The organism is Propioniciclava sinopodophylli (genome assembly GCF_004324755.1).
Taxonomy (GTDB): domain Bacteria; phylum Actinomycetota; class Actinomycetes; order Propionibacteriales; family Propionibacteriaceae; genus Propioniciclava; species Propioniciclava sinopodophylli.
The window spans coordinates 113,715-157,937 of the sequence record NZ_SDMQ01000009.1; the positions used below are offsets into that span (position 1 = coordinate 113,715).

Genomic DNA, 44,223 nt, shown 5'->3' on the forward strand with positions numbered 1-44,223 from the left:
GATGACCTGGTCGCACTCGTACCACAAGGCCCCGGAGCCGGTGGATCCCGCCCGGGCGCTCACCGACGCGCTCCAGTTCTGGGGCGACTGGTCGTCCAACCTGGAACCCGAGGCGTCCGGCTGCCCGCCGCAGTACCGCCACCTGGTCATGCGGTCGCTGCTGGTCCTGCGGGCCCTGACGCACACCGAGACGGGCGGCATCGTGGCCGCACCCACGGCGTCCCTGCCGGAGGAGTTCGGGGGGTCTCGCAACTGGGACTACCGCTTCACCTGGTTGCGCGATGCGGCGTTCACGATCGAGGCGATGATCGCCCACGACTTCCTCGACGGCGCGCGGCTGTGGCGGTCGTGGTTGTTGCGCGCCATCGCCGGCGAACCGGAGGAGATCCGGATCATGTACGGCCTGGGCGGGGAGAAGCAGTTGCCCGAGATGGAACTGGACCACCTGGCCGGGTACGAGGGCTCGCGCCCGGTCCGGATCGGGAACGGGGCGGCCGACCAGTACCAGGCCGACGTCGCGGGCGAGGTGATGATCGCGCTGGCCAAGCTGCGCGACGCGGGTCAGGCCGAGACCCACTACAGCTGGGGGATGCAGCGCAACCTCATCCAGTACTGCATCAAGAACTTCGACCGCCCCGACCACGGCATCTGGGAGATGCGCGGCGACCTCCACTTCTTCACCCACGGGCGGGCGATGATGTGGGCGGCGTTCGACCTGGGCATCAAGGCGGTCCGGGAGCACAGCCTCGAAGGGGACGTCGACACATGGTGCGCGTACCGCGACCGGCTGGAGAAGGAGATCTGGGAACGCGGCTTCGACGCCGAGCGCAACACCTTCACCCAGACCTACGACGGCACCGAGGTGGACGCCTCCCTGCTGCAGCTCACGCACGCTGGCTTCATCGCGCCCGACCACCCCGCCATGCTGGGCACCGTCGCCGCCATCGAGCGGGACCTCCAGGACCCGTCCGGCCTCATCCGCCGCTACCGGACCGAGACCGGCACCGACGGCCTCGCCGGCCACGAGTACCCGTTCCTGATCTGCTCGTTCTGGCTGGTGGAGCAGTACGCGCTGTCCGGACGCCGCGAGGACGCCGAACGCCTCATGGACACCCTCGTCGGCTGCGCCAACGACCTGGGGCTGCTCGCTGAGGAGTACGACCCGCAGTCGCGGCGCCTGGCGGGGAACTTCCCGCAGGCCTTCAGCCACCTCGGCCTCATCCGCGCCGCGGACGCGCTGTCGGGGCAGAGCCAGGACGAGTCCGTGGGCAGCTCGGGTCCGAAACCCCGGGCCGGCCGCTCCGACGCGGGGCCCCAGGCCGGCAGTGAGCCGGCCACCCAGGCCAGGGCGGAGGAGCCGACGCGTCAGACCGGTCCGGACGAGCCGGCCGGGTAGTCCAGCAGCGGCTGGTCGGCCCAGGCGGCGAGGACCTCCTCGGTGATCCGCCAGCCCTCCTCGACGCCGTCCCCGCGGACGGTGAAGGTGGGGTCCCCCTCGAGGATCCAGCGGATGACCGACCCGTACGCCGTGAGGGCGGGATCCGGCATGGACGAACTGACCGTCACGCGTGAGCGTCCGCGGCTGTCGAACGGGCCGCCGACGTTGAGGCCGAACTGCAGGTGCTCGTCCTCGAAACCCATGCACACCGTGTTCGGTGGCAGGTCGCGCGACAGGCCCGCGTAGGTGTGCGGTGGCTGCCTGAAGGTGACGAGGATCTCCTGGCGCGGGTCGCCGATGCCCCCAAGTGGGAGCGGCACGACCTCGCCGACGACGAGTGGTGGAACGCGCGAGAGCCCCTCCTCTACGGACCCGAGCGCGTGCATGATCTCCGCGACGTCTTCCGGGCGCTCCTCGACCAGCGACCGGAGCAAGCTGCACAACTCCGGCTCTCGCGTCCGGATGGACCCCTGGCTTTGACGCATTCACGTCGAGGTGTTGAGTGCCGCTACGACGCAATCTACGCGTCGCCCGAATTCGGCGTCGTGGACGTTCAACATCTCTGGGGGGAAGCCATCGAAGCGGGCAGCGATCACGCGATCGTGGTGGCTGACCTCGCCGTTCCAAGCCGCTGACAAACGTCATCCCCGCCCATGTGCCGAATCACGTCCGGATCACCCACCACGATCAGTCGATCGGTGGCGCGAGACAAGCCCACGTACAGCCGCTCGGCGGCGCGGTCACGGCGTCCGGACTCGTTCACGCACAGCACTACCGCACGGCGCTCCATGCCCTTGAAGCCCAGGACGTGCCCGTAGAAGATGTCGTCGGATTCCCAGAACTGCTTCCAGTAGTCCTTCTGGCCGAGAGTCTCCTGCCGCTCGGTCTGCACGGGGTGGCGCTGGCCGAGGGTGATCAGGGCGATGTCGGCGGCGGACCATCCCTCGTCGAACAGCACCTCCACCTGGTCGTCGGCCACGCCGAGTGCATCCTCGGAGGAACAGGCCACGAAGGTGACCTCCGGCCCGTCCTCGCCGCGGATCTCCATGCCGGTCGGCGCGAGCGGGACGAAGGTCTCGGCGATCTGGCGAGTGTTGCGCAGGTTGTGGTCCAGCACGAGCGGGACGAGCTGCACCGGCGGACGCCCGAACCGGGCGAACACGCGCTGGCGCTCGTCTGAGTAGGCATACAGGCCGCTGCTCTCCTCGTCGCGGAGCGCGCCGAGCAGGGGGAGCCACCAGTCGTCGGCGAAGTCCTGCGCCTCGTCGACGATGATCGCGTCGAACTTCTGCTCCGGCGTCAGCTGGGTGGCCTTCTCCGCCATCTGGCGGGGGAGTTCGACCTCCCAGAAGTCGGAGTCGTCGCGTCCGCCGAAGTCGGTGATGCCCCAGCGCCGGCCGAGGTCCTCGAACGTGCCGACGAACCGCGGACGCTTGCCGCGCGAGCCCACCATCAGCGACCGCTCGAGGTAGGTGGCCAGCCCGTAGGAGTAGCAGACCACGGCCACGTTCTTGCGTTCGCCGAGCAGGCGTCCGGACGCCAGGTCGCAGGCCTGCTGCATCGCCAGGACCGTCTTGCCGCTGCCTGCCGCGCCGCGGATCTCGAGGCGGTTGAGGAGCCGCGTGACCTTGAGCAGTTGCGCTTGTTCGGCGGTGAGGCGTTGGACGCGTTCCTCGCGGTCCTCGGCGAGCGCGATGGTGTCGCGTGCGGGCAGGAAGCGTCCGTGCAGGATGTCGAGGATCACGTTCACGTCTTCCAGCGTGGGCGGACGGGCGTCCTTCTGGTACCGCCACGTGGTGTCCCAGAGGCGGGCACCGACCTCGTCCAGGTCGTTACGCCCGCTGACCTGCCAACGGGGGAGGTCCGGCATGGCGAACTTGTCGTCAAGATCGGTGTGGGCCAGTACGACGTGGTGGCTCCACCGGACGCGCGTCCGGCTGCCCCAACGCGGGTCGGCCTCGACGTACTTGCGGAGCGCGTACTGGGCGTCCCGGGCCTGGTCGACGGGGTAGATCCGCTCCCGGTCCTCTCGCTGGATGTACCACGCGCCGTCCTCCACCCACACGTGGCTGCCCTTGACCTCGACGGCCACGATCCCGGAGCCGGGCATGAGGACGAGCAGGTCCACCTCGTGGTCCTTGTGCTCATCGGCGATGTGCAGGTTGGGCACGACCGTGCACTCGGGTCCGAGCTGTCGTGTCACCTTCTGCCAGACGTCTCGTTCGGACGCCGTGGTGAAGATCGGTGCTTCGGGCGGGGTGAAGCCCGTCATGGTTTGGCTCCTGTCTTCAGCGACTGGGGTTCAGGAATGCTATCCCGTAGTACTTCGCCGGGCCTGATCACCTGATTGCACTACAGTCGCGAGCGTGACTGGCCGGCCGCGAACCGAAGCACGATGAGTCCGTCCGGACCACAGTGACCGTAGTGTGCGCAGTGCGAGCCGCATCGGGGAGAAAGTGTCAGGGGCGCCGGTTAGCGTGGCGGGCAGGAACACGAAGGAGTGAGTGAAGTGGACGAAGAGGGGCACCGCGTTGTGGTGTGGTCGCAGGTCTTTCCCTGGGCCGCAGTGGCTGACGAGGAGCGCAGCGACTGGTGGGACGAGCCTGTTGGCGACGGGAGCGATGCGGACCGCGAGGCACGTCTCAGCGTGATCGCCCAGCTGGCCCATTCCCTCACCCGGGTGCGCTTGGCTGCCCTGTTCCCTGGTCTGGATCCCCAGGCAAACCTCCTCTGGATGGGCCTCCCGATACGCGCGCGCAATGTCTTCAACCGTGAGCGCATGCACACGTGGCGGGACTTGGGCGACAAGACCCTTGACGACGTCCTGGATTGGCGCAACATGGGCGTGGGCACGGTCGACGCGTTGCTCGAGTTCTTGGCGGCTGAATCGCTCGCGGCGGCCTTGCGGGAGCCGGGCCTGGGCTTCGAGGACGCGAACGAATGGGACGCCAGCGACCCCGAGGTGGTGGGAGGCACTGCGATTCAGGTCCCGACTAAGGTCTCCGCCCCGTGGTCAGAGGCGGTCCACCGCGCGGTCGAACCGCTCGCGCGGTGGAATGCCCTCGTCGGCCACCCGAACGCCCCGCTCCTGCGCGTGTCGGCTCCTGTCGGTGGCCCGGATGTGGTGGCCGGAGTCGCGGGACGCGGCTTGCTCACCGCGGCTCAGCTCCTGGGCGATGACGCCGTCGACATCGCCGACCTGCTGGAGGATCAGCTCGGCCTGTTGGAGCCGCGGGAAATGGTCATCCTCAAGGAGCGGATGTTGGCGGACGATCCCGTCACCCTCGACCAGTTGGGCCAACGCTTCGACGTCACCCGCGAGCGGATCCGGCAGATCGAGACCCGGCTGCGCTCAAAGCTGCTGGACTTCGTTCAGCAGGACCAGGCACTCCGCACCCTCTTCGCAGTCTTGGACTCCCTCGTCGGCGAGGTGACGGCCCTGGAGGACGTCCTCCAAGTGATGCCGGCGCTGGGCCGGACTCTAGCCACGGTCAACCAGCCCGTGTGGCGGCTTCTCGACCGGTTGGGCGATTCGTTCGAGGTCCGTGGCGGTTGGTGTGTGCGACGCACGTACGAGGAGGCGGTTGGCCGGACGAAGGTCCGGCTGGAGGAGGCGGCCGACGGCAACGGTCTCGTCCCGCTCACAGGCCTTCGGTTCGTCCAGACGATCGACCCGGCTCGTCAGGCACGCCTTGATGAGGAGTGGATCGCCGCGTGTGGCTATCCCATCGCGGCGGGCCATGTGCTGGTCCGCGCCCGCAGCCTGGGGGACTGGGGCGTCGCCGTCCTGGCCCTGGAGGGTGAGCCTCTGGAGGCGGAGGCGATCCTGGCCCGCATCGGAGTGGAGCGCAGCTTGGGCTCGCTGCGCAATGCTCTGGCACTCGAGCCACGCGTGATCCGCGTCGACCGTGACGTCTTCGCCCTCGCCGACTGGGGGCTTGAGGAGTACGGCGGCATCCGCCAGATGATCAAGGACCAGGTCGATGCCGGTGGCGGACATGTCCTCTTGACCGACCTGCTCGAGCATGCGGAGCGCTATGCGGTGGCGCGCTCAAGCGTCATTGCGTACGCCAGCGCCCACCCCTTCGTGTGCACCAGCGGGGTCGTCCAGTACATGCCGCGCGCTGCGGCGGGCAACGGACGTGAGCCAGCCCGGACGAAGCGGCTCTTCCGCGGGGACGCGGAGTGGCGTCTCCGCATCACCGTGACCAACGATCACCTGCGGGGTAGTGGATTCCCGATCCCCAGTGCCGCGGCCTCGCTGGTGGGGTTGCAGCCGGGGCAAACGCAGCTCCTGTCGGCCACGTTCGGCGAGCAGGCGGTTCGGTGGACGGGGCTGCAGCCCTCCCTGGGATCAATCCGAGCGCGGCTGCTCGAGATGGGCGTCGGTTTGGGGGAGGACGTGTTCCTCGTCCTCCAGGACGACAGGGTCTTCGACATCCGACGCGCAGAGCGACCCACCGGGCGCCCACTTCTCGACGCGGCACGACTGACCGGCTCCCGCCTGCAACGGGATTCCTCTGACCATGAGATCACGTTCCACCTTGCCCAAGCGGTGCAGGCGGAAGGCGCGCTCGGCATGGAGGCCCTTCGGGGGGTCTACTTCCAGCGGGGGGACGAGGACGTCGCAGCCCTGCTTCTCGATGCGCAGGAGCACCAGGAGCGGGACACGTGCGAGCCGACGGACGGCTCCCAGAAGGAACTGTCGCTGGCGGTGACGGCTCTCAACGGCGAGTGAGCCATCATCCGGGCGTCTTCAGCCATCCTGAAGTTGCAGCGCGACGTGGTCCAGCGCCTCCGAGATTCTCCCCGGCGACCCCGACAGCGGCACTCGGATGGTGTCCAGTCTGGTTGCGACGTTGCGGACCTGAACACGACGGGCGGGCAGCTCAGTTCCCTCTCCCGCATCGCAGTAGACCAAGACGCCGCGCGGGAGGCCCAGGGCGGTGCAGTAGGCCAGCAGTTGGTAGTAGTCGGCGCTGCGGCCGCGTCCGTCCGTGGTGAGCTTGTACTTGCTGTCGGCGACCAGCTTGGCCTTGCCGGAGGCGTCCCGGAACAGCAGGTCGGGCTCCCCGGGGAGCTGGCCCTGAGCTCCCAGCGGGACCACCTGTTGCCGGGTCACGGTCCAGGTGCCGCGGAGACGGTGGCGAAGACTGGCGAACACGAAGTCCTCGAAGACCGCGTTCATGTCCACCAGGAAGGCCGACACCCGTGCGGTGCCGATCCCCTGAGCATGGCCGGCGCCGCCGAGGATGAGTCTTGCCAAGCCGACAGCCGGTTCATAGTGCTCGTTGAGGCGAGTGATGAGTGGGCCCGGATGGGCCAGGTCGTCCCACGCAGCGGGCCCACGCCCGGGAGGAGCTTCAGCAGGCGGCGGAGGGTGAAGGTCGGCTGTGCGGGCACCACGGGGTTGCGGAGCAGGGCCAGGGCGGCAGCTGAGACGATCCGGTTGACGCGGGTGTCGATCGACCACTCGTCATAGCGGCAGCTGATGGGGGTGGGAAGTGCCACGGCGTTCGCCTGGGCCGGCCAGTCGATCCGGCCCCGCAGCGCGACCAGCCGGTCGGACTCCTCGTCGTAGGCATGGTCGACCCCCAGGACGAGCGCCCGTTCCAGCATCCGCGCGTACCAGGCGGCGACCGCCGCCGTCAGGCTCTGGGACGCGTGCGTGGCCAGCTGATGGTCGAACGCGATCCTGTGGGTGCTCCAGGTGAGCAGGTGCACCACGTTGTCCACCGGGACCTTGGGGACGACATGGACCACCAGCCCTGGAATGGTGACCGAGCCCACATGCGACGTCGCCCGCACCGAGTACCCGGCGGCGCTCGGGCTCACCGTGAGGCGAGAACCGGCCGCGACTTGGAGCATCCGGGCTTGCCGGTCACTGATCGGGAGCTCGGCTTGCTTGTGTTCGAGGATCTCGACGGTGACGGTGTCCGAGTCGGGTCGACGTCCGGTCATCGGGCCGCCGCTGGGTCGGAGGCTTGGGTCCCGTCCTCCTCCTGGGCGTGGGCAGGGTGCAGACGCAGTTCGGTGGCGTAACGGTCCCGGACCTCGGGCCACCTCCAGCGGACCAGCTCCTCCGTCCTGCCCCACAGCAGCTCTTCGAGGGTGGGGTAGATGTTGTACTCCCAGATGCGCTGGAGTGCCTGCTCGGAGAGGTCCTCCTTCATGAAATGACTCGGGCCTATGACGAGGTGGTCGCCCACTTCGACCCGAAGTTCATCGTTGATCGCGTCGAGCATGTCCGCGACGGCCGTGCTGCGGCTGTGGTCGGTGAGCCAGCGGCGAAGTAGGCCCTTCATGGCGCCCAGGTGCGGGAAGAACGGGATGAAGTGAAAACGCCGGCGCAGGGCGGCGTCCACCAAGGCCACCGACCGGTCAGCGGTGTTCATCGTGGCGATGAAGAACAAGTTCGGGGGAAGGATGAACTTCTCCTGCGGGCGATACAAGGTGGCGACAGACACGTCGCGGTACTCCAGGAGGAACAACAGCTCACCGAACACCTTGGGCAGGTTGGCCCGGTTGAGCTCGTCGATGACCATGACGTGGGGCCGGTCGGGGTCATCGATTGCGGCCTTGGCAAGGAGTGACAGCGGTCCCCGTCGCAACTCGTAGGCGACTGTGCCGCCGTCAAGGGTGGGGCGCAGACCCTCGAAGAAGTCCTCGTAGGTCGTTGCCGGGTGGAACTGCACCACGGTCGTCCGTGCAGGGTCCTCCTCGACCAGGGCAGCCGCCAGCCGCTTGGCCAGGTAAGTCTTGCCGGTTCCCGGGGGGCAGTAGAGGACCACTTGGCCCTTGTCCTCCAGGAGGGTGACGATCTCGTCGAGGACCGTTCGATCCACGTGGAGGTCCTCGGCGGCCTCGGCGATGAAGTCGCGGGTCAGGACAGGCTCGGGGTCGTCCTCCGCTTCGGTCGGCTCGGGCTCGTCGTCAGGGTCAACCAGAACGCCGTCCTGGAACGCCAGGAACAGTTGCCACTCCTTCTCGGTCCACGCCTCGGGGCGCTTGTCCAGGGACGTGAGGGTCCACAGGGCGCCCTGCGCGTCCAGCCGGTCACGCAGGGGTTGCTCCCAACCTGCCGAGTCGCGGACGAGTTCGTCGAAGAACGCGTAGGCGCGCGTGACGAAGCCGCCCGGCGTGGCGCTCTGGGGCTCGTTGCCCCAGCCCGCGAGTCGCCAAGCCTTCCGGGTCTTCTCGACCTTCACGGGCGGGTGGACTTCGGGATCGTCGGCCATCAACAGCACTGACGCCAGCTTCACGGCGGGCCCCATCGTGGTGAGCCCCGCGGGACGGATCAAGGAGGCGAATTGGTCGACGCGCTCACTCTCTGAACGGGAGTCATTCCCCCACAGGGACTCCACCGCTCGGCGGGCATCCTCGGGGTTCGCCTTCGCCCACGCATCGAAGGTGGCGCGGGACCGCCACCCCATCAGGTTGTTGTTGGGGTCGAACAACCCCTTCCTCAGGGACTCGTACCACTCGACCACCCCGACCGGGTCGTTGTGCCGCCTGGCCTTGAGTTGGCGCGAGAAGTCCAGCTTGTAGTTCCGCTCCTCGGCGTCGAGGTCCATGGTCGTCCAGATGCGCTGGACCCACCGCACCACGCTCGTCCACGCCCTGTCCTTGTTCCACAGGTGCGGCAGGGGGTCGGTTTCGGCCGCGTAGTAGTCGAAGCATGGGCCGTAGGTTGAACTCAGCGCCTGCCTGATCTGCAGGAGGGCGCGGTCCATGTCTGTTTCGTCGCGTACGTGCCCGTTGAACCGGCTGAGGATCAGCTGCTTGTGCCGAGGCGAAACCGTGTGTTCGAAGGTGTCCGGGAACAGGAGATGGAGGAGCCCGAGCTTGGCCGCGTCGGCGGAGGAGTCGGGGGTGGCCACCACGACATCGCGGAACTGGAAGGGGTCGCGCAACAGCTCGGCGTAGCGGTCCGGGCTCTGGGACTTGAGCGCCATCGCGACGTGGACCAGGCAGGTGAGCTGGACGTCCCGTCGCGTGTTCGCCCACTGGCCGGGATGGGCGATACCGGGGCTCAGGGAGGCGTCGACCTCGGCGGGGATGGTCGGGCGATCAGGGTGCCAGGAGAGGATCGCATTGAGGTCGGCTCGCTTCTTCGGGGCAGAGATCGCGCCTTCCCAGACCCACCAGAAGAAGAGAAGGTGGAGCTCTGCCATCAACTGGATCGCGGCGGGGGAGGCGTCGCTCAACTGCTCGTGGAGCTTGGCGAGGAACTTCTTGTCCCCGGTCTCGTCGGGCCTCTCGACGAACTTCACCTGGAGCTCGTCGAAGTTCTGCACCGTCCAGATCCGAGATCCTGGAGTGAGGATTGAGTCACCGTTGGGCAGGACATCAGTGGCCCAGCGCCAGGCGAGCCGGTAGATGCGGTCCATGGCCTCCTGCTCACCCTCGGTGCTTCTCATGGTGTCGATTCCCTTCCCGCTGGAGACGCATCCTCGTCGGGATCATCCAGTGCGTGCAACAGCTCCAACAGATCCTTCAGATCGTCCCATCGCCTCTCCCGTACCGCATGCGCTTCGGTCACGAGGTCAATGCAGTGCGATGTCGAGTAGTACGTGGGCCCCTTGCGCATGAGCCGCAGGTTCAGGGTCATCATCGCTTCCTGCACCACTTGCTCGGTGAGGATCGCCAGCGCCAGGGGCAACGGTGCGACAAGTTGGAACCGGTCGCCGCCCCCTGGCTTCCAGTAGTGATCTGTCACCATGAAGGCGCCTCCGAAGGTGTCCCGCCAGCCGGGCCCCCACTCTCGCTCGAGCGGGCTCTTGGCGAGATGGAAGTAAGCGATCAGCAGGCCGCCGTCGTCTCTCAAGGTCAGTACTTCCTGCATGTTGATGTTGACGCGTGAGCACACCCCCGGCTGAGGGAGGCAAGACATCGACCAGAAGGTGAGTTCCGTTCGGTTGGGGAAGGGGATCGCCATGGTCAGATACAGGCCGAGGATCCACAGGGCGTCCTCTGCGTTTGGCTGCTTCATGAACGTGGTGAAGCGGCGCCTGAACCGGCGACGGAGATCCTCGTCCACTGGGCGCGGGTCAGGATCGGATCCAACCTCTTCCCACACCGTCAGCCAGTGCTCCTGCTCCTCCGGGGTGACCAACTTGTCGAACTGGCGCTCGCCATGGACGACGCTCATCTCGGCCAAATTTCTGAGGCGCAGCCCCTTTGACTCAAGAGTATGGATGCAGTGGCGCTCCTCGTCCGCGATGCTCTGGGTTCCTTCGACGGGTACGACCTGCGCTTCTTCGATGACCCGGCGGACATGCGCGCTGAGCTGTTGCGTTTGGACGCCGAGGTCGGGCTCGCTCGGCTGGTCGCCGGTTTCGCGTGGCCTTGGGTGAGCAAGTCCGACAAGGGCGCGTTCGACATCACCGTCGACAGGTTGGCGCTGCGCTGGAACGCCACCGACAAGGACTGGATCAACGCGCCCGGGTCCGTGCTCGAGGTCGGCTCCATCCACACCGTGCAGGGCTATGACCTCAACTACGCGGGCGTCATCATCGGGCCGGACCTCCGCTACGACGAGGCGTCCGCACGCATCGTGGTCGACCGTGCGAACTACCACGACAAGAAGGGCAAGGAGAACAACCCCAAGCTGGGGCGCCAGGTCACCGACGACGACCTGTTGACGTACATCACGAACATCTATGCCGTCCTGCTCACGCGCGGCATGCGGGGCACCTTCGTGTACGTCTGCGATCCCGCTCTGCGGGAGCATCTCCGTCCGTTCTTCAGCGCGAACTCGGGCAAGGCTGGATAGGCCGGCGGCGGCCGCACCGAGTTCCCTGGGCGCACAATGGGCATCTGGGGTCCCGCCTGCCACCGGCAGGCGACCCTACGACGGATGGGACGTCCCGTCCGCGGCCTGCAGCAACTGAGCGAGAACGTCGTCGACCTGCTTGGAGATCCCCTTGAGCTGCCGTGACCGCTCGCGTCCGGTGTAGGCACCCATGACCAAGGAGCGCTTCTTCTCCAACCCGCTCAGCTGCGCACGCAGGGAGTCGCGCTGGGCGTACCCGACATCACCCGGCTCCAACATGTCAACGTGGGCACGAACGGCGGCGATCTTGGCAGCGAGCCGCGCGTCGGCCGTCCGCGGCTTTGTGGCGGCCGCGAGTCGCTCCAGCAACTGCTTCGCCTGCTCGGCGCGTGCCGGATCCTGCAGAAGCTCCATCACCTTCGGCGTGATGATCGTGGCGAGGGTGGCCAGCAGGGCCTTGCCCTTCGACACATCCGGCAGCTTCACCATGCGGGACCTCCTTGGCTGGGTCGGGCGTCAGCGCGATGCTACGCGGTCACCAAGCCTGACGGCGGCCCATGAGCACGGCGAGGCGGTCGTAGCACGAGGTGATCTCCTCGGCCACCCAGACCTGGTTGCGGCGTCCGACGGATGCCTTGACCAGAATGCCCGCATCCACGAGCGCGGCGATGGCATTGCGTGTCGCCGCCGCGGACACGCCGTTGCGCGTGGCGGCAAGTTCGGCCGTGACCGCGGGATGGCCGACGAGTTGGTCGGCGATGCGCCACGCGACCGAGTCGCGCCGTGCAGCGAGCCGCTCTTCCCATGTCCCCCTGATGTCTCGGAGCTCGGCAAGAAGTTCACGACCGACGGCAGCGGCGTCGAGCGCAGCTCGCGCGAACTCGCCCACGATCGGTAAGGGGTCACCGCTTCGGTACGCGGTGAGCGCGCGTACGTAGCCGGCCGTGTCTGCGAGTAGTCCTGCGGAGATCGGCACGGTCACGTGGCTGGTGAGGCGTCGCTGGCGCAGGTAGCTGTGCACGATCGCTCGACCCACCCGCCCGTTCCCGTCGACGAAGGGGTGGATCGTTTCGAACTGGGCATGGCCCACGGCCACGTGGGCGAGGGGGAGGCGGGCGTCCTGGGTCAGGAACTGCCACAGGTCGGTCAGGTTCGCCTGGACGCGATCGTGGTGGGGCGGAACGAAGGCGGCGCCGATCGGGCTTGACCCGGACGTTCCGATCCAGACCTGTTCGTGACGGACGCCGACGTGCAACCCGGTCTCGCCGAGGAGGTCGCGCTGCATGGCCACGACGGTCTCGGTGCTGAACTCCCCAGTGGTGACGGCGCTTTCCATGGCGGCGACGTTGGCGCGGACGAGCCGCGCGTTGACACTCTTCGACTCGCCGAGTTCGGCGAGCGCGAGTTGCTTGGCCGATGCCGTGAGGTGCTCGATCTGTGACGACGACGACGCCTCCGAACGCAGGAGGACGGTGTCGATGGTGCCCAATTCGAGGGGTCCGAACTGCTCGGTCATCTCCGCGTCGAACGCGGTGATCGACTGTTGCGCGGCGCCGACGCGGGCGGCCGTCCCGGGGTCGAGCGAGGACTCGACCTCCAATCCAGCGATGGCAGGGACGACGGCGGCCTCGTACGTACGCCACGAGTCGCGCCAATCCAAAGTTTCAACCCCCACGCTTGGCCAGCCCATACCCCTCAGATCCTTTCGCAGATCGATCCATACGCAAGGATACGCGGTTATCCGTTTCCATGGCAGCCCGAGGCGAAACTGTCGGCGTGAACCCGCGAACACTCCGAGCTGCCGCTGACCTGGCAGGGGACTTCACCGGCGCGCACGGCGTCCGCCCCTACACTGCCCCCATGGCCGGACGAACGGGGAGCGCGGTCACGGCGCAGAGGGCCAGCCAGTCCGCCGGACTCAAGTTGCTGCGCGCCGACCTCATGCCGGCGATGGTCGCGATCTTCTCGGGCCGCTTCGCCGACCACCGCATCCTCACCTACGCCGAGTTCGTCGCGGGCGTCGCCGACGACCTCGACGAGCTGCGCGACGCGGGCTTCGCTCTCCCGCAGACCGCCCAGCAGTACGTTGCCGCGTGGATCCGCGACGGCATCCTCATCCGGCGTCCGACCGAGAGCCGCGAGGAGACCGTCGAGCTCTCCCGGGACGCCGCCGACGCAGTCCGGTTCGTCACGGCGGTCGAACAACCGCAGTCGGCGGTCACGTCGTCGCGGCTGAGCAATCTCGCAGACCTCCTCTCCGGGCTCGCGCGCGACTCCGACCCCGAGCCCACGAGCCGCCTCGACTCGCTGCGCGCCGAGCGCGACCGCCTCGACGCCGAGATCGCCCGCGTCGAGTCCGGCGAGTTCGAGCCCATGAGCGACATCGAGGCGACCGAACGCCTCCGCGAGATCCTGCGCCTGGCGGGCGAGGTGCCCGGCGACTTCGCCAAGGTCGCCGACGACCTCGACCGCCTCAACCAAGGCCTGCGCGAGCAGATCATCACCAACGACGGGTCGCGCGGGTCCGTGCTCGCGCGGGTGTTCGCCGGCGTCGACGTCATCGAGGAGTCGGACGCCGGCCGCACCTTCGCCGCCTTCCACCGCCTGCTGCTCGACCCGGCCCTCACCGATGCGTTCGACGAGGCCGTGGACGCCGTCCTGCAGCGCTCGTTCACCCAAGCCCTCGCGGGGTCGGACGCCGCTTTCCTGCGGCAGTTCCTCACCACCTTGCAGCAGGAGAGCGCCCAGGTGCGCCAGACCCTGACGAGCTTTTCCCGCAGCCTGCGCCGCTTCGTCGAGACCCAGGAGTATCGCGAGCACAAGCGCCTCGCGGACGCCCTTGAGCGCGCCGAGCAGGCCGCCTACGCAGCACTGCAGCGCCTCTCGCCGATCAAGGAGGTCGGGCGCAGCCTCGACCTCACGTCCGTGCCGATCTCGTCCATCGGAGCGTGGGCGCTGCACAACCCCGCGGACCTCCGCACCCAGACCGAGGTGGTCGAGCACCCCACCACGCCGCTGGACATCGAACACCTCCGGGCGCTCGTCCGCCTCACGGAGATCGACTTCCCCGAGCTGCAGCGCCACATCGCGGCCACGCTGGCCGACACACCGACGGCGACGGCCGGCGAGGTGTTGGCCCGGTTCCCGGCGACGCAGGGGTTGGCGTCCATCGTCGGCATGTTGCTCCTGGCTACGGACCATGCCATCGCCACACCCGAGCACGAGACGTGGTCGTGGACGTCGCCGAGTGGCCGCACGAAGAATGTCAGTGCGCCCCGCTACGTTTTCAGTCAGGTACCCCAGCACTGGAGTGAAGCATGACGATGCAGCCCGTCCCGCGTCGCGCGGCCGACACCCCCGACGAGTTCGACGACGTCGTGGCCGACGAGGTCGTCGACCACGGTGAGCTGTCCCCGGCCACCCGGCGCGTGCTGCTGCAGTTGATCCGGGGGCCGTACCTGCGCGGCTCCGAGGGGGAGGGCCGGCTGTGGTCGGCGTTGGTTCGCGATGAGCAGCTGGTCCGCGCCCGGTTGGCCGACCTGTACCTCGACCTGGTCGTCGACACCGACGCCGGCATCGCCTTCGTCCGCAACCTCGCGGTCGAGGACGCCCCCCGCGTGGTCCGCAGCCACCCGCTGACGTTGCTCGACACGGCACTGGTCCTGTTCCTGCGCCGGCGCCTGCTCGCCGGGCAGGGCACCGCAGCGCGTACGTTCGTGGGCCGCGACGAGATCGAAGACCAGCTGCGCAGCTACCGCCCGGCCGAGTTGAGCGACAAGAAGGGGTTCGACGACCGCATCGGCGCGTCGATCAACAAGATGAAGAAGAACTCCGTGCTGCTCCCGACCGACGACGAGGAGCGGTGGGAGATCTCGCCGATCCTCGCGTTGGTGTTCGGCGCCGACGAGGTGGCCGTCATCACCCACGACCTGGCGCGGTTGGTGGAGGCGTGATGGGCCAGCACCGCCTCAGCCGCGTCCAGCTCGTCAACTGGGGCACGTTCGACGGCGCGCGGTCCTTCGCCGTCCCCCGCCGCGGACTGCTGCTCACGGGTCCGTCGGGGGCCGGCAAGTCGTCGATCCTCGACGCGATGGCCGCGTTGATGGTGCGGCCCGCCAAGCTCAAGTTCAACGCGGCCGCCCAGGGTACCGAGACCGGTGACCGCGAGCGCAACCTGGTCACCTACATCCTCGGCGCCTACAAGCGCGAGACCGACGAGGCGACCGGCGAGGTGGGCACCGCCTTCCTGCGCAAGGGGCCCAACTGGAGCGGCGTCGCGCTGACCTTCGACGACGGGCACGGCACCCGCACCACGCTCATCCGGCTGTTCCACCTGCGAGCGGGGTCGACCAACCCGGCCGACGTGCGGTCGATGTTCATCATGGCGCCAGAGGCCGTCGAGTTGCTGTCGCTGCAGTCCTACGCGAAGGACGGCATCGAGAACCGACGCGTGCAGCAGGCCTTCCCGCACTGGGAGATCTTCAGCCAAGACGCCTACACCGGCTTCTCGGCAAAGTTCCGCAAGCGCATGGGTCTCGGCAGCGAGCAGGCCCAGCTGTTGCTGCACAAGACCCAGTCGGCGAAGAACCTGACGAACCTCGACTCGTTGTTCCGCGACTTCATGCTCGATGAGCCCGACACCTTCCAGCTCAGCTCCGAGACGGTCGAGCAGTTCGAGGAGCTCACTCTGGCGCACACCTCGGTGGTGGACGCCCGCCGCCAGGTCGAGGTGCTCACCCCGTTGCGCGGCCTCGCCGACCACCACGCGGACGCCGAGAGCGCGCTGGCCCAATTGGCCGAGGAGGAGGCCCACCTGGTCACGTGGTTGACCGCCCGGGCCAAGTCGGACGCCGAGGCCTCACTCGCTCGCGAACGGCCACGACTCGTCGGGCTGGAGGCGGAACTGGAGCGCGCCGAGGGTCGGCTGTCGGAGCTGCAGGGCGTCCGCACAGAGGCGCAGCGGGCCCTGGACGGCTCGGCAGGAGCCGAGTTGGGCACGCTGGAGCAACTGGTCGAGTCGATCCAGGGCCAACTCGGGCGCGCGCAGGCGCGGGTCGATGAGCTGGCGCGCAGCGCGTCCGTGGTGGGGCTGGAGTGGCCCACCGGCCCCGACGCGGTGGGCGCGTTCGAGACGGGTGTCCAAGCTGCGGCGGAGCGGTTCGAGGCCGAGGAGCGCGAGCGCAAGGACGCCGAACTGGACGCCGCCATGCGTCGCCGCAGTGCTCGCGAGAAGCGTGACGGGATCGAGACCGCGCTCGCAGCCCTGCGCCGGCACGGCTCGAACCTCGACGAGAAGCTGTTGGAGGCCCGGCAACTGCTGGCCGAGCGGCTGCAGGTGCCGACGTCGCTGCTGCCGTTCGTGGGCGAGCTGGTGGAGGTTCGGGCTGCTGAGGCCGGGTGGCGCGGCGCCATCGAGCGCGTCCTGGGGTCGTTCGCGCGCACGCTCGTGGTGCCGGAGGCCCACTACCTGGCGGCGTCCGAGGTGGTCGACGCGTCGTTCCTCGGCACGCGGCTGGTGTACGAGCGGGTGGGCGAGGGTGTGGCGCCGGGCTCCGACGTCGAGCCCGATGAGGTGTCCCTGCTCGCCAAGCTGGAGTTGGCGGAAGGCCCGCACGCCGGGTGGCTCGCCGACCGACTGCGGCGCCGCTTCGACTACGCCTGCGTGGAGCACCCGCATGACTTCCGCCACCACGACCGCGCGGTCACCCGCGCGGGTCAGGTGAAGCACTCGCTCAGCCTCCACGAGAAGGACGACCGGCGCCACGTCGACGATCGCAGCCGCTGGGTGCTCGGCTTCTCGACGGAGGCGAAGGAGGCCGAGCTCGAGGCCCACCTCGCCGAGGCGACGCGAGCGGTGGCCGAGGCCGAACGGGCGGTCGAAGAGCTGGGCCGGGGCGACGAGCGACGCAAGGCCCTGCGCTCGGCCCTCGCCCGGCTCGAAGGCATCGACTGGGATGACCTCGACGTGGCCGCCCTGAACGCCCAGCTCGCCACCACCCGCGACAGGATCGACCGCCTGCGGCTCGAACACGCCGACCTGCCCGACCTCGAGCGGGCGCTCGCGCGGGCCGACGAGGCTGTCGCGCAGGCCGAGGAGGCGCGCCGCACGCTGGCGTCCCGCCGCGACCGTGTGGAGGGCGAGGTGCGCCGCCTGGAAACGAGGTTGGACGACTTGGACGCCACACTCGCCGCCGCTGAGCCCGTGCCGGAGGTCATCGCCGACCAGTTGGCCGAGCGCGCCCGTCAGCTCGACGCTCCTGCCGACCGACTCGAGGTGCTCCTGCGCCAGCAACTCAGCGACCGCACGATCACGCTGGAACGTGAGCGGGCCACCCTCACCCGCAGGATCACCCGCCAGATGGCCGGCTACCGGGACGGGTGGCCGTCGCAGTCGGCCGACTGGGCCGACGAGATCGGCTACCTGCCCGAGTACCTCGAGCGGCTCACGGTGCTCGAACGCGACGGGTTGCCGACGTTCGAGCAGAGGTTCTTCGACCTGCTGCAGAGCCAGGCGCGCAACAACATCAGCCAGCTGTCAACGAAGATCAAGGGCGCGCGACGGGCGATCCGGCTGCGGGTCGACGAGGTGAACCGTTCGCTGCGGCTCACCGAATTCACCCCCGGCGGGCACCTGCAGATCGAGGTGAAGGACAGGGCGCTGCCCGACGTCGACACCTTCCTGTCCACCCTCAACGAGATCATCTCGGGGTCGGCGAGTGCGGTGTTCGCCTCCAACGGGGGTGAGGAGCGCGTGGTGGCCGAGCGGCGGTTCACGCTGATGAAGGGCATCCTCGACCGGCTGGGCTCCTCCGACCCGGCGGATCGGGCGTGGCGCGAGCGCTGCCTCGACACGCGCCAGCACGTCCACTTCCAGGCCCGCGTGGTGGGTGAATCCGGTGAGCAACTCGACGTCTTCACCGGGTCCGGTGGGCGTTCGGGAGGCGAGCGGCAGAAGCTCGTCACGTTCTGCCTCGCGGCGGCCCTGCGGTTCCAGCTCGCGCCCAGCGGGCAGTCCGAGCCGACCTACGCGCTGGTCGTGATCGACGAAGCCTTCGACAAGGCCGACCACACGTTCACCCAGGCGGGCCTGGAGGTGTTCAAGAAGTTCGGGTTCCAGCTGCTGTTGGCCACGCCCATGAAGATGCTGCAGACCATCGACGACTACGTTGGCGGTGTGGTCATGGTGACGAACGACTCCGGACGACGATCGCAGGTGCAGGAACTGCCCTTCGAGGCCGACGACGAGGCCTTCACGCAGGACCAGCAGGATCTGCAGGAGGCGTTGCTGTGAGGTCGGTCGCGGACTTCCGCGGCTGGGCCGCGCAGCAGTGGCGCGCGCACTGGCCGGCGTGGCTGGCGGCGTCCGTCACCGACGCGGACGCGGAAGCGGGGGCCGTGCGCTGGCGTCCGTTGCACCCACCCACGGAGTCGGTCATGGCAAGCGACCCGGACGCCGTGGCCGCCTGGGTGCAGGCGTGGCAGCGCTTCGAGCGGACCGACGGCATCCACGTCGAGTGGTCGACGCGAGCGTGGACCAACTTCGGCACCCAACGGCTCCCCGTACGCGCCACAGGCACGCCGGCGGCCTTGGCACGGCTCTCCGGACAGTCCGAAACGTGGCAGCGCGGGCTCGAGGGGGTCGCCCGCTTGCGCGAGGTCTGGCCGGACGCCGACCTGACCGACGCGATCCGCGCCCAGGCCCGCAGGCTGGGCGCCCTCGATGAAGCCGATGTCGTCCGGCTCCTCGCCGTGGTGGCGTGGATCGTGGCCAACCCCTCCACGGGCTTGTGGGAGCGCGAGCTGCCGGTCGTCGGCGTCCACACCAAGTGGCTGGAGCGGCACCGCGCGCTCGTGGAAGCCCTTGTCAGCGGTATCGCCGGCGAGGAGGGCACCGGGCTGCGCCGCGTGGCGGTGCGGTTCCGGGTCAGGGCGCTCGACCCGACCCTGCTGCCGGGGCCTCCGGACTTCTCCGTCGACCTGGCTGGTCTGCGGGCCCTCGACGTCGAACCCGCTCGGGTGCTCATCTGCGAGAACGCCACCACGCTCGGCACGCTGCCCGAACTCCCGCGCACCGTGGCCCTGCACGGCATGGGCTTCGCCGCCCCCGTGCTCGCCGAGGTGCCGTGGGTAGCCCGAGCTGACGTTGCGTACTGGGGCGACCTCGACACCTACGGCTTCCAGATCCTGGGCCAGTTGCGCCAAGCGCTGCCGCGCGTCGAGTCCGTCCTGATGGACGCCGGGACGTGGCGCACGCATGAGCATCTCGCCGTCGATGAGCCGCGACCCTTCCGCGGGGTGATCGGCCACCTCACAGTGGCGGAGCTCGACGCGCTGGCCCTGGTACGGCAGGGTGATCGGCGCCTGGAGCAGGAGCGCATTCCGCGGGCCCCCGCTGCCGCGGAGCTCGCGAGCGCATGGACGGCACGGTGAGTCTCCACGCCTGACGAGTCACCAACGCAGCCGCGGGGCACCCCACGTGCACGCGCTGTCGATCGGCGGCGCCGTTTGAGTGCGGCGTCAGCGTGATGCGACGCGGTTCTTCTTCAGCAGCTTCACACGGATGCCGCGCGTCACGACCGCCGCGGTTCCGTCTTCGGGGTGGCGCCTCGCGACCGCCCTGGGCGGCCCGTTGACGGCCGAGGTCCACCGCCGACGTCACGGCGGACGCCGACGCCCACCCCGTGATCGTGGCCGCCAGTCCGGTGCTCGTCCCGCCGGCCCCCGACTGGCCGGCGAACGCCGTCCAGACGGGCTGGTGGGCGCCCACGGCGTCCGTCTTCGCACCGGACCCCGCCTTCGACGACTGGCTCCAGGGCGAGCCGCCGGTCCACGTCGGCTACGGCTCCTTCACCGGGTTCGCCACGGACGACGACCTCGAGGTGATTGTCCGCGCGGCGAAGGCGTCCGGGCGGCGCGTGGTGACGCCAACCCTTCGGGGTCACACCCCGGGACAGCTCAACGACCAGGTCTGTGCGATCCCACCCACGCCCCACGCCTGGCTGTTCCCGAGGATGGCGGGCGTCGTCCACCACGGCGGTGCCGGCACGACCCACGCCGCGCTGGCGGCAGGCGTGCCCCAGGCGATGGTCCCGTTCGGCGTCGACCAGCCCTACCACGCGTGGCGGGTGCACCGGTTGGGGCTCGGCCCGGAGCCGGTCAGCGTCCACCGCCTCACAGTCGGACGCCTGGGCCGGCTCATCCGCCTGCTCACCACGGACGCCGACGCCGCGCCCAGGAGGTCGGTGAGGTCGTCCGCGGCGAGGACGGCGTCGGCGCGACCCTGGCCCGGATGCAGCGATGGGGCTGGCTCCGAGAGAGCCAGCCCCACCCGCCGGTGTGATCAGACGATCGTCCAGGTGTCCGGACCGGCGATCAGCCGCTGCAGGGCGGCCTCGCGGTCGGCCGGCATCGAGACCTGGTTGCGGGCCTCGTCGTCGAACACCGGACGCGCCACGTCACGGAAGACCCCGATCGGGGACGCCGACAGGTCCTGGGTGTCGGTGAGCTGGGACAGCTCGAACGCCAGGGTGGCGTCCTTGGCCTGCGCGTCGTGCACGATCAGGTCGGACGCCGCCACGTCGGAGACCGGCTTGACCGCGAGGCGCCCGTCGGCGCCGCGGACGACGCCGAGCTGGCCGCCAGCGAACGTGATCGGCTCGCCGTGCACCAGCGGGATCACCGCAGGGGAGTCGACCTCCTTGAGGCCGGCGAACGCGTCGTCGTTGAAGATCGGGCAGTTCTGGTAGATCTCCACCAGGGACGCACCGCGGTGCTCGATCGCGGCCCGCAGCACCGAGGTCAGGTGCTTGCGGTCGGAATCGATCGTGCGGGCCACGAAGGACGCCTCGGCGCCCAGCGCGAGCGTCACCGGGTTGAACGGGTGGTCCACCGACCCGGCGGGCGATGACTTCGTCACCTTCCCAGCCTCCGACGTCGGGGAGAACTGACCCTTGGTGAGACCGTAGATGCGGTTGTTGAACAGCATGATCGTGATGTTCACGTTGCGGCGCAGCGCGTGGATCAGGTGGTTGCCGCCGATGGAGAGCGCGTCGCCGTCGCCGGTCATCACCCACACGGCCAGGTCGGGCCGCGCGATGGCCACGCCGGTCGCGATCGACGGCGCACGGCCGTGGATCGAGTGCATGCCGTAGGTGTCCACGTAGTAGGGGAACCGCGACGAGCAGCCGATGCCCGAGATGATCACGGTGTTCTCGCGCTTGATGCCCAGCTCGGGCATGAGGCCCTGGAAGGCCGCCAGCACGGCGTAGTCCCCGCAGCCGGGGCACCAGCGCACCTCCTGGTCGGAGACGAACTCCTTGCGGTTGAGCGGCTCGAGGGCCAGCGGGATGCCGGCGAGGCCGGAGCTCATCGGGCGTCCTTTCCGTCGATGACGTCGACCAGATGGGGTGCCAGTTCGGCGGGGCTGATCGGCAACCCCCGCACGCGGCTGTACGACTGGACGTCGACCAGGTACTTGGCCCGCAGGATCATCGCGAGCTGGCCGAGGTTCATCTCGGGCACGACCACGCGATCGTAGGCCCGCAGAACGTCGCCCGTGTTGGCCGGCAGCGGGTTGAGGTGGCGGATGTGGGTCACGGCCACGTTGCGGCCGGCGTCGCGGACGCGCTTGGCGGCGGCCGAGATGGGGCCCCACGTCGAGCCCCAGCCGAGCACCAGCACGGATGCCTCGCCGCTGGGGTCGTCCACGACCAGGTCGGGGATGTCCGCGACGATGCCGTCCACCTTGGCCTGCCGCAGGGCGATCATGCGCTCGTGGTTGTCGGGCGCGTAGGAGATGTTGCCCGTGCCGTCGGCCTTCTCGATGCCGCCGACGCGGTGCTCCAGCCCGGGCGTCCCGGGGATCGCCAGCGGGCGGGCGAGGCGGTCGTCGCGCAGGTAGGGCAGGAAGGTGCCGTCCGGGCCGTTCGGTTCGGTCGCGAAGGCCGGGTCGATGGCGTCCATCGAGGCCAGGTCGGGGATGAGCCACGGCTCGGCGCCGTTGGCCAGGTAGCCGTCCGACAGCACGATCACCGGGGTGCGGTAGCGCAGCGCGATGCGGACGCCCTCGACGGCGGTCGCGAAGCAGTCCGCGGGGGACTGGGCGGCCAGCACCGGCAGCGGGGCCTCACCGTGGCGTCCGTACAGCGACTGCAGCAGGTCAGCCTGCTCGGTCTTGGTCGGCATGCCCGTTGAGGGCCCGGCGCGCTGGATGTCGCACACCACGAGCGGCTGCTCCAGCATCACGGCCAGCGAGATGGTCTCCGACTTCAGGGCCATGCCGGGGCCGGACGTGGTGGTCACGCCGAGGTGGCCGGCGTAGGACGCCCCGAGCGCGGCGCCGGCGGCGGCGATCTCGTCCTCGGCCTGGAAGGTGGTGACGCCGTGGTCCTTGGCGCGGCTGAGCTCGTGCAGCACGTCGGAGGCCGGCGTGATGGGGTAGGCGCCCAGGAACAGCGGCAGGTTGGCCTTGGCCGCGCCGGCCATCAGGCCCAGCGCGAGCGCCTTGTTGCCGGTGATCTGGCGGTAGGTGCCCGGCGGCACGGGGGCCGCGACGACCTCGTAGCGCACCGCGAACGTCTCGGTGGTCTCGCCGTACGCGTGGCCGGCCAGGAACGCCGCCTTGTTCGAGTCGCGGATGCTGGCGTCGCGCCCGAACTTCTTGTCGAGGAACTCCAAGGTGTTCTCGGCCGGGCGGGTGTAGAGCCACGTCAGCAGGCCCAGGGAGAACATGTTCTTGGCGCGGCTGGCCTCCTTTCGGCCGAGCTTGAACTGCTCGACGGAGGTGACCGTCAGCGCGGTCAGGTCGATCGCGTGCAGCTGGTAGTCGACCAGCGAGCCGTCCTCCAGCGGGTTCGTGGCGTACCCGACCTTGGCCAGGTTGCGCTTGGTGAACTCGTTGCTGTCGGCGATGATCAGGCCGCCACGCTTGAGGTCGGCGAGGTTGGCCTTCAATGCGGCCGGGTTCATCGCCACCAGTACGTCGGGCTTGTCGCCGGGGGTCTTGATGTCGGCGTTCGCGAAGTGGAGCTGGAAGCTCGACACGCCCGCGATCGTGCCCTGCGGCGCGCGGATCTCGGCGGGGAAGTTCGGCAGCGTCGCGAAGTCGTTGCCGAGGGTCGCCGAGTCGGAGGTGAACCGGTCGCCGGTGAGCTGCATGCCGTCGCCGGAGTCACCGGCGAACCGGATCACGACGCGGTCGAGTGTTTGGACGTCAGTCACGGCACTTCTTTCTCAGGTGAAGACTCAAGGGTCAACAGTAGTCGTTGGTCGAACCGGGTGGCAGAGAGGAACCGCCCGGTGATCGAGGCGGCCACGTCCGCGTGATCACCCAGGGGTTCCGCCACCCGGACGCCGAGGCCGGCGATCCGCTCTCCCCACAGTCCCGGGGCCAGCGTGTAGGGCAGCACCAGGACGTCGGTTCCCTGAGCTTGTCGAAGGGCCACCGCATCCGCCACCGACGGCTCGGACAGGTAGATGTTGCCCACCTCGACCGGCACCCCCAGGGCGGCGGCCAGCAGGGAGGCCACGGCGTCCACCTCGGCCAGGGCGGCGGCGCTCTTCGACCCGGCCGCCGCCAGCACCACCGCGTCGCCCGGCCCGCCGGCCTCGGCCACGCGGTCCAGCAGGGCGCGGTGCAGGGAGCCACCGAGATGCGGCGTCACAAGCACCTCGTGGGTGACGGACGCCGCCGCCTGCGGTACGTCGTGGGTCACGTGGTAGCCGCTGGCCAGGAAGCACGGTACGACCGTGCAGGAACCCACCCGAGCCAGCGTCTCGGGCAGCAGCTCGGGTTCGATGTCGACCCACGCGGTGTGGACCCTCACGCCCGGGAGCAGGTCGGCGACACGGGCTGTGATCCGCGCGATGAGGGCCTTGCCGGCCGGGTTGCGGGAGCCGTGCCAGGCCAGCACGAGGGTGTCGGTGGGGCTCAAATCGACCACTCCGCCTCGGCGGCCTCGCGCAGGGCCAGGGTGAGGCGACGGTTGCGTTCGTGCCGCCAGGCGGTCCAGGCGGTCAGGCCCAGCCAGACCGCCGCGAACAGGGTGAACCCGACGGTGACCTGCTCGCCGGTGAGCTGCGTGGCGTCGAACAGGGCCTTCAGGTTCGTCATGATGATCAGGCCACCGACGGCCACGCCCATGATGCGGGCGGGGATGCGGGAGACGAGCCACGCGGCCAGCGGGGCGGCCAGCAGCCCCCCGGCGAGGAGCGCCACGACGATGCCCCAGTCGATGCCGAGCAGGCCCAGGTTCAGCACGAAGCCGAGCGAGGCGGCGAAGGACACCAGGAATTCGGAGGTGTCGACCGACCCGATCACGGTCCGCGGGGCCGTCCTGCCGGCGCTGAGCAGCGACGTCGTCGAGACGGGTCCCCAGCCGCCGCCACCGGTGGCGTCCACGAACCCACCGGCCAGGCCGAGCGGGACGAGGAAGCGCGCGGTGTGCGGCGAGCGGCGGGCCTGGGCGACTTCGGGCGGGCGGAACGCGTAGCGCAACAGGATGTACATGCCCAGCCCGCCCAGGATCGCGGCCATGAGCGGCTTGGCCAGCGCGGTCGAGACGTGCGACAGGAAGGTCGCGCCGGCGAACGCGCCCAGCGCGCCGGGCACGCCCAGGCGCAGGACGAGCCGCCAGTCGACGTTGCCCAGCCGCCAGTGGGAGACGCCCGAGGCCACGTTGGTGCCCAGCTCGGCCAGGTGCACCGATGCTGATGCCAGCGCCGGGGACAGCCCGGCGATCAGCAGCAGCGACGTGGACGTGACGCCGTACCCCATGCCGAGTGCGCCGTCGACGAGTTGGGCGCCGAACCCGACGACGGCCAGCAGCAGCAGCTTCTGCATCAGATGGACCAACTCACGGTGGCCGCCTGCTCGGCGGCCTCGTCGAAGGCCCCGAAGCCGCGCACCATGCCCGCCGCGAGCGTCCCCCCGGTCTGGGGGTCGATCAGCAGGAACGAACCCGTCCGCCGCGACACCGTGTAGTCGTCGGGCGCCACGGGCGCGGCCAGGCGCAACGTGACCCGGCCGATGTCGTTCAGCTCCAGCGTGTCGGTCGGGATGGGTGCGAGCGCGTCGAGGTCCAGCCTCCCGGTGATCTCACGGACGATCCCCTGGACGGTCCGCGTCCCGTGCTTGACCAGCACGCGCGCCCCGACCCGGAGCGGCTTCTCCGCCAGCCAGGCGACCAGCCCGCTGAGGTCCTGGGTGGGCTCAGGGGCATCGGACGCCGCGGCGATCAGGTCCCCGCGCGTTGTGTCGATCGGGTCGGCCAGCCGCAGGGTCACCGACTGGGGGGCGAATGCCTCGGTCAGGGGCCCGTCCGCGGTGTCGATGGCCGTGACCGTCGTACGACGGCCGGCGGGGAGGACGACCACGGGGTCGCCCACACGGACGACGCCGGTGGCGACCTGGCCCGCGTAGCCGCGGTACTCGCGGAACTCAGGGGCGGCGTCCTGGGGACGGATCGACAACTGCACAGGGAGCCGGAAGGGCAGGTCGGCGAACTCTGTACCCGCGGGTGCGTTTTCCAGAAACTCCAGCAGGGAGGGTCCCTCGTACCACGGCGTGCGGTCCGACCTCTCGACGATGTTGTCGCCCTCCAGCGCGGACACCGGGATCGTATGGACGGCGTCGGCGCCCAACTCGGAGGCCACGGCGCGCACCTCGGTGGAGACCCGGTTGAAGGTGGCCTGGTCGAAGTCGACGAGGTCCATCTTGTTCACCGCGACGACGATCGTCGGCACGCGGAGCAGTTGGCCCACGGCGAGGTGGCGGCGGGTCTGCTCCTGCACCCCGTTGCGGGCGTCGACCAGCAGCACGAGCACGTCGGCGGTCGAACTGCCGGTGACGGTGTTGCGCGTGTACTGCACGTGGCCCGGGCAGTCGGCGAGGATGAACGTCCGGTTCGCCGTGGCGAAGTAGCGGTAGGCGACGTCGATGGTGATGCCCTGCTCCCGCTCGGCGCGCAGGCCGTCGGTGAGCAGCGCGAGGTCGACGTGGCCCAGGCCCTTGGCGCGGGAGACCCGCTCGACGGCGTCCAGTTGGTCGGTCAGCACCGACTTGGAGTCGTACAGCAGGCGCCCCACGAGCGTGGACTTGCCGTCGTCGACCGAGCCGGCGGTGGCCAGGCGCAACAGGGTGGCTGGGCTTGTCGCGGTGGTGGCTGAGCTTGTTGAAGCCATCAGAAGTACCCTTCCTTCTTGCGATCCTCCATGGCCGCTTCGGTGAGGCGGTCATCGGCGCGAGTGGCACCGCGTTCGGTGATGCGGGTGGCGGCGACCTCGGTGATGACGTCGGCGATGGTGGCGGCGTCGGATTCGACGGCGCCGGTGCAACTCATGTCGCCGACCGTGCGGTAGCGGACGCGGCGGGTCTCGACCCGCTCGCCCTCGCGCGGTTCGACGACGGGGCCGGTGGCCAGCCACATGCCGTCGCGAGCGAAGACCTCGCGGTCGTGGGCGTAGTAGAGGTCGGGCAACTCGATGCCCTCGGCCTCGATGTAGCGCCACACGTCGAGCTCGGTCCAGTTCGACAGCGGGAACACGCGCACGTGCTCGCCCGGCCGGTGCCGCGGGTTGTAGAGCGTCCACAGCTCGGGGCGCTGGTTGCGGGGGTCCCACTGGCCGAACTCGTCGCGCAGGCTGACGACACGTTCCTTGGCGCGGGCCTTCTCCTCGTCCCGGCGTCCGCCGCCGAAGACGGCGTCGAAGCGGTGCTCGGCGATGGCGTCCAACAAGGGCTGGGTCTGCAGCGGGTTGCGCGTGCCGTCGGCGCGCTCGAGCAGCCGGCCGTCGTCGATGTAGTCCTGCACCGAGGAGACGACCAGGCGCAGGCCGTATTTCTCCACGATGCGGTCGCGGTAGGCGATCACCTCGGGGAAGTTGTGGCCGGTGTCGACGTGCATCACCGGAAAGGGCACGCGTCCGGGCCAGAACGCCTTGAGTGCCAGGTGCAACATGACGACGGAGTCCTTGCCGCCGGAGAACAGCAGCACGGGGCGCTCCAGCTCGCTGACGGCCTCGCGGATGATGTGGATGCCCTCGGACTCCAGCTCACGCAGGTGGCTGAGCTGGCGGGTCGGGGCGGGGGCGTCAGCGGCGGGGGTCGGGTCGGTGTCGATGCTCACTGGTCCTCCTCGGGGTGGGTCTTCGTGACGTGCAGGCCGCACTCGGTCTTGGCCAGGCCGGCCCAGCGACCGGCGCGCGGGTCCTCGCCGGGAGCGACCGGGCGGGTGCAGGGGGCGCAGCCGATCGAGGGGTAGCCCTCGGTCAGCAACAGGTTGATGGGGACGCCGTGGGTGCCGGCGTAGGCGACCTGCTCGTCGAAGGTCCAGGCGGCGATCGGGTTGATCTTGACCATCTGGTGCGCGGTGTCCCACTCCACGAGAGGAGTGTCGGCACGCAGCGGGGAGTCCTCGCGGCGCAGCCCGGTCACCCAGGCCTCGTAGCTGGCCAGCTCGCGGTTGATCGGCTCGACCTTGCGCAGCCCGCAGCACTGGCGGGGGTCGCGGTCGTGCAGCTGTTCGCCGAAGGTCGCGTCCTGCTGGGCCACGGTCTGCACCGGCCACACGTCGACGATGGTGACGTCGGTGGTGGCCTCGAGGGCGTCTCGGGTGCCGATCGTCTCGGGGAAGTGGTAGCCGGTCTGCAGGAACAGCACGTCCACACCGGGCCGGTGGCGGGCCGCCAGGTGGGGGACCACCGTGTCGCCGGCCATCGAGCAGGCCACGACCAAGCAGTCACCGAACGTCTCGGACGCCCACGCCAACACCTCCTCAGCGCTCGCGTCAGCGAACCGCACGGACGCCTCGTGGGCCAGGGACTCCAGTTCGGCGGCCGAGCGTCGGCGGCCGGGCCCGTGGGGAGCGGGCACCACCCCGAGGCCAGCCACGTCGAGGCTCATCGCAGGGCCTCCTCGTCGGCGCGGTGGGCCCACGTGGCGAACGATTCGCCTGGCCCGCGCTCGGCGGCGAACCGGCGGGTGACGCGCTCGACGTAGTTCGGCATCTCCTCGGCGGTGATCTTCAGCCCGCGCAGGGTGCGGCCCAGGCCGGCCTCCTCGCGGTCGGCCGAGGCCAGCCCGCCGCCCAGGTGCACCTGGAACGCGAACTCGTCGGCACCCTCAGGGGACTTGGCGATCTGGCCCTTCAGCCCGATGTCGGCGGTCTGGATGCGCGCGCAACTGTTGGGGCAGCCGTTCACGTTGAGCGTGATCGGCACGTCGAGCCCGAGGTCGGCCAGCCGGTTGTCGAGCACCTCGACGGCCGCGGTGGCGGTGTCCTTGGTGTCGACGAAGGCGAGCTTGCAGAACTCGATGCCGGTGCAGGCCATCGTGTTGCGTCGGAATGCGCCGGGGTTGGCGGTCAGGCCGAGTACCTCGGTGGCGGCGACGAAGGCGTCCACACGCCCGGGGTCGACGTCGAGCACGACGACCTTCTGGTGCGGGGTGAACGCGATGCGGCCCGAACCTGCCGCCTCGGCCGCGTCGGCAAGCGCGAGCAGGGTGGTGCCCGACGAGCGGCCCACGACGGGAGCCAGGCCGACGTAGCGGCGTCCGTCCTTCTGCTCGTGGACGCCCACGTGGTCGGCGGTCCCACCCGAGGCCTCGGCGGCCGGGCCGTCGGGCAGGGCGTACCCGAGGTACTCGGTCTCGAGCACGTGGCGGAACTTCTCCGGCCCCCACTCGGCCAGCAGGAACTTCAGCCGGGCCTTGTTGCGCAAGCGGCGGTAGCCGTAGTCCCGGAAGATCCGCACCACGCCGTGCCATGCGTCGGCGGCCTTGTCGGGGGCGACCCACACGCCCAGCCGCTCGGCCAGGCGCGGGGCGGTCGACAGCCCGCCGCCCACCCACAGGTCGTAACCGGGCCCGAACTCGGGGTGGACCACGCCGACCAGGGAGACGTCGTTGATCTCGTGCACCACATCGAGGCTGGGGTGCCCGGTGATCGCCGACTTGAACTTGCGCGGGAGGTTGGTCAGCTCGGGGTCACCGATGAACCGCTCGACGATCTCGGCGATGGCGGGCGTCGGGTCGATGATCTCCTCGGCGGCGATGCCGGCCACCGGCGAGCCCAGGATCACGCGCGGGGTGTCGCCGCACGCGGTCGTTGTCTGCAACCCGACCGACTCCAGGCGCCGCCAGATCTCGGGGACATCCTCGACCCGGATCCAGTGGTACTGGATGTTCTGTCGGTCGGAGATGTCGGCGGTGTTGCGCGCGAAGTCGACGCTGATCTGGGCCACGACCCGCAACTGGTCGAGCGTGAGCGCGCCGCCGTCGATGCGCACCCGCAGCATGAAGTACTCATCGGACAGCTCATCGGCCGACAGGGTTCCGGTGCGGCCGCCGTCGATGCCCTGCTTGCGCTGGGTGTACAGGCCCCACCAGCGCATGCGGCCGTGCAGGTCATCGTCGGGGATGGAGGCAAAGCCCTCGCGGGCGTAGATCGTCTCGATGCGTTCGCGCACGTTCAGCCCGTTGTCGGCTGCCTTGAACACCTCGTTCGGGTTGAGGGGGTCGTGGCCGTCGACGAGCCATTGGCCGTTGCTGCGGCCCTCACGGGGCGGGCGGACCTTCGCCCCGGGTAGCGCAGCGGAGTGGGGAGTGGTGTTGGTGCTCATGGTGGGGTTCCTCGGGTTGAGGCCCCGCTGACCGGACGTACGCACAGGCGTCAACCTGCCCGTGGCAGAAGAAAGGCGAGTCCGGGCAACGCGGCCCGGCGGTCAGGAGAGGCGGGCGCGTCAGCAGCCGCAACAACACTGCGAGGAACGGACGCGCGCGAAGTCCACGTGGGCGCGGCCCACGAGGTTCGGTTCGGTCCAGATCGTCACGTCAGGAACGTTAGCCGATCCCTCCATCAATCGAAAAATGTTGTCCCACGATGTGGGCCACACGTCAGGTGAGCTCCTCCACCAGCCCCGACGCGGACGCCGCGGGTGCGGGCAGCTCGTCGCTCCAGGCCAGGGCGTCGAAAGGGCATTCTTCGACGCAGATGCCGCAGTACAGGCACAGCGACCAGTCGATCGAGAACGCGTCGAGGATGTTGTGGGTGCGCTGCCGCGGACCCGGCGGCGATCCCGGGATCGGCTCGGAGTGGCTCGACAGGGCGATGCACCACGCGGGGCACTCACGCACGCAGATCATGCAGGAGGTGCAGTTCTCGTAGACGAGCCGGATCGAGCGGTGCCCGGTCATCGCCGCCTCCGCACCCGGCCGCCCTGCACGGACGCCGCGACCTCCTCGGGGCTCGCGGGGTCACCCTCGCGCTCACCCCACACGTCCGGGTTGGGGACGCCCGGGGGCACCATGCGCCGGCGTCCGGCCGCGACGGTCTCGCCCGGCTCCTTCGCGCCCGGCCACGGCCGGACCACCCGGGCGGCGAGCACGGCGTCCCTGCGCAGGGGGTGGCCCACGGCGCCCTCCCGCAGCAGCAGGGGGCGCTCGTCGCCGCCGGTGAACCCGACGCCGAAGAAGTCACGCACCTCCCGCTCGTGCCAAGCCGCCCCGGTCACCACGTCCGCGACGGACGCCAGCGCGCTACCGTCGCGCGGCACCAGCGTCTCCAGCCGGACGCCGTCGGCGTCGGGGGAGGCGGCCAGGCGGATCGTGACGCGGATCGCGTCGGCGCGGCCGATCTCGTCCACGCCGCCCAGCCAGTCGAACCAGGCCAGGCCGGACGCCACCGCCGCGGCCACGGCGTCGTGCCAGCCGTCGGCCTCGACACGACGCACCTCATCAGCCATGGCGGTACTCCTGCTCCAGCAGGGCAGCCAGCGCGGCCGGGGTGGGCGGGCACCCGGGCAGGTAGTGGTCGACGGGCACCAGCTGGTCGACGCCCTTGGTGACGACGGGGGAGTCCCAGTACGGGCCGCCGGCGCTCGCGCAGGCCCCGAAGGACACCACGGACGCCCCCGGGTGCGCCGCGACGGTGGCGGCGACGAGGGGGGCGACGGCGTCCGTCACGGTGCCGGCGACGGCCAGGACAACGCGCGCACCGTCCGGCACCCCCGTCAGCTCGGGGCGTCCGGCGGTGGCGGCTTCGGTCTCCACGACGCAGCAGGCCAGCCCGATGGCGCCCACGACGAGCGAGCCGTCGGAGAACCAGTCGTAGTACCGCACGGAGCAAGACTGCCACAGAGGGCGCCACCACTAGGCTGGGGGCTCGATGGGGCCCGCGCACCCGCCCGGCCCGCACACACCAACCTCGAGGGGAGGCGGCAGTGTTCCGCGCTGTGGGTGGACCGCTGGCCGCGCGGTGGGCAGACCTGCTCGCCGCGATCCGGCTGCGCCCGGTGCAGCTCGGCCTCCTCGGTTCGGCGCTGCTGGCGCTGGGCTCGCTGTCGCCGGCCTACCTGCCGCAGGCGTCCCCCTACTGGCCCCTCATGCGGGAGCTGGGCCTGGACTCGTGGCTGGCCCGCGCGCTGGCCACCGTCATGATCATCGGCGCGGTCGCCCTGCTGCTGATCGCCTGGTACCGCCTGCGCCCCGCCGTGTACCGCGACGTCAAGCACTGGGCGGTGCTGGCCTGGTGGGCGCTCCCTCTGCTGGTGGCCCCGCCGATCTTCAGCCATGACGCCTACAGCTACGCCGCGCACGGTTGGCTGCTGCACAACGGCCTGAACCCGTACGAGGTCTCGCCGTCCGTCCTGCCCGGCACGTTCGCCGACCAGGTCGCCTGGCTGTGGCGCTACACGCCGGCGCCGTACGGACCGTTGTCGCTCACGATCTCGCACGGGCTGGTCGACCTGGCCGGGCTCAACCCTTACTACTCCGCGGTGGCCCAACGACTTCCCGCCCTGGTCGGGGTCGGGCTGATCGTGCACCTGATGCCGCGGATCGCCCGCCAGATGGGTCTCGACCCCCGCCGGACGGCGTGGTTCGCCACCATCAACCCCCTCCTGGTCATCGACCTGATCGGCGGCGCGCACAACGACGCCCTCATGCTCGGCCTCGTCGTGCTGGCCATCTTCTGCGCCTACCGGGGTTGGTTCTGGGTGGCGATCCTGGCCGTGGGCGTGGCCATGTCGGTGAAGCAGCCGGCGCTGCTCGCGGCGCTGCCGATCGCGGTGATCGGGTCGGGCTGGGCGTCGTGGCACGGACGCGACGTGCTGCGGTTCCTGCCCCGGCTGCTGCTGGTGCTGGGTGGCGTTCTCGGGGTGTTCGCGGGCGTCTCCATGCTCACGGGGCTGGGGTTCGGCTGGCTGGGGGCCGTCGGCGTCCCCGGCATGATCGTCACGATGGCCCCGTTCAGCCTCGCCGGCTGGGCGCTGCAGCGAGCCTTCGAGGCGCTCGGCCTGGCCGAGGCCGCCCGCATCACGCCCGCCTTCGCCACGACCGTGTCGTTCGTGGCGGCGTTCGGCCTGATGGCGTTCGTCGGCCTGCGCTACCTCCGGACGCGGCCCATCACCTTCTTGGCCTGGGCCTACCTGGCGTACGCGATCTTCGGCCCCGCGCTGCACAGCTGGTACCTGCTGTGGGGCGCCGTCTTCCTGCCCCTGGCCCGCACCAGCGCTCGCACGTTGCGCACCGCCGCGATCGTGACGTCGGTGCTGCTGGTCTACGGCGCTGGCAACCTGGCCTGGCGCAACGATGCCGTCGCCCTGGCGCTCGCCGCGGTGGCCGCGGCCCTCGTCTGGCTGGTGCTGCGCCGCTTCAGCCGCCGCGCGCCCGAGGGCGCCCGGCTCGACTCCACCGTGCCCGTGGGCTCGCCCCACGAGGCCGCCACCGTCCCGCAAGCCGGTCGACAGGAGACAGCATGACCATCACCGAACTCATCGTCGAGGCACGCGACGGCGTGGGACACCTCGTCCTCAACCGGCCGCGCGCCATCAACGCGCTCACGCCCGGCATGCTGTCCGGCATCCACGCCGCCCTCGACGACTGGGCCTCCGATGGTGCGACGGTGCGCGTCGAGATCTCCGGGGCGGGAGAGCGCGGCCTGTGCTCCGGCGCCGACGTGCGGGCCCTGCGCGAGCACGTGCTCGCCGGCGGCGACTTCATGGAGTTCTTCGAGGTCGAGTACGCGATGAACTCCGCCATCAAGTCCTTCCCCAAGCCCTACGTCGCGCACATGCGCGGCGTCACGATGGGCGGCGGCCTCGGCGTCTCGGCGCACGGCTCGCGCCGCATCGCCTACCCCGACTCCGTGCTCGCCATGCCGGAGACCATCATCGGCTTCACCCCCGACGTCGGCATCCTCTGGTACCTCGCCCAGGCGCCCGGGCAGCTCGGCACCCACGTCGCCCTCACCGGAAACCCGATCAACGCCGCGGACGCCGTCCTCGTCGGCCTGGCCGACGAGGTCGACGAGACCGAGGGGGAGGCCCCGGGCTCCGTCCTGGCCGGCTGGCAGGGCTGGATCGACGCCTGCTACGCCTCCGACGACCCGGCCGCGATCGTGCAGGCGCTCGAGGCCCACGACGACCCGGACGCCCGCGCCACGGCCGCCGACCTCCGCAAGCGCTGCCCGCTGTCGGTGGCCGCGACGCTGGAGGCGATCCGCCGCGCGAAGGCGATGTCCGGCGTCGACGAGGTGCTCGCCCAGGACATGGTCCTGGCCCGCCACCTGATCCCGCGCCCCGACTTCGCCGAGGGCGTCCGCGCGCAGCTGGTCGACAAGGACCGCAACCCCACCTGGCAGCACGCCCGCATCGAGGACGTCACCCGCGACGAGGTCCTGGCCTGCTTCGAGCCCTGATCCGCCGAGAGCCCCGGGTTTGAACGCCGAGAGCCCCGGGTTTGAACGCCGAGAGCCCCAGGTTTGCACGGCGAGAGCCCCAGGTTTGCACGCCGAGAGCCCCGGGTTTGAACGCCGAGAGCCCCGGGTTTGAACGCCGACAGCCCCTCAGTAGGCGTAGTCGACGACCACCGGGGCGTGGTCGCTGACGCGTTCGGCCGACGATTCCTCGCGGTCGGTCCCGCCCGCCACGGCGGTGCGGGCCAGGCCGGGGGAGGCCAAGTGGTAGTCGATCCGCCAGCCCGAGTCGCGCTCGAAAGCGCCCGGCATCCACGACCACCAGGAGTAGGGGCCCTCGGCGTTGGGGTGCAGGCGCCGCACGACGTCCACCAGCGTCCGCTCCGACAGCAGCGAGCCGAACCACTCCCGCTCCTCGGGCAGGAAACCCTCCTTCTGCCCTGCGCCGCGCCAGTTCTTCAGGTCGGAGCGCTCGTGCGCGACGTTGAAGTCGCCCATGACGAGGAACTGACGCCCCTCGCGCCGGGCGGTGCGCCTTGCCCCGACCAGGTAGGCCCGGAACGACGCCATGAACCGCATCTTGCGCCGGTACCGGGCCAAGTCGGCGTCCGGGCCGACCTTGGGCGAGCCCTTCGTCAGGTACAGCGACCCCACCGTCAGTGGCGGGCGGCCGGGCAGGTCCAGGTCCACCTCGAGGTAGCGCCCCTCGTGGTCGAACACGCGGCTCCCGAACCCCTGCCGCACGGCCGTCGGCGCGACCCGCGAGAGCACGGCGACCCCGTTGCGGCCCGGCAGGCTCCCCGGGTGGTAGGCGTGGTGATAGTCACCGAACACCCCTTCCGGCACCAGCTCCGGTGGGCAGCGCATCTCCTGGATCGCCACCACGTCCGGACGCCGGCGCTCCAGCCAGCACTCGAAGCCCCGCCGCTGGGCGGCGCGGATGCCGTTGACGTTGTAGGAGGCGACGCGGAGCACCGCGTCAGGCTACCCACCCTCAGCCGGCCGCACCCCTGACCGGCCCTCGCCCGGCAGCGGCAGCGCTGACACCGCGCCGAGCACGCCGAGCCCGAGCGCGGGCAGCGCGTGCGCGAACCGGGCGCCCCGGGCGCGGCGCCGCTCGCCGAAGGCGAAGATGGCCTTCTCGCCGGCGACGGACAGGGCCACGGTGAGCGCGACGACCGCCCCGCCGACACCCAGGGCCTTCACCGGCTCCGCGTTCACCGCGGCGAGCACGTCGTCGTAGACGTCGGGGCCGGACTGCAGCCCGGAGCGTGGGCGACGCTGCAGCACCCAGGCGGTGCCACCGGCGGCGAGCAGCCCGGTCTTCACGACGGCGCGGGCGGGCCGGGAGCGCACCGCGTCCGGCAGCGCGTACCACGCGAGGGTGGTGACGCCCATGGTCACGGCCTGGGGGATGTTCACGCTGGTCGGGCTCATGCCCCCAGCCTGCCAGACGCCCCGGACGGATCAGGACGACATCGTGGCGTCGAGCCACTCCACGACCGGACGCGCTGCGCGCCAGTCCGTGCGGACCAGGTCGACCAGTTCGCCGGTGTGGATCACCGGTGCGAAGCCGTGGTCGCGCCTGAGCGTGAGGGTCTTGTGCCGCAGCAGCCCGATGCGGGGGTGGTCGCGCTCGTACCCCCGCGGCGTGGTCTTCAGGGTGTCCCCACCCAACTCCAGGCCGGACGCCGCGGCCGTCCGCAGCAGCCCCTCGAGCACGTCCCCGGCCGGGCCCGCCACCGCCGACCGAAACGCTGCCAGCCGCTCGGGCGAGGCCCGGTAGAAGCCGGCCCCGGCCTCCACGCCCGAGGACGACACCTGCACGTAGTAGCCCAGCGCCTCGCCGACCCGCACGAAGGCGCCCTGGTGGGTCTTGTAGGGCGACTTGTCCGCCCGGAACCGGACGTCGCGGTGGGGCCGGAAGATCTTGGCCGCGCCGAACTCGGCGGCCAGGTCGTCGGCCAGCGCCTGCATGGGCGCGCGCACGGCGTCCTCGTAGGTGCCCTTGGCCGACGCCCAGAACTCGCGCGTGTTCTCCAGCTCGAGCCGGTCGTAGAACGTGAGCGCCGCCTCGGGGAACCCGCCGAACGCCATCAGCCGTTCTCGACCCCGATGGACAGCGTCCGCTCGCCGTCGACCATGTAGTTCCAGGCGAAGGTGTCGCCGTTGGCGCAGTTCTCGTACTTCACCACCGCGGTGCGGCCCGCCCCGACGGCGCCGTCGGCAGACGCCCCGGAGACGACCTGGGCGCTGCAGGCGAACGCCACGTCGTCGGCGATGCGTGCCCCGCGCGCCAGCCCGATGCGGACGCCGGCCACTGCCGCGGTGAGGGTGACGATCGCGTCGTCCCCTTCGTGGGTGAACCGGGCCTCGCCCACGCCGGGAAGCTCGACGGTCGAGTCCCACGTGGTCATCGACGGCGTGATCCCGACCGGCAGCGTCGCCACCGGAGCGCCGGGCGCCGGGGGAGGGGTCGAGGGAGTCCGGGTGGGACCGGCGCAGCCGGTCAGCGCGACGGCCAGCGCCGCGAGCAGGAGGGTGGGGGTGCGCACGTCAGCGGTAGTTGGTGAACTGCACCGCGAAGTCGTGGTCGGCTTCCTTGATGAGGTGCTGGACGGCTTGCAGGTCGTCGCGCGACTTGCTGGAGACGCGCATCTCGTCGCCCTGGATCTGCGTCTTGACGCCCTTGGGGCCCTCGTCGCGGATGAGCTTGGCCAGCTTCTTGGCGTTCTCCTGTGAGATGCCCGACTTCATCGACGACGTGATCTTCCACATCTTCCCGGACAGCCGTGGCTCGCCGGCGTCCAGCGCCTTCAGCGAGATGCCGCGCTTGATGAGCTTGCCCTGGAACACGTCGAGGACCGCCTTGGCCCGCTCCTCGCCGCTGGACTCGATCTCGATCAGCTCCCCGGACTTGCGGATCGACGAGTCGGTGCCCTTGAAGTCGAAGCGCTGCCCGACCTCCTTGGCCGCCATGTTGATCGCGTTCTCGACCTCCTGGGCGTCGTACTTGCTGACGACGTCGAACGAGCTGTCGGATGCCATGCTTCACCTCTCGATTTGGTCCGTCGGCCACAGGGCTTGCTAGAGTAGCTACCCGCTGAGCGATCAGCACGGCAGGTTGCCCGAGCGGCCAAAGGGAGCGGTCTGTAAAACCGTCGGCAATGCCTACGTAGGTTCGAACCCTACACCTGCCACCACGACCCGGCTCAGGCCGGGTCGTTCGGTTTCCGGTCCACGTCGCGCCCCTCGCCAAGGGGTGCGGCACCGGTGGCCGGAGCGGCGTCGATCGATTTGGGAATCACCCCCCGCGTCCTGTAGGTTGTACGACGCTGTCTTGCCCCTGTAGCTCAGTTGGCAGAGCGCGTCCTTGGTAAGGACGAGGTCTGCGGTTCAAATCCGCATGGGGGCTCTGGTCGCCGGTTCGCCGGCGGCTGCGGCGGGGTAGCTCAGGTGGTAGAGCAAGCGGCTCATAATCGCTGTGTCACGGGTTCAAGTCCCGTCTCCGCTACCGATCGTTCGACCACACGAGTTCAAGGAGGGCTGTCATGGCCAAGAAGTCCGGCGACATCCGCCCGAAGATCACGCTTGCCTGCACCGAGTGCAAGGAGCGCAACTACATCACCAAGAAGAACAAGCGGAACGATCCCGACCGCCTGGAGCTGAAGAAGTTCTGCTTCAAGTGCAAGACGCACACGGCGCACCGCGAGACCCGCTGACCCCACTGCGATGAACGGGCCGTCCCTGCTGGGGCGGCCCGTTCGCGTCCTCAGGCCCGGTGGGCCGCCGCGATGCGCTCGTAGGCGTCCCCGAGGCGGACGCCGATGTCGTGCCACGCGAACCGGCGGGCGTGCACGCGGGCGATGACCCCCATGCGCGCGCGCAGCGGCTCGTTGGCCAGCAGGCCGGACAGGTGTCGCCCCCAGCGCGCCGGGTCGCGGTCGGGCAAGAGGTAGCCGGTCTCCTCGTGCACGACGACCTCGCGCAGCCCCCCAGTGGAGGACGCCAGCACAGGCACCCCGGACGCCGCCCCCTCCAGGGCGACGAGCCCGAACGTCTCCGAGTGTGACGGCACCAGCAGCGCCTGGCTGTGCCGCATCAGCGCGGCCAGCTGCTCGCGCGACTGAGCGCCCACGAAGTGCACGTGGCTCCGGATGCCGAGGGTGTCGATGAGGGCCTCCACCTCGTCGCGGTAGTCGGCGAAGTCGTGGCTGACGTCCCCGGCGATGACCAGGTCGGGTCGGACGGACGCCGGGAGCTCGGCCATCGCGCGGATCGCGAGGTCGCCGCCCTTGAGCGGCTGCAGTCGGGCCGCCATGAGCACGTAGCCGGCCCGCGACCCGCACCACGGGCAGGCCGGACGCCGTTCGGACGCCGAGGCGGGGCGAAACGTCCTCAGGTCCACGCCGGGCGGGATCACACCGACCCGCGCCGGGTCCGCGCCGCACCGCTCGACGATCGTCCGCGCCTCCGCGGTCGACACGGCGATGATGGCGTCCGACTCGCGCGCGATCAGCGCCTCGCCCGCGACCCGGGCGTCCGACTCGGGCGGCTCGCCCTCCGACAGCGGCGAGCCCGGGTGGGCGGCGACCGAGTGGTAGCTCTGGACGTGCGCGACGCCCCACCGGCGGGCGACGGGCAGCGCGGCCACCCCGCTCATCCAGTGATGGGACTGCACGAGGTCGTACGGCTCCAGCCGCGCCAACCCGGCGCTGAACTGGCCGATGTGGGCGTCGATGGCGCTCTTGGCCAGGTCGCTGGCCGGGCCGCCGTCCACGTGCAGCAGGCGGACGCCCCCGCCCAGGTCGGTCACGTCCTCCTGCTCCGGTGAGGAGCGCCGCGTGGCGATGTCCACCTGGTGTCCGAGCTCCGCGAGGGCCTGCGCCTGGTGCAGCTCGACGACGTTCATGCCCCCCGCGTCGCCCGCCCCCGGCGAGGAGGCGGGGGAGGTGTGCATCGAGACGAACAGCAGGCGCAGGCTCACGGCGCGACCCTATCCGCAGGCGGTAGCCTGCGACCATGCCGATCACCGACGCACACGTGGGCCGGACGTACCCGGCCACGGCGCCCTATCCGGTCACCGCCGGCAAGATCGCCGAGTTCGCGGACGCCCTGGGCGACGACAGCCCCGCCTACCGCGGTCCGGACGCCGTCGCACCGCCGACCTTCGCGATCGTGGTCGCCCTCGCCGCCTGGGACGGACTGTTCGCCGACCCCGAACTCGACATCAAGCTGTCGCGCCTCATCCACGGCGATCAGCGCTTCGACTACGCCCGCCCCCTGCGCGCGGGCGACGAGGTGGTCTCCACCCTGAGCATCGACAAGGTCCGCGCCCGCGGCAACAGCGCCTTCATCACGGTGTCGGCCAGCGTCGACACCACGGCCGGCGAGCACGTCTGCACGTCCACGTCCACCCTGGTGCACACCTGGCCCGAGGAGGCGTCCGCATGAGCGTCGAGGTCGGCCTCGAGCTCCCGTCGCTGGAGCTCACGTTCACCCGCACCGACCTGGTGCGCTACGCCGGGGCGTCCGGCGACTTCAACCCGATCCACCACTCCGACCACGCCGCCCGCGCCATCGGGCTGGACGGCGTCCTGGCCCACGGGATGCTCACGATGGGGCGCGCGCTGCGCGTCGTCACCGACTGGGCGGGGGACCCCGCCAAGGTCGTGTCGTACGGCGTCCGGTTCACCAGGCCGGTGCCGGTGCCCGACGACGGCGTGGGCACCGTCGTGACGGTCAACGGCCGCGTCACCAGGGTCTCCGACGGGGTGGCCACCGTGTCCATCGAGGCGCTGTGTGACGGGGCCAAGGTGCTCGGGTCCGCGACCGCCGAGGTGCGCGTTGACTGAGCTGCTCGCCGACCACACCACCCTGCGCGTCGGCGGCCCGGCCGCGCGCTGGATCGAGGCCACCACCACCGAGGCGCTGGTCGCCGCCATCGCGGACGCGGACGCCGCGGGGGAGCCCGTCCTCGTGCTGTCGGGCGGCTCGAACGTCCTCGTCGCTGACGCTGGCTTTGACGGGGTCGTCGTCCACGTCGCCACGTCCGGCGTCAGCACCGACGGAGGCACGTTCTGCGAGATCGACGCGGATGCCGTGGGCCCGACCGGCGACGGGGCCAGTTGCGGCGGCATCCTCGTCGAGGTGCAGGCCGGCGAGAACTGGGACGACTTCGTCGCCTGGACCGTTGCCCAGGGCTACATCGGCGTCGAGGCGCTGTCGGGCATCCCGGGCGCGGTGGGGTCGACCCCGATCCAGAACGTCGGCGCGTACGGGCAGGAGGTCGCCCAGACCATCTGGAGCGTCCGCACCTGGGACCGCCGTGACCGCACCTACCGCACCTTCGCCAACGCCGACTGCGACTTCTCCTACCGGCACAGCCGCTTCAAGGCCGAACCCGGCCGCTACGTGGTGGTCTCGGTGACCTTCCAGTTCCTGCAGGGGTCCCTCGGCGCCCCGATCCGATTCGGCGAGCTCGCCCGCCGACTCGAGGTCGAGGCGGGCGGGCGCGCCCCGCTGGTCGACGTCCGGGACACCGTGCTCGCGCTGCGCCGAGGCAAGGGCATGGTGCTGGACGCCGACGACCACGACACCTGGAGTGCCGGCTCGTTCTTCACCAACCCGATCGTGGACGCCGAGGTCGCCGCCCTGCTGCCGCAGGATGCCCCGCGGTTCCCGACCGAGGATGGCCGGGTCAAGTCCAGCGCGGCGTGGCTCATCGAGCACGCCGGCTTCGCCAAGGGCCACGGGACGCCCCCGGCCACCCTGTCCAGCAAACACACGCTGGCGCTGACCAACCGCGGGGGAGCGACGGCGGCCGACATCGTGGCGCTGGCGCGGGAGGTGCGCGACGGCGTCCGGGAGCGGTTCGGCGTCACGTTGGTGCCCGAGCCGGTGTTCGTGGGCGTGGAGCTGGACCCCGCTCCCTGAGCCCACCCGGTTCCCTGAGCTTGTCGAAGGGTCGGTTCGACGTCCGGGGCCAAAACCCGTACACTTTCGACCTTGGTGGAACCAACCAGTACTGGGGCATGCCTTGGCATGCTCGGTACGGTGGGTCACTGAAGGGCAATAGCTCAATTGGCAGAGCAGCGGTCTCCAAAACCGCAGGTTGGGGGTTCGAGTCCCTCTTGCCCTGCTGGGTCCATCGGGGCCTGGAAGGCGACGATCGGCAGATGTGAGGTTTGTGCAGTGGCACCCAACGAAGACTCGAACGAGTCCTTGGCGTCCCCTGACGACCGCGATGACCTGCCGGGCGAACTGCTCGGCGAGGATCTTGTCGAGCCCGAGCCCTACCTGCTGTCGGCCGACGAGACCGAGGCCGAGGAACTGGACGCCACGGCGCCGGTGACCCCGACCGAGGGCGACGCCGTCGCGGTGGACGACCCCGCCCAGCTGGCAGCGGCCGAGACCGTCGCCCAGCGCGCCCGCAGCTCGCGTCCGGTCCGCCGGACAGCCGAGGTCGGGGCGACGATGGCGAAGGGCACGGCCACCCGGGCCCGCAAGCGGGGTGGGGCCCAGGCCGTCGCCGCACGGCCGACCGGTCCGGTCCAGTTCGTGGGCGAATCGGTTGAGGAGCTCAAGAAGGTCGTCTGGCCGACGTGGAGCCAGGTCCAGCAGTACTTCTGGGCCGTGCTCGTGTTCGTGTTGATCGTCATCGCGTACGTCGGTCTGCTCGACCTCGGTTTCGGCTGGCTGCTGCTGAAGCTGTTCGGCTGAAACTGAAGCAACGGAAGGTAGACACAAGGCAATGGCTGACGACGTGAACGACGACGTGACCCTGGACGAGGTCGAGATCGACCTCGGGCCGGCGGACGTCACGGCCGAGGACGTCGAGCTCAACCTCGACTTCGGTGACGACAACGAGGCGGACGACGAGATCGTCCTCAACCTGGGCGACGACGACGAGGACGAGGCGGAGGCTGACGACGAGTCGGGCGACGCCGACGACGAGGCCGTGGTCGCGGCTCTGCGCGAGAAGCTCGCCTCCCAGTTCGGCGACTGGTACGTCATCCACACGTACTCCGGCATGGAGAACCGTGTGAAGCAGAACCTGGACGCGCGCATCACCACGCTCGGCATGGAGGACTTCATCTTCGAGTCCGTCGTGCCGACCGAGGAGGTCGTCGAGACCCGCCAGGGGACGCGCAAGACCGTCACCCGCACCGTCCTGCCCGGCTACGTGCTGGTCCGCATGGAGCTGACGGACGCCTCGTGGTCGGCCGTGCGCCAGACGCCGTCCGTCACGGGCTTCGTCGCCCACGCGAGCCACCCCGTCCCGCTGTCGCTGGACGAGGTCACCAAGATGCTGGCGCCCGCCGCCATCGCCAAGGCGAACGCCGAGGCGTCCGGCCCGGCCACGCCCAAGAAGCGCAAGGTCGAGGTCGCCGACTTCAAGGTGGGCGACTCCGTCATGGTCGTGCAAGGCCCCTTCTCGGGCGTGCATGCCACCATCACCGAGATCAATGCGAACCACCAGCGGCTCAAGGCCCTGGTCGAGATCCTGGGGCGGGAGACCCCCGTGGACCTCACCTTCGCCCAGGTCCAGAAGGACGTCTGAGCGATCGGTTCGCACCGGCCCCGAACCCTTGGGGTCAGCAACACCACCACGGTGCGGCGTCCCGGCCGTGCCACCAAGTAGCAAGGACCCAACATGCCTCCCAAGAAGAAGGTGGCGGCTCTCGTCAAGGTTGCCTTGAACGCGGGCGCGGCTACCCCTGCCCCTCCGGTCGGTACCGCCCTCGGTCCGCACGGCGTCAACATCATGGAGTTCTGCAAGGCGTACAACGCCCAGACCGAATCCATGCGCGGCAACGTCATCCCCGTCGAGATCACGATCTACGAGGACCGGACGTTCACCTTCATCACGAAGACGCCGCCGGCCGCCGAGCTGATCAAGAAGGCCGCCGGCCTCAAGTCGGGTTCGGCCAAGCCGAACAAGGAGAAGGTCGGCAAGATCACCAAGGACCAGGTCCGCGAGATCGCCACCACCAAGCTCCCCGACCTCAACGCCAACGATGTGGACGCCGCGATGAAGATCGTCGAGGGCACCGCTCGTTCCATGGGCGTGACCGTCGAGGGCTGATCCCCTCCCCACGTGGCAGGGCCGGCGCGGCCCACACCACACCTGGTAACAGCCCCCGGGCTGGATGAAAGGAACCAGACATGAAGCGCAGCAAGGCTTACCGCGCAGCAGCCGAGACCATCGACGCGGCGCAGCTCTACACCCCGGAGGAGGCGCTCGCCCTGGCCAAGGCCGGTGCGTCCGCCAAGTTCGACGAGACGATCGAGGTCGCCATGCGCCTCGGCGTCGATCCCCGCAAGGCGGACCAGATGGTCCGTGGCACGGTGAACCTCCCCAACGGCACTGGCAAGACGGCACGGGTCCTCGTCTTCGCCACCGGTGAGAAGGCCGCCGCGGCCACCGAGGCAGGTGCCGACGAGGTCGGCGCCGACGAGCTGATCGAGAAGGTGGCCGGCGGCTACCTCGACTTCGACGCCGTCGTCGCCACCCCGGACCTGATGGGCAAGGTCGGCAAGCTCGGCCGCGTCCTGGGTCCGCGTGGTCTCATGCCGAACCCGAAGACGGGCACCGTCACGATGGACGTGGCCAAGGCCGTCACCGACATCAAGGGCGGCAAGATCGAGTTCCGCGTCGACCGCCACGCCAACCTCCACTTCATCGTGGGCAAGGCGTCTTTCGACGAGGCCAAGCTGGCGGAGAACTACTTCTCCGCCCTCGACGAGGTCATGCGCCTCAAGCCGTCCGCGGCCAAGGGCAAGTACCTGAGGAAGATCACCATCGCCTCGACGATGGGTCCCGGCGTCCCCGTGGACACGGCGCGTCTCAAGCCCAGCACCCCTGAGGCCTGAGCCGTACCGGCACAGCACCAAGGGCCCCCGTCCGGTTGGACGGGGGCCCTCGCTGTTGCCCGAGACGGCGCCTGAGGTCACTCTGACAAGGCCGGACGCCGTGGCCGCCACCCCGATTTGACCTCCCTGGCAAAGGCGCGTAATGTTTACCAAGCCTTCGGGGGACGGAACGAGTCACTCGAGCCGACACGGAGGCCGATTCCTACTCGATGACGAACCCAGTGAACTGGGCGACATCGGCGACTGGAGTCGAGGGGGCAAGAACCGCCGATTTGACTCGGCAGGACGAACTCCCTAAAGTAGATCGAGTGCCCCGCGGGGATCGCTTCAAGGAATTGGGCGGTTTGTGTGGTGTGTGTCGGAAGTTTGAGAACTCAACAGCGTGCTTAGGTCAATGCCAGTGGCCAGCTGGATTGCTCTTTCGGGGGTGTTTGGTTGGCTAT

40 protein-coding genes, 4 tRNA genes and 2 pseudogenes (1 of these 46 cut by a window edge) are annotated in these 44,223 nt (G+C 70.1%); 22 read left to right on the forward strand and 24 right to left on the reverse strand.

Annotation, left to right across the window (positions count from 1 at the left end):
* Positions 1-1,396: the 3' portion of a glycoside hydrolase family 15 protein gene (locus ET989_RS15810; RefSeq protein WP_131168507.1), read on the forward strand. 575 nt of this gene lie to the left of the window's left edge; only the last 1,396 of its 1,971 coding nucleotides appear in the window; its start codon lies beyond the left edge, outside the window; it ends in the stop codon at positions 1,394-1,396.
* Here ET989_RS15810 and ET989_RS10090 read toward each other — a convergent pair.
* Together ET989_RS10090 and ET989_RS10095 are read right to left on the reverse strand one after the other, a co-directional pair.
* Positions 1,366-1,872 (reverse strand): hypothetical protein, encoded by a 507-nt coding sequence (locus ET989_RS10090; protein WP_206662305.1) that lies wholly within the window; start codon positions 1,870-1,872, stop codon positions 1,366-1,368. The genes ET989_RS15810 and ET989_RS10090 overlap by 31 nt on opposite strands.
* A gap of 158 nt (positions 1,873-2,030) precedes the next feature.
* Positions 2,031-3,710, reverse strand: coding sequence for a nuclease-related domain-containing DEAD/DEAH box helicase (locus ET989_RS10095; protein ID WP_131168511.1), 1,680 nt, complete (start codon positions 3,708-3,710; stop codon positions 2,031-2,033).
* A 228-nt stretch (positions 3,711-3,938) separates the two neighbouring features.
* Between ET989_RS10095 and ET989_RS10100 the strand changes: the two genes are divergently transcribed.
* A complete protein-coding gene (locus tag ET989_RS10100; protein ID WP_131168513.1) occupies positions 3,939-6,176 on the forward strand; it encodes a sigma factor-like helix-turn-helix DNA-binding protein in 2,238 nt (745 codons plus the stop codon).
* Between the two features lie 18 nt (positions 6,177-6,194).
* Here ET989_RS10100 and ET989_RS15985 read toward each other — a convergent pair.
* The 3 genes and pseudogenes from ET989_RS15985 to ET989_RS10115 all read right to left on the reverse strand — a co-directional run bounded on the left by ET989_RS15985 (position 6,195) and on the right by ET989_RS10115 (position 10,589).
* A pseudogene (locus tag ET989_RS15985) lies at positions 6,195-7,399 on the reverse strand (McrC family protein).
* A complete protein-coding gene (locus ET989_RS10110) occupies positions 7,396-9,858 on the reverse strand; it encodes an McrB family protein (protein ID WP_131168517.1) in 2,463 nt (820 codons plus the stop codon). The pseudogene ET989_RS15985 and the gene ET989_RS10110 overlap by 4 nt, the downstream one beginning before the upstream one ends.
* A complete protein-coding gene (locus ET989_RS10115) occupies positions 9,855-10,589 on the reverse strand; it encodes a hypothetical protein (RefSeq protein WP_131168518.1) in 735 nt (244 codons plus the stop codon). The genes ET989_RS10110 and ET989_RS10115 overlap by 4 nt, the downstream gene beginning before the upstream one ends.
* A gap of 42 nt (positions 10,590-10,631) precedes the next feature.
* On the opposite strand from ET989_RS10115, the gene ET989_RS10120 reads away from it, so the two are divergent.
* On the forward strand, positions 10,632-11,213 hold the full coding sequence (locus ET989_RS10120; RefSeq protein WP_131168520.1) for a DNA/RNA helicase domain-containing protein: 582 nt from the start codon (positions 10,632-10,634) through the stop codon (positions 11,211-11,213).
* A gap of 75 nt (positions 11,214-11,288) precedes the next feature.
* On the opposite strand, the gene ET989_RS10125 is transcribed toward ET989_RS10120, so the two are convergent.
* The gene (locus ET989_RS10125; protein ID WP_131168522.1) at positions 11,289-11,702 is read right to left on the reverse strand and encodes a hypothetical protein; all 414 of its coding nucleotides are present in this window, start codon (positions 11,700-11,702) and stop codon (positions 11,289-11,291) included.
* A gap of 46 nt (positions 11,703-11,748) precedes the next feature.
* Positions 11,749-12,873, reverse strand: coding sequence for a Fic family protein (locus tag ET989_RS10130; RefSeq protein ID WP_165490120.1), 1,125 nt, complete (start codon positions 12,871-12,873; stop codon positions 11,749-11,751).
* Positions 12,874-13,073: 200 nt separating this feature from the next.
* On the opposite strand from ET989_RS10130, the gene ET989_RS10135 reads away from it, so the two are divergent.
* From ET989_RS10135 to ET989_RS15990, 5 genes and pseudogenes are all read left to right on the forward strand, one after another.
* The gene (locus tag ET989_RS10135) at positions 13,074-14,534 is read left to right on the forward strand and encodes a DUF3375 domain-containing protein (RefSeq protein WP_165490121.1); all 1,461 of its coding nucleotides are present in this window, start codon (positions 13,074-13,076) and stop codon (positions 14,532-14,534) included.
* Positions 14,531-15,166, forward strand: coding sequence for a DUF4194 domain-containing protein (locus ET989_RS10140; protein WP_131168528.1), 636 nt, complete (start codon positions 14,531-14,533; stop codon positions 15,164-15,166). The genes ET989_RS10135 and ET989_RS10140 overlap by 4 nt, the downstream gene beginning before the upstream one ends.
* Positions 15,166-18,504: an ATP-binding protein gene (locus ET989_RS10145; RefSeq protein WP_131168531.1), complete on the forward strand. Its 3,339-nt coding sequence runs from the start codon at positions 15,166-15,168 to the stop codon at positions 18,502-18,504. Before ET989_RS10140 ends, ET989_RS10145 begins: the two co-directional genes overlap by 1 nt.
* A complete protein-coding gene (locus tag ET989_RS10150; protein WP_131168533.1) occupies positions 18,501-19,643 on the forward strand; it encodes a Wadjet anti-phage system protein JetD domain-containing protein in 1,143 nt (380 codons plus the stop codon). Before ET989_RS10145 ends, ET989_RS10150 begins: the two co-directional genes overlap by 4 nt.
* A gap of 488 nt (positions 19,644-20,131) precedes the next feature.
* Positions 20,132-20,488 (forward strand): annotated as a pseudogene (locus ET989_RS15990) (glycosyltransferase); the annotation flags it as partial.
* 65 nt (positions 20,489-20,553) lie between these two features.
* On the opposite strand, the gene ET989_RS10160 reads toward ET989_RS15990, so the two are convergent.
* The 11 genes from ET989_RS10160 to ET989_RS10210 form a co-directional block, all read right to left on the reverse strand.
* A complete protein-coding gene (locus tag ET989_RS10160; RefSeq protein ID WP_131168537.1) occupies positions 20,554-21,582 on the reverse strand; it encodes a 2-oxoacid:ferredoxin oxidoreductase subunit beta in 1,029 nt (342 codons plus the stop codon).
* Positions 21,579-23,432: a 2-oxoacid:acceptor oxidoreductase subunit alpha gene (locus tag ET989_RS10165; RefSeq protein ID WP_131168539.1), complete on the reverse strand. Its 1,854-nt coding sequence runs from the start codon at positions 23,430-23,432 to the stop codon at positions 21,579-21,581. The genes ET989_RS10160 and ET989_RS10165 overlap by 4 nt, the downstream gene beginning before the upstream one ends.
* On the reverse strand, positions 23,429-24,145 hold the full coding sequence (locus ET989_RS10170; protein ID WP_165490122.1) for a sirohydrochlorin chelatase: 717 nt from the start codon (positions 24,143-24,145) through the stop codon (positions 23,429-23,431). Before ET989_RS10170 ends, ET989_RS10165 begins: the two co-directional genes overlap by 4 nt.
* Positions 24,142-25,053 carry a sulfite exporter TauE/SafE family protein gene (locus tag ET989_RS10175; protein WP_131168543.1) on the reverse strand — a complete coding sequence of 304 codons (912 nt, stop codon included), beginning with the start codon at positions 25,051-25,053 and terminating at the stop codon, positions 24,142-24,144. The genes ET989_RS10170 and ET989_RS10175 overlap by 4 nt, the downstream gene beginning before the upstream one ends.
* Positions 25,053-26,393, reverse strand: coding sequence for a sulfate adenylyltransferase subunit 1 (locus ET989_RS10180; protein ID WP_131168545.1), 1,341 nt, complete (start codon positions 26,391-26,393; stop codon positions 25,053-25,055). Before ET989_RS10180 ends, ET989_RS10175 begins: the two co-directional genes overlap by 1 nt.
* A complete protein-coding gene (gene cysD, locus ET989_RS10185) occupies positions 26,393-27,331 on the reverse strand; it encodes a sulfate adenylyltransferase subunit CysD (RefSeq protein WP_206662309.1) in 939 nt (312 codons plus the stop codon). The genes ET989_RS10180 and cysD overlap by 1 nt, the downstream gene beginning before the upstream one ends.
* A gap of 2 nt (positions 27,332-27,333) precedes the next feature.
* Positions 27,334-28,113, reverse strand: coding sequence for a phosphoadenylyl-sulfate reductase (locus ET989_RS10190; protein WP_131168549.1), 780 nt, complete (start codon positions 28,111-28,113; stop codon positions 27,334-27,336).
* Positions 28,110-29,831, reverse strand: coding sequence for a nitrite/sulfite reductase (locus ET989_RS10195; RefSeq protein ID WP_131168551.1), 1,722 nt, complete (start codon positions 29,829-29,831; stop codon positions 28,110-28,112). Before ET989_RS10195 ends, ET989_RS10190 begins: the two co-directional genes overlap by 4 nt.
* Before the next feature lie 274 nt (positions 29,832-30,105).
* Entirely contained in the window at positions 30,106-30,405 is a 300-nt protein-coding gene (locus ET989_RS10200; protein WP_131168552.1) for an NADH-quinone oxidoreductase subunit I, read from the reverse strand.
* On the reverse strand, positions 30,402-30,953 hold the full coding sequence (locus ET989_RS10205) for an NADH-quinone oxidoreductase subunit C (protein ID WP_131168554.1): 552 nt from the start codon (positions 30,951-30,953) through the stop codon (positions 30,402-30,404). Before ET989_RS10205 ends, ET989_RS10200 begins: the two co-directional genes overlap by 4 nt.
* Entirely contained in the window at positions 30,946-31,329 is a 384-nt protein-coding gene (locus tag ET989_RS10210) for an NADH-quinone oxidoreductase subunit B (RefSeq protein WP_131168556.1), read from the reverse strand. The genes ET989_RS10205 and ET989_RS10210 overlap by 8 nt, the downstream gene beginning before the upstream one ends.
* Positions 31,330-31,430: 101 nt before the next feature.
* Here ET989_RS10210 and mptB point away from each other — a divergent pair, with 101 nt between their 5' ends.
* Both mptB and ET989_RS10220 read left to right on the forward strand, forming a co-directional pair.
* Positions 31,431-32,969: a polyprenol phosphomannose-dependent alpha 1,6 mannosyltransferase MptB gene (gene mptB / locus ET989_RS10215; RefSeq protein WP_131168558.1), complete on the forward strand. Its 1,539-nt coding sequence runs from the start codon at positions 31,431-31,433 to the stop codon at positions 32,967-32,969.
* A complete protein-coding gene (locus tag ET989_RS10220; RefSeq protein WP_131168560.1) occupies positions 32,966-33,907 on the forward strand; it encodes an enoyl-CoA hydratase/isomerase family protein in 942 nt (313 codons plus the stop codon). The genes mptB and ET989_RS10220 overlap by 4 nt, the downstream gene beginning before the upstream one ends.
* A 147-nt stretch (positions 33,908-34,054) precedes the next feature.
* Here the strand turns inward: ET989_RS10220 and ET989_RS10225 are convergent, their stop codons facing one another.
* From ET989_RS10225 to ET989_RS10245, 5 genes are read right to left on the reverse strand one after another with little or no spacing between them, the layout of a single operon-like run.
* Positions 34,055-34,879: an exodeoxyribonuclease III gene (locus tag ET989_RS10225; RefSeq protein ID WP_131168562.1), complete on the reverse strand. Its 825-nt coding sequence runs from the start codon at positions 34,877-34,879 to the stop codon at positions 34,055-34,057.
* Positions 34,880-34,888: 9 nt separating this feature from the next.
* A complete protein-coding gene (locus ET989_RS10230; protein WP_131168564.1) occupies positions 34,889-35,341 on the reverse strand; it encodes a peptidase S9 in 453 nt (150 codons plus the stop codon).
* 30 nt (positions 35,342-35,371) lie between these two features.
* Positions 35,372-36,001: a DUF2461 domain-containing protein gene (locus ET989_RS10235; protein WP_131168566.1), complete on the reverse strand. Its 630-nt coding sequence runs from the start codon at positions 35,999-36,001 to the stop codon at positions 35,372-35,374.
* On the reverse strand, positions 36,001-36,459 hold the full coding sequence (locus tag ET989_RS10240; protein ID WP_131168568.1) for a hypothetical protein: 459 nt from the start codon (positions 36,457-36,459) through the stop codon (positions 36,001-36,003). The genes ET989_RS10235 and ET989_RS10240 overlap by 1 nt, the downstream gene beginning before the upstream one ends.
* Position 36,460: 1 nt before the next feature.
* Positions 36,461-36,952: a YajQ family cyclic di-GMP-binding protein gene (locus ET989_RS10245; RefSeq protein ID WP_131168570.1), complete on the reverse strand. Its 492-nt coding sequence runs from the start codon at positions 36,950-36,952 to the stop codon at positions 36,461-36,463.
* 70 nt (positions 36,953-37,022) lie between these two features.
* Here ET989_RS10245 and ET989_RS10250 point away from each other — a divergent pair.
* The 4 genes from ET989_RS10250 (at position 37,023) to rpmG (ending at position 37,626) form a co-directional block, all read left to right on the forward strand.
* Positions 37,023-37,107, forward strand: a tRNA-Tyr gene (locus ET989_RS10250).
* 139 nt (positions 37,108-37,246) lie between these two features.
* Positions 37,247-37,319, forward strand: a tRNA-Thr gene (locus ET989_RS10255).
* Between the two features lie 26 nt (positions 37,320-37,345).
* A tRNA-Met gene (locus ET989_RS10260) sits at positions 37,346-37,418 on the forward strand.
* 37 nt (positions 37,419-37,455) lie between these two features.
* Positions 37,456-37,626 (forward strand): 50S ribosomal protein L33, encoded by a 171-nt coding sequence (gene rpmG / locus ET989_RS10265; protein ID WP_131168572.1) that lies wholly within the window; start codon positions 37,456-37,458, stop codon positions 37,624-37,626.
* A 50-nt stretch (positions 37,627-37,676) separates the two neighbouring features.
* On the opposite strand, the gene ET989_RS10270 is transcribed toward rpmG, so the two are convergent.
* Positions 37,677-38,891, reverse strand: coding sequence for a glycosyltransferase (locus ET989_RS10270; protein ID WP_206662306.1), 1,215 nt, complete (start codon positions 38,889-38,891; stop codon positions 37,677-37,679).
* 35 nt (positions 38,892-38,926) lie between these two features.
* Here ET989_RS10270 and ET989_RS10275 point away from each other — a divergent pair, with 35 nt between their 5' ends.
* The 8 genes from ET989_RS10275 to rplA all read left to right on the forward strand — a co-directional run bounded on the left by ET989_RS10275 (position 38,927) and on the right by rplA (position 43,780).
* Positions 38,927-39,358 carry an FAS1-like dehydratase domain-containing protein gene (locus ET989_RS10275; RefSeq protein ID WP_131168574.1) on the forward strand — a complete coding sequence of 144 codons (432 nt, stop codon included), beginning with the start codon at positions 38,927-38,929 and terminating at the stop codon, positions 39,356-39,358.
* Positions 39,355-39,759, forward strand: coding sequence for a MaoC/PaaZ C-terminal domain-containing protein (locus tag ET989_RS10280; protein WP_131168576.1), 405 nt, complete (start codon positions 39,355-39,357; stop codon positions 39,757-39,759). Before ET989_RS10275 ends, ET989_RS10280 begins: the two co-directional genes overlap by 4 nt.
* On the forward strand, positions 39,707-40,840 hold the full coding sequence (locus ET989_RS10285; RefSeq protein ID WP_206662307.1) for a UDP-N-acetylmuramate dehydrogenase: 1,134 nt from the start codon (positions 39,707-39,709) through the stop codon (positions 40,838-40,840). Before ET989_RS10280 ends, ET989_RS10285 begins: the two co-directional genes overlap by 53 nt.
* A gap of 132 nt (positions 40,841-40,972) precedes the next feature.
* Positions 40,973-41,045 (forward strand) — tRNA-Trp (locus ET989_RS10290).
* A gap of 53 nt (positions 41,046-41,098) precedes the next feature.
* On the forward strand, positions 41,099-41,626 hold the full coding sequence (gene secE, locus ET989_RS10295; protein ID WP_131168580.1) for a preprotein translocase subunit SecE: 528 nt from the start codon (positions 41,099-41,101) through the stop codon (positions 41,624-41,626).
* 31 nt (positions 41,627-41,657) lie between these two features.
* Positions 41,658-42,467: a transcription termination/antitermination protein NusG gene (gene nusG, locus ET989_RS10300; protein ID WP_131168582.1), complete on the forward strand. Its 810-nt coding sequence runs from the start codon at positions 41,658-41,660 to the stop codon at positions 42,465-42,467.
* Positions 42,468-42,560: 93 nt separating this feature from the next.
* Positions 42,561-42,992: a 50S ribosomal protein L11 gene (gene rplK / locus ET989_RS10305; protein WP_131168585.1), complete on the forward strand. Its 432-nt coding sequence runs from the start codon at positions 42,561-42,563 to the stop codon at positions 42,990-42,992.
* An 80-nt stretch (positions 42,993-43,072) separates the two neighbouring features.
* Entirely contained in the window at positions 43,073-43,780 is a 708-nt protein-coding gene (rplA, locus tag ET989_RS10310) for a 50S ribosomal protein L1 (protein ID WP_131168587.1), read from the forward strand.
* Positions 43,781-44,223 lie beyond the last annotated feature (443 nt).

What these genes read in the sequence shown, in the direction of transcription:
- ET989_RS10145 (WP_131168531.1), top strand. Translation starts at nt 15,166, where the DNA reads ATGGGCCAGCACCGCCTCAGCCGCGTCCAGCTCGTCAACTGGGGCACG.
- ET989_RS10160 (WP_131168537.1), bottom strand. Translation starts at nt 21,582, where the DNA reads ATGAGCTCCGGCCTCGCCGGCATCCCGCTGGCCCTCGAGCCGCTCAAC.
- ET989_RS10180 (WP_131168545.1), bottom strand. Translation starts at nt 26,393, where the DNA reads ATGGCTTCAACAAGCTCAGCCACCACCGCGACAAGCCCAGCCACCCTG.
- ET989_RS10280 (WP_131168576.1), top strand. Translation starts at nt 39,355, where the DNA reads ATGAGCGTCGAGGTCGGCCTCGAGCTCCCGTCGCTGGAGCTCACGTTC.
- rpmG (WP_131168572.1), top strand. Translation starts at nt 37,456, where the DNA reads ATGGCCAAGAAGTCCGGCGACATCCGCCCGAAGATCACGCTTGCCTGC.
- ET989_RS10140 (WP_131168528.1), top strand. Translation starts at nt 14,531, where the DNA reads ATGACGATGCAGCCCGTCCCGCGTCGCGCGGCCGACACCCCCGACGAG.
- ET989_RS10200 (WP_131168552.1), bottom strand. Translation starts at nt 30,405, where the DNA reads ATGACCGGGCACCGCTCGATCCGGCTCGTCTACGAGAACTGCACCTCC.
- rplA (WP_131168587.1), top strand. Translation starts at nt 43,073, where the DNA reads ATGAAGCGCAGCAAGGCTTACCGCGCAGCAGCCGAGACCATCGACGCG.
- ET989_RS10220 (WP_131168560.1), top strand. Translation starts at nt 32,966, where the DNA reads ATGACCATCACCGAACTCATCGTCGAGGCACGCGACGGCGTGGGACAC.
- ET989_RS10235 (WP_131168566.1), bottom strand. Translation starts at nt 36,001, where the DNA reads ATGGCGTTCGGCGGGTTCCCCGAGGCGGCGCTCACGTTCTACGACCGG.
- ET989_RS10125 (WP_131168522.1), bottom strand. Translation starts at nt 11,702, where the DNA reads ATGGTGAAGCTGCCGGATGTGTCGAAGGGCAAGGCCCTGCTGGCCACC.
- ET989_RS10175 (WP_131168543.1), bottom strand. Translation starts at nt 25,053, where the DNA reads ATGCAGAAGCTGCTGCTGCTGGCCGTCGTCGGGTTCGGCGCCCAACTC.
- ET989_RS10190 (WP_131168549.1), bottom strand. Translation starts at nt 28,113, where the DNA reads ATGAGCCTCGACGTGGCTGGCCTCGGGGTGGTGCCCGCTCCCCACGGG.
- ET989_RS10095 (WP_131168511.1), bottom strand. Translation starts at nt 3,710, where the DNA reads ATGACGGGCTTCACCCCGCCCGAAGCACCGATCTTCACCACGGCGTCC.
- ET989_RS10245 (WP_131168570.1), bottom strand. Translation starts at nt 36,952, where the DNA reads ATGGCATCCGACAGCTCGTTCGACGTCGTCAGCAAGTACGACGCCCAG.
- ET989_RS10230 (WP_131168564.1), bottom strand. Translation starts at nt 35,341, where the DNA reads ATGAGCCCGACCAGCGTGAACATCCCCCAGGCCGTGACCATGGGCGTC.
- ET989_RS10115 (WP_131168518.1), bottom strand. Translation starts at nt 10,589, where the DNA reads ATGAGCGTCGTCCATGGCGAGCGCCAGTTCGACAAGTTGGTCACCCCG.
- ET989_RS10205 (WP_131168554.1), bottom strand. Translation starts at nt 30,953, where the DNA reads ATGGCTGATGAGGTGCGTCGTGTCGAGGCCGACGGCTGGCACGACGCC.
- ET989_RS10110 (WP_131168517.1), bottom strand. Translation starts at nt 9,858, where the DNA reads ATGAGAAGCACCGAGGGTGAGCAGGAGGCCATGGACCGCATCTACCGG.
- ET989_RS10195 (WP_131168551.1), bottom strand. Translation starts at nt 29,831, where the DNA reads ATGAGCACCAACACCACTCCCCACTCCGCTGCGCTACCCGGGGCGAAG.
- ET989_RS10275 (WP_131168574.1), top strand. Translation starts at nt 38,927, where the DNA reads ATGCCGATCACCGACGCACACGTGGGCCGGACGTACCCGGCCACGGCG.
- nusG (WP_131168582.1), top strand. Translation starts at nt 41,658, where the DNA reads ATGGCTGACGACGTGAACGACGACGTGACCCTGGACGAGGTCGAGATC.
- ET989_RS10120 (WP_131168520.1), top strand. Translation starts at nt 10,632, where the DNA reads ATGGATGCAGTGGCGCTCCTCGTCCGCGATGCTCTGGGTTCCTTCGAC.
- ET989_RS10135 (WP_165490121.1), top strand. Translation starts at nt 13,074, where the DNA reads ATGGCCGGACGAACGGGGAGCGCGGTCACGGCGCAGAGGGCCAGCCAG.
- rplK (WP_131168585.1), top strand. Translation starts at nt 42,561, where the DNA reads ATGCCTCCCAAGAAGAAGGTGGCGGCTCTCGTCAAGGTTGCCTTGAAC.